The sequence below is a fragment of the Prosthecobacter dejongeii genome (assembly GCF_014203045.1).
GTDB lineage: Bacteria > Verrucomicrobiota > Verrucomicrobiia > Verrucomicrobiales > Verrucomicrobiaceae > Prosthecobacter > Prosthecobacter dejongeii.
In genome coordinates this window covers 634,388-682,175 of the sequence record NZ_JACHIF010000002.1, presented here as the reverse complement: position 1 = coordinate 682,175, position 47,788 = coordinate 634,388, and the positions used below count along the sequence as shown (strand labels likewise).

General features: G+C 60.1%; 38 protein-coding genes (1 of these 38 only partly in view). 20 read left to right on the top strand and 18 right to left on the bottom strand.

Features of this window, described 5'->3' with window-relative positions:
• Positions 1 to 96: 96 nt before the first annotated feature.
• The 8 genes from HNQ64_RS07990 to HNQ64_RS07955 all read right to left on the bottom strand — a co-directional run bounded on the left by HNQ64_RS07990 (position 97) and on the right by HNQ64_RS07955 (position 5,655).
• Positions 97 to 588 (bottom strand): putative molybdenum carrier protein, encoded by a 492-nt coding sequence (locus HNQ64_RS07990; protein ID WP_221305378.1) that lies wholly within the window; start codon positions 586 to 588, stop codon positions 97 to 99.
• 3 nt (positions 589 to 591) lie between these two features.
• Positions 592 to 1,008, bottom strand: a complete 417-nt coding sequence (locus HNQ64_RS07985; protein ID WP_184207235.1) for a hypothetical protein — start codon at positions 1,006 to 1,008, stop codon at positions 592 to 594.
• A 110-nt stretch (positions 1,009 to 1,118) separates the two neighbouring features.
• Positions 1,119 to 2,012 carry a DUF4328 domain-containing protein gene (locus HNQ64_RS07980; RefSeq protein ID WP_184207233.1) on the bottom strand — a complete coding sequence of 298 codons (894 nt, stop codon included), beginning with the start codon at positions 2,010 to 2,012 and terminating at the stop codon, positions 1,119 to 1,121.
• A 97-nt stretch (positions 2,013 to 2,109) separates the two neighbouring features.
• Positions 2,110 to 2,490 (bottom strand): VOC family protein, encoded by a 381-nt coding sequence (locus HNQ64_RS07975; protein ID WP_184207231.1) that lies wholly within the window; start codon positions 2,488 to 2,490, stop codon positions 2,110 to 2,112.
• A 113-nt stretch (positions 2,491 to 2,603) separates the two neighbouring features.
• On the bottom strand, positions 2,604 to 2,945 hold the full coding sequence (locus HNQ64_RS07970) for a hypothetical protein (protein WP_184207229.1): 342 nt from the start codon (positions 2,943 to 2,945) through the stop codon (positions 2,604 to 2,606).
• A gap of 54 nt (positions 2,946 to 2,999) precedes the next feature.
• Complete coding sequence (locus HNQ64_RS07965; RefSeq protein ID WP_184207228.1) at positions 3,000 to 3,410, bottom strand: DUF3592 domain-containing protein; 411 nt, start codon at positions 3,408 to 3,410, stop codon at positions 3,000 to 3,002.
• A gap of 82 nt (positions 3,411 to 3,492) precedes the next feature.
• On the bottom strand, positions 3,493 to 5,007 hold the full coding sequence (locus HNQ64_RS07960) for an amidase (RefSeq protein ID WP_184207226.1): 1,515 nt from the start codon (positions 5,005 to 5,007) through the stop codon (positions 3,493 to 3,495).
• 84 nt (positions 5,008 to 5,091) lie between these two features.
• A complete protein-coding gene (locus HNQ64_RS07955; RefSeq protein ID WP_184207224.1) occupies positions 5,092 to 5,655 on the bottom strand; it encodes a thioredoxin domain-containing protein in 564 nt (187 codons plus the stop codon).
• Between the two features lie 388 nt (positions 5,656 to 6,043).
• Between HNQ64_RS07955 and gap the strand changes: the two genes are divergently transcribed.
• Together gap and HNQ64_RS07945 are read left to right on the top strand one after the other, a co-directional pair.
• Complete coding sequence (gap, locus tag HNQ64_RS07950) at positions 6,044 to 7,093, top strand: type I glyceraldehyde-3-phosphate dehydrogenase (protein WP_184207277.1); 1,050 nt, start codon at positions 6,044 to 6,046, stop codon at positions 7,091 to 7,093.
• Between the two features lie 382 nt (positions 7,094 to 7,475).
• A complete protein-coding gene (locus tag HNQ64_RS07945) occupies positions 7,476 to 8,633 on the top strand; it encodes an MFS transporter (protein WP_184207222.1) in 1,158 nt (385 codons plus the stop codon).
• A gap of 181 nt (positions 8,634 to 8,814) precedes the next feature.
• Here the strand turns inward: HNQ64_RS07945 and HNQ64_RS07940 are convergent, their stop codons facing one another.
• Positions 8,815 to 9,180, bottom strand: a complete 366-nt coding sequence (locus HNQ64_RS07940) for a hypothetical protein (protein WP_184207220.1) — start codon at positions 9,178 to 9,180, stop codon at positions 8,815 to 8,817.
• A gap of 240 nt (positions 9,181 to 9,420) precedes the next feature.
• Here HNQ64_RS07940 and HNQ64_RS07935 point away from each other — a divergent pair, with 240 nt between their 5' ends.
• The 4 genes from HNQ64_RS07935 to HNQ64_RS07920 all read left to right on the top strand — a co-directional run bounded on the left by HNQ64_RS07935 (position 9,421) and on the right by HNQ64_RS07920 (position 13,634).
• Positions 9,421 to 10,173: a (Fe-S)-binding protein gene (locus HNQ64_RS07935; protein ID WP_184207219.1), complete on the top strand. Its 753-nt coding sequence runs from the start codon at positions 9,421 to 9,423 to the stop codon at positions 10,171 to 10,173.
• Positions 10,174 to 10,284: 111 nt separating this feature from the next.
• Positions 10,285 to 11,640 (top strand): lactate utilization protein B, encoded by a 1,356-nt coding sequence (locus tag HNQ64_RS07930; protein WP_184207217.1) that lies wholly within the window; start codon positions 10,285 to 10,287, stop codon positions 11,638 to 11,640.
• A 127-nt stretch (positions 11,641 to 11,767) separates the two neighbouring features.
• A complete protein-coding gene (locus tag HNQ64_RS07925; protein ID WP_184207215.1) occupies positions 11,768 to 12,358 on the top strand; it encodes a LutC/YkgG family protein in 591 nt (196 codons plus the stop codon).
• Between the two features lie 436 nt (positions 12,359 to 12,794).
• A complete protein-coding gene (locus HNQ64_RS07920; RefSeq protein ID WP_343075882.1) occupies positions 12,795 to 13,634 on the top strand; it encodes an AraC family transcriptional regulator in 840 nt (279 codons plus the stop codon).
• 9 nt (positions 13,635 to 13,643) lie between these two features.
• Here the strand turns inward: HNQ64_RS07920 and HNQ64_RS07915 are convergent, their stop codons facing one another.
• Positions 13,644 to 14,399, bottom strand: coding sequence for a phosphatase PAP2 family protein (locus HNQ64_RS07915; protein ID WP_184207214.1), 756 nt, complete (start codon positions 14,397 to 14,399; stop codon positions 13,644 to 13,646).
• 352 nt (positions 14,400 to 14,751) lie between these two features.
• On the opposite strand from HNQ64_RS07915, the gene HNQ64_RS07910 reads away from it, so the two are divergent.
• From HNQ64_RS07910 to HNQ64_RS07860, 11 genes are all read left to right on the top strand, one after another.
• On the top strand, positions 14,752 to 19,026 hold the full coding sequence (locus HNQ64_RS07910; protein WP_184207212.1) for a DUF7133 domain-containing protein: 4,275 nt from the start codon (positions 14,752 to 14,754) through the stop codon (positions 19,024 to 19,026).
• 160 nt (positions 19,027 to 19,186) lie between these two features.
• Positions 19,187 to 19,813, top strand: coding sequence for a transposase (locus HNQ64_RS07905; RefSeq protein WP_184207210.1), 627 nt, complete (start codon positions 19,187 to 19,189; stop codon positions 19,811 to 19,813).
• A gap of 367 nt (positions 19,814 to 20,180) precedes the next feature.
• On the top strand, positions 20,181 to 21,389 hold the full coding sequence (locus tag HNQ64_RS07900; RefSeq protein ID WP_184207208.1) for a nucleoside monophosphate kinase: 1,209 nt from the start codon (positions 20,181 to 20,183) through the stop codon (positions 21,387 to 21,389).
• A 56-nt stretch (positions 21,390 to 21,445) separates the two neighbouring features.
• Positions 21,446 to 23,182 (top strand): tRNA guanosine(34) transglycosylase Tgt, encoded by a 1,737-nt coding sequence (gene tgt, locus HNQ64_RS07895; protein WP_184207206.1) that lies wholly within the window; start codon positions 21,446 to 21,448, stop codon positions 23,180 to 23,182.
• A gap of 510 nt (positions 23,183 to 23,692) precedes the next feature.
• Positions 23,693 to 25,942, top strand: coding sequence for a TonB-dependent receptor plug domain-containing protein (locus HNQ64_RS07890; protein ID WP_184207205.1), 2,250 nt, complete (start codon positions 23,693 to 23,695; stop codon positions 25,940 to 25,942).
• A 6-nt stretch (positions 25,943 to 25,948) separates the two neighbouring features.
• Positions 25,949 to 29,893 carry a cobaltochelatase subunit CobN gene (locus tag HNQ64_RS07885; RefSeq protein WP_184207203.1) on the top strand — a complete coding sequence of 1,315 codons (3,945 nt, stop codon included), beginning with the start codon at positions 25,949 to 25,951 and terminating at the stop codon, positions 29,891 to 29,893.
• The gene (locus tag HNQ64_RS07880; RefSeq protein WP_246430967.1) at positions 29,893 to 30,489 is read left to right on the top strand and encodes a MotA/TolQ/ExbB proton channel family protein; all 597 of its coding nucleotides are present in this window, start codon (positions 29,893 to 29,895) and stop codon (positions 30,487 to 30,489) included. The genes HNQ64_RS07885 and HNQ64_RS07880 overlap by 1 nt, the downstream gene beginning before the upstream one ends.
• Positions 30,486 to 30,836 carry a DUF2149 domain-containing protein gene (locus HNQ64_RS07875; protein ID WP_184207201.1) on the top strand — a complete coding sequence of 117 codons (351 nt, stop codon included), beginning with the start codon at positions 30,486 to 30,488 and terminating at the stop codon, positions 30,834 to 30,836. Before HNQ64_RS07880 ends, HNQ64_RS07875 begins: the two co-directional genes overlap by 4 nt.
• Positions 30,837 to 31,018: 182 nt before the next feature.
• Positions 31,019 to 34,081, top strand: a complete 3,063-nt coding sequence (locus tag HNQ64_RS07870) for a PSD1 and planctomycete cytochrome C domain-containing protein (protein ID WP_221305376.1) — start codon at positions 31,019 to 31,021, stop codon at positions 34,079 to 34,081.
• Positions 34,074 to 35,516: a DUF1501 domain-containing protein gene (locus HNQ64_RS07865; RefSeq protein WP_184207199.1), complete on the top strand. Its 1,443-nt coding sequence runs from the start codon at positions 34,074 to 34,076 to the stop codon at positions 35,514 to 35,516. Before HNQ64_RS07870 ends, HNQ64_RS07865 begins: the two co-directional genes overlap by 8 nt.
• A 309-nt stretch (positions 35,517 to 35,825) precedes the next feature.
• Positions 35,826 to 36,449 carry a hypothetical protein gene (locus HNQ64_RS07860; RefSeq protein ID WP_184207197.1) on the top strand — a complete coding sequence of 208 codons (624 nt, stop codon included), beginning with the start codon at positions 35,826 to 35,828 and terminating at the stop codon, positions 36,447 to 36,449.
• Between the two features lie 144 nt (positions 36,450 to 36,593).
• Here the strand turns inward: HNQ64_RS07860 and polX are convergent, their stop codons facing one another.
• The gene (polX, locus tag HNQ64_RS07855; protein ID WP_184207195.1) at positions 36,594 to 38,333 is read right to left on the bottom strand and encodes a DNA polymerase/3'-5' exonuclease PolX; all 1,740 of its coding nucleotides are present in this window, start codon (positions 38,331 to 38,333) and stop codon (positions 36,594 to 36,596) included.
• Positions 38,334 to 38,547: 214 nt separating this feature from the next.
• On the opposite strand from polX, the gene HNQ64_RS07850 reads away from it, so the two are divergent.
• Entirely contained in the window at positions 38,548 to 39,579 is a 1,032-nt protein-coding gene (locus HNQ64_RS07850) for a L,D-transpeptidase family protein (protein WP_184207193.1), read from the top strand.
• Between the two features lie 473 nt (positions 39,580 to 40,052).
• Here the strand turns inward: HNQ64_RS07850 and HNQ64_RS07845 are convergent, their stop codons facing one another.
• From HNQ64_RS07845 to HNQ64_RS07815, 7 genes are all read right to left on the bottom strand, one after another.
• Positions 40,053 to 41,057 carry a phosphoglycerate dehydrogenase gene (locus HNQ64_RS07845; RefSeq protein ID WP_246430966.1) on the bottom strand — a complete coding sequence of 335 codons (1,005 nt, stop codon included), beginning with the start codon at positions 41,055 to 41,057 and terminating at the stop codon, positions 40,053 to 40,055.
• 69 nt (positions 41,058 to 41,126) lie between these two features.
• Positions 41,127 to 41,330 (bottom strand): hypothetical protein, encoded by a 204-nt coding sequence (locus HNQ64_RS07840; RefSeq protein WP_184207191.1) that lies wholly within the window; start codon positions 41,328 to 41,330, stop codon positions 41,127 to 41,129.
• On the bottom strand, positions 41,330 to 42,460 hold the full coding sequence (locus HNQ64_RS07835) for a S41 family peptidase (RefSeq protein WP_184207189.1): 1,131 nt from the start codon (positions 42,458 to 42,460) through the stop codon (positions 41,330 to 41,332). The genes HNQ64_RS07840 and HNQ64_RS07835 overlap by 1 nt, the downstream gene beginning before the upstream one ends.
• Entirely contained in the window at positions 42,457 to 43,263 is an 807-nt protein-coding gene (gene thiD / locus HNQ64_RS07830; protein ID WP_184207187.1) for a bifunctional hydroxymethylpyrimidine kinase/phosphomethylpyrimidine kinase, read from the bottom strand. Before thiD ends, HNQ64_RS07835 begins: the two co-directional genes overlap by 4 nt.
• Positions 43,264 to 43,401: 138 nt before the next feature.
• Positions 43,402 to 43,821 carry a c-type cytochrome domain-containing protein gene (locus tag HNQ64_RS07825; RefSeq protein ID WP_184207186.1) on the bottom strand — a complete coding sequence of 140 codons (420 nt, stop codon included), beginning with the start codon at positions 43,819 to 43,821 and terminating at the stop codon, positions 43,402 to 43,404.
• A 40-nt stretch (positions 43,822 to 43,861) separates the two neighbouring features.
• Complete coding sequence (locus HNQ64_RS07820) at positions 43,862 to 45,433, bottom strand: sensor histidine kinase (protein WP_184207184.1); 1,572 nt, start codon at positions 45,431 to 45,433, stop codon at positions 43,862 to 43,864.
• 84 nt (positions 45,434 to 45,517) lie between these two features.
• Positions 45,518 to 46,255, bottom strand: a complete 738-nt coding sequence (locus HNQ64_RS07815; RefSeq protein WP_184207182.1) for a winged helix-turn-helix domain-containing protein — start codon at positions 46,253 to 46,255, stop codon at positions 45,518 to 45,520.
• Between the two features lie 135 nt (positions 46,256 to 46,390).
• Here HNQ64_RS07815 and HNQ64_RS07810 point away from each other — a divergent pair, with 135 nt between their 5' ends.
• Together HNQ64_RS07810 and HNQ64_RS07805 are read left to right on the top strand one after the other, a co-directional pair.
• The gene (locus HNQ64_RS07810) at positions 46,391 to 47,011 is read left to right on the top strand and encodes an RNA polymerase sigma factor (RefSeq protein WP_184207180.1); all 621 of its coding nucleotides are present in this window, start codon (positions 46,391 to 46,393) and stop codon (positions 47,009 to 47,011) included.
• A 116-nt stretch (positions 47,012 to 47,127) separates the two neighbouring features.
• Positions 47,128 to 47,788, top strand: partial view of a sugar phosphate isomerase/epimerase family protein gene (locus HNQ64_RS07805; RefSeq protein ID WP_184207178.1) — the 5' portion only. The gene runs 257 nt beyond the window's last position; 661 of the gene's 918 nt are visible here — the first part of the coding sequence; the start codon lies at positions 47,128 to 47,130; the stop codon falls past the right edge of the window.

Sequence of the window (47,788 nt, the reverse complement as noted above, 5' to 3'; positions counted from 1 at the left end):
CGCTGCCCCGCAAAAAACGCCCCTGGATGGACGCCATCTTTAGCAAAATCGAGACTCTAACCGCACCTCTGGTCTACTCTACTGCATAGTCCGGGTTCAAATCAGTCGTTCGAGCAAACCTCGAACGACTGTGTAAGCGTAGGCTTCCGCCTCAGGGCGGCGACTGGCACGCGGACCTGCCACATTGAGAGACTGTAAGCGATGACGCTGAACAAAATCCAATGCCAATTCAACCGCACGCTCTGGTGCGATTTCCCAGCCATTGATCAAACGATAAGGCCGCTGCTGTTTCATGCAGTGAAAGACCGTCAACTCAGTACCACCTTCCAAATCTCCAAAGTAAACGACTAGAGTGCCATCGGCATCATTTAGATTTTGGATCGTGCGAGCCTTGTAGCCTCCTTGAGGAAGTTCCTTCAATGGATAGTGAGCCGGAATGATTCCATCTTCATCAATCCGCCCTGAAGGGCACCAGCCACCACAAGGAAAGTCGAGTTCCAACGCCGCATCAAGAGCGCCACGATCGACTCCCGTCTGCCCGCCGGAAATGATGGTCAATGAAGAAGACCTCTTCTTTTTCGTCATCATCGGTTAGGCCTCTCCTTCGTTCAGGCTTTTTAAATACCCTTCCACATCGGGAGGCGATCCATAACTGTTCCAAGGATATCCGTCTTGCGATCGCAGGGGCGACCGAGGCCCCTCATCCGTAAGGCACCAATCAATCAACTGCCTTATATTACCGGGAGTGACCACACCATGAGGATCGAAGCACGGACAATAAAATCGGCTCCAATTTCCACCGGTGCCCGCCCCAGCGAATTCGGACCCGAGGATGATGATCAGTCGTTCGGTTTCATCCTGCCCCAGCACATAATGAGCGATGAACCGCTTATCCTCACTCACCACATGCAGAATCAAGTCCAGGCTATCGCGATCCTCCTGAACCCACCAAACAAACAAGCGTCCTTCGCGGACAAGTTTACGACGATTTTTCTTAGCAACGGACATGTTCAAGGGCTTTGAAGTTCCCTTTGAGCTTCCTACAAATTGCCTTCCGATCAAATGTTCATTTGAACATTTTCAGGATTAACTTTCTGATTCCGAGAACACTTCGGCCATTAAGATTGCTGATCCGTGAGCGCTTTCTGTTTCTGAAAAATTCGACTGATGAGCGTCATTGCCACGAGCGTTAACGGAATATCCACAATCCCAGAGACGATCGAAGCAATCGTCGCTGTTTTTAAGGAAGGTAGATCCGTGACGGCCATGCTGGTGCGGAAGGTGATCTGCCCCGTGATGCTAGACAAGATCCACAACGTCCACCAGAGTGGCAGAACTCCCGAACCTTCCTGGGTCTGCCAGCGTTTGGGGTTGCTGCTGACCTGCCAGATTTCGCGCATGGCCTGATAGGGCCTCACTAAATTCATGAAGGGAACAAAGTACCATCCCACGGACCAACCCGGTGTGAATTTCATCCCTTGAGCGCCAAATCCGTGGCAGTTCGCATTGGCCCGGTAGATCCACTTTAAAAAAGTAATGCCCGTGATGAGAAAGACCCCGAGATAAGCGATCCCGATGACCTGCTGTCTTGCATCGTTGGCCTCAGCCTCAGCATCCGTAAAGCCACCTTTCTCAATCATGCTCATCTGAGTAAAGTCGCTCAGTAAACTTGCCACCATGAGAGACAGGTCTAGCCAGAGCATGACCTTGAGAAACTTCGTCAGCCCGGATGGGTCCTTGGTAAAACGATACGGAGCCGTTTCACCAAACAAAGAGTTAGCCGTAGCCTCCTCATTTTCACGAGTGTACTTAGTTTCAGATTTATAGGCAGGAGTCGGTTGATAAACAGTCGTGGGCGGAAACAGTTTTGAGATGGGCTGCCACTCCCCCATCCCCTCGCGCCAATACAACGCACCCTCTCCAAATTGGCCTTCTAACCACAATGCACGCGCCTGATCCTCCTCATAAATTTTCGATTCTCCGGTGCCTGTATTGATGTAGATGGCGCTCATGCGTGCCACGACTATTCGTGAATAATAAGCTCTGTCGAGAAAATTCCTAATATCAGCACATCATCTCAACTTCACAGAATATCACTACTGAGAGGAGTCAATTGAGAGGCACGCGGTGACACACCTCAAAACGGTTCCCGCAGGGGTCTTCAAAAAACACGGCATAATAGCCGGGTTCGTAAGCCAATGGCCCCTCCACGCAACGGGCACCAGCTTGAGTAGCCACTTGGGCCAGTTCATCCACGGCCTCCACCGACTCCGCTCGGAACGCCACACGATTTTCGTTCGCCACATGGCTAGCAGATTCTGTCACGCCAAAAAACTCCGTCACACCATGGCCTGCGGCCTCATATTGCAACCAGCCCTCGATGGCCTGCCGACGTGTAAAGCCCAGCGCAGGCAACAGCCTTTCATAAAAAGGCACCGCCTCAGCTAGGTTCGGGACACGGAGGTCGAGGTGATCGTAGATTCGTCGCATCTTAGAAAGAGGTATGAGGCATAAAACACCTCACCCATGAATCGCCTCATGGCTCACGTTTGGCCTTGCCAAAAAATGCGGTCCCAAATCACGCCTCCAGCCGCGCTCCCCAATTAACGCGGGCTTTCGTAAAAAATGTAGTTCGTCGAGTGGTCGCTAAACTCAAAGTACACGCGCTTCTCGCCACTGTTCTTCACACCATCCAGGTTCTCATCCAGCACGCCGTAGCCAAAGCGGTAAGGGCGGGCCACCACATCCGTCGTCGCGGTGGCCGTGGTCAGTTTATCCACCTGGATGAATTTCCGCACCAGTTTTTCCCCCGCATACACCTCCAGGATGCCGTTCACCCCCGTCCAGTTTTGGATCGAGCGGCTCATCTGGTTTTGCGATTCCTGAGTGCAGGCCGGGATCAGAGCGAAGAGGCACAGGGCCAGAAAAGGTTTCATCATGCCCATTCATTCGTTTCTCGGCCTCAGGCTGCGAGTAGAAAAAACCGCCTTTTTTCCAACCTAACTAAAAAACAAACAGAGGGATGCGACGATGATAAGATAAACCGTCATCGCCTTACCCCCTGGCTTCAAACAAGCATAGGCCGGCCAGCGCGGGCAGTAATAAACCCAAAAACCATCCGCTTGCGACATCTCCCGCACCGTTTCATGCGCAGAGCTGAGGCCAGGAACGGAGGTGCTCCACCCCAGGTCCCCGGTGGGTCGGATGAGGGTGGAACGATAGCTGCGCCCCTGCACCTCATACTCATAGCAGACAGCCCCACTTTCTGAATGACCCCCATGATATTCCTCCTCCACCCAGGACCTCATCCTGCGCCCGGAAACCGAAGGCCAGCGACGGGAATACGCGGAGGCAGTCCCGGCGACCAAGGCCAGAAAATAAAAACTAACCGCAAGGATTAAAAGCAACATGAGACAACTTGGATCCAGGTGAGACCTGCATTTCATCCTGCATACAAGACAAACAGCATCTACCTCTTCTATGCCAGAGCAATCAAACAAACAACCGGGAGGGCACAAACTCCCGTGACACCTCATACGCGTGCCCCAGCTCCAGCAGCCGCGCCTCTGACCAGGCGGGACCGATGAAAGACAGGCCCACGGGCAGCCCCTCCGCGAGCCCCATAGGCACTGTTAAGTGTGGGTAACCAGCCACGGCGGCCTGGGTGCTAAACACTCGCACGTTGGCATCACCCAGTCCTAGATCAATGCGCCCTGCAGGATCATTGGTTGGGCAAATCAATGCATCCAATCGGTCCTTTTTCAGCGCCCTATCAATGCCCTCTGGCCCTGCCAGCCGAGTCGCCAATTGTCTGAGTTCCATGGCTTTCGCCAGATGCTCTGGCGTGTTTCGGCTTTCAGCTTCGATGAAAAACTCTTGGTTGAAGTACGGCATTTCCTGAGTGCGATGCTCTTCGTTATACGCGATCAATTCAGCCAGGGATTTCACCACCCCGCCGCGGGCTATGAGATAGGCATTCAGTTCCTGCCTAAATTCCGTCAACATCGCTATCCAGGCAGCAGAACTAGCCTCACGGTGATTCGGAATCTCCACGTCTTCCACCAGGATCGCCCCCGCTTCTTGCAGGGTTAAAAGAGAGCGCTCAAAGAGCCTCCAAACCTGGCGATTGAATCCGCTCAAAGATCTTAAAATGCCCAACCGCCGCCCTTTCAGCCCGTCCGGCCCCAGGGTAAAGCTGTAGTCCTTCGCCACCTGCGCCTGAGCCGTGGCCGCATCCCGCGCATCCGCGCCAGCCAGCACATTCAGCAGCAGCGCGGCATCCCGTACCGTTTGCGTCATCGGCCCGGCGGTGTCTTGCCAGCGTGTGATGGGAATGATGCCCGCACGACTGATCAATCCCATTGTGGGCTTGAACCCCACAATGCCGCACGCTGCGGCAGGGCTGACGATGGAGCCATTCGTCTCCGTGCCTACCGCTGCCGCGCATAGCCCCGCCGCCACCGCCACTGCAGAGCCGCTGCTGGATCCACTGGCGCTATGCTCCAGATTATGTGGATTTAAAGTGAGACCGCCGCGCGCGCTCCAGCCGCTGGTGGAGCTGGGCGAGCGGATGTTCGCCCACTCGCTGAGATTCGTTTTGCCTAAAATGACCGCCCCGGCCTCGCGCAGACGTTTCACCACTGTCGCATCCTGGGCTGGTTTCGGTGCGCCCAGCAGCGCTAGAGAGCCCGCCGTCGTCTCCATCGCATCGGCGGTTTCGATGTTGTCCTTGATCAGGATGGGGATGCCCCGCAGCGGCCCAGCCCCGCCAGGGCGGCGCACGTCCGGGTTCATCTCCACGATGGCATGCAGCTCCGGCCCGGCACGATCCAGCGCGGCGATCCGCCCCAGGTAGTAGTCCAGCACCCGTTCCGCGCCTACCCGCCCTTGATGCAGCCGCGTGGCCAGCTCCGCCACCGTCACGCCCTCCGTCGGCAGGATGTCCTCCTCACGGCGGCAACCAGCCAGGACAGTGAGGGCAGAGCCGATGAATAAACGTCTTTTCATAGTGGGCGACAGTCAGCTTGGCAAAAAAGCCCCCTGGGGGTCAAGCCCCACCTCACCCCCTGGCGGTCACTTTCCCACCACCGCTCACTTCAGACCACCGATCTTGCACCCCTGCGCCTCTGGCTGCGGCGTGGCCACTGGCTTGCCAGAAAGCACCGCGTCCAGCGCATCGCGCAGGTCCTTTGTCGTAGCGGCGCGCTGCCGCTTCGTCGGGCCCAGATAAAGGTCATTGATGCGGCCTTTATATAGCACCGCGCCCGCCGGGGACAGCAGCACGGCCTCTGGGGTAATGGCCGCGCCCACCTGCCGGGCCAGCTTCTGCTCCTTGTCCACCAGCACACTGGCCACCACCTTGTTCATATCCGCATGCTGCAACGCCACCTCCACGGTGATCTCAGAATCCGAGTGCACCAGATGCACCGCCACCCGGTCCGCATACTCCGCCGCGATCGCATTGATCTCCGGCATGAAGGGCCGAGTGGTGGAGCAGAAGGGCGAGACAAAGACCAATAGTACCGCCTTTTTTTCCCCCGCCACCAGCGGCGCATGCATTTTCCCGTCCGTCCCCTGCAACTCCAGCACGGGCTCAGCGGCGAGAAGTCCGGAGGCAAAAGTGAGGCATAGCAGCAGGAGGGGCAGGAGTTTCATAAGCCGGGAGTGGTCAAATCAGTCAAGGGGGTCAAGACGGGGCAATCCAGTCAAATTTGTCAAGGGAGGTCAAGCTGTCAAAAAAACAGCCCCCATCTCGTCACCCAAATGCCATCCCCTCCTGTTAATCCTGTCCATCTTGTCAATCCTATAAAAAAAGCCCCCTGCACATCCTCCTGCCCCCACCTCCATCTCGTCCCCCACAATCCCATCCAGCTCCTATCAATCCTTCCCGCGACTGCGGGACTGCCATCTTGTCCAAAAACTCCCCGCCCTTCCCCCCTTCCAAACCCGCCAGTTGACGCCCCCCCTCTCCTGCACTATGCACCTTTTATCCGGCGCGCTTCCTGCTGCGGCGGGTAATTGCAAATCCCACTCTCATACAACAATGGTCAAAATCGGCATCAATGGTTTCGGGCGCATCGGCCGCCTCGTGTTTCGCGCAATCTGTGATCAGGGCCTCCTGGGCAAGGAGATCGAAGTCGTCGCCGTCAACGACCTCGTGCCTGCGGATAACCTCGCTTACCTCGTGAAGTACGACTCCACACAGGGCAAGGCCAAGGAAGAAGTTTCCTCCAAAAAGAGCAGCCCTGAGCTGGCTGAAGACGACATCCTCGTCGTGGACGGTCACGAGATCAAGTGCCTGGCCGTGCGTGCGGGCCCTTCCGCCCTCCCATGGAAAGAACTCGGCGTGGACATCGTCATCGAATCCACCGGCCTCTTCACCGAGCGCAGCAAAGCCCAGGGTCACATCGACGCCGGCGCCAAGAAAGTCATCATCTCTGCCCCAGGTAAGGAAGAAGACATCACCATCGTCATGGGCGTGAACCATGAGAAGTACGATGCCTCCAAGCACCACGTCATTTCCAATGCTTCCTGCACCACCAACTGCTTGGCCCCGGTCGTGCACGTGCTGCTGAAAGAAGGTTTCGGCGTCGCCGAAGGCCTGATGACCACCATCCACAGCTACACCGCCACCCAGAAGACCGTGGACGGCCCGAGCGCCAAGGATTGGAAAGGTGGCCGTTCCGCCGCCATCAACATCATCCCAAGCAGCACTGGTGCCGCCAAGGCCGTCGGCCTGGCCATCCCTGAAGTGAAGGGCAAGCTGACCGGCATGTCCTTCCGCGTGCCTACCCCAACCGTCTCCGTCGTTGACCTCACCGTCAAGACTGAGAAGGAAACCAGCTACGCCGAGATCTCCGCCGCCATGAAGAAGGCCAGCGAGACCTACCTCAAGGGCATTCTGGGCTGGACCAAGGACGAAGTGGTGAGCACCGACTTCATCCACGACCAGAGCAGCTCCGTCTTTGACGCCGGTTCCGGCATCGAGCTGAACAGCAAGTTCTTCAAGCTCGTCAGCTGGTACGACAACGAGTGGGGTTACTCCAACCGAGTCGTGGACCTGGTGAAATACATTGTGAGCAAAGGCCTGTAATCGCCAAGAAAACAGCCCACCTTTTCAAACCCTTTCACGGGCCGGCTCGCAAGAGTCCGGCCCGTTTTTTTTATTCTTCGAGAGGAGCGCGGATTCCCTCAAGCCCCTCCTGTAAATCCTGTCCATCTTGTTAATCCTGTAAAAAACAGCATCACCGCCACCCAGCGCCCCCACCTCCATCTCGTCCCTCCCCGTCCATAAACCATCCTCTCTTCACCATCACCCCTCATCCCATGAATACCTACCCACGCCCTAACCAACACCGCGACCGAAACAAATTCCGCAGCTTCCGCCTCGTCTGCCCACCCCTGCTGCTGCCGCCGCCCATATCATAGTTGGTTAGCCCGCCCCTGTCGTGCGTCCGGTCAATCGCGCACCGCCCATGTCCCAGTACCTCTCCCAGCTTCACAGTCTCCCCCGGCCATTTTGGATCCTTGCCGGGGCCACGTTCGTCAACCGGTTTGGTCTCTTCGTCTGGCCCTTTCTCACCATCTTCATCACGCGCAATGGCAATACCGCCACGCAGGCGGGCCTCGCCGTGGCCAGCTACTCCGCCGGGGCCATGGGGGCCGCCGCCCTCGGTGGCTGGCTGGCCGATAGGCTGGGGCGCAATGTCACCCTCGCCCTCTCCGCCTTTGGCAGCGCCGCCTGCATGCTGGCCATGTCCCAGGCCACGGACTGGCGCGTGCTCGCCGTCATCGCCTTTGCCACCGGGCTCATGGGCGAGGCCGGGCACCCTGCGGGCAATGCGCTCATTCAGGACCTTGTGCCGCCGCACCAGCGCGTGCTCGCCTTCGCTGTGAACCGCTTTGCCGTGAACCTCGGCTGGTCCTTCGGCCCCGCCGTCGCCGGACTGCTGGCGGAGGGATCCTTCTTCTGGCTCTTCGTCGTGGATGCCGGCACCTCTGCCCTCTTCGGCCTCATCGCTTGGACCTGCCTGCCGCGGGGAAATCGCACCCACGCCTACCTCGCTGGCTGGGGTCCCGCGCTCGCCTCCATCCGGAAAAACCGGCCTTTCCTCGCCCTCTTCGCCGCCAGCTTCTGCGTCGCCTGGATCTTCCGCCAGACCTCCACCAGCTTTCCCCTGCACTTTGAGCGCAGCGGCCTGCCCATGTCCTGGTGTGGTCTCGTGCTGGCCATGAATGGCGTCATGATCTGCGTGCTGGAGATCCCCCTCGCCGCCGCCACCCGGCCCTGGCCCGTGCGCATGATGCTCGCACTCGGCTACCTCCTCATGGCCGGCAGTTTCCTCATCCTCACCATCGGCGGCGGCTTGGCCATTTTCATCTTCACCATGGTCGTCTTCACCGTCGGGGAAATGTTCGCCTTCTCCCGCCAGCAGGCCTATGCCGCCAGCCTGGCCCCGGATGACATGCGCGGTCGTTACTCCGGCTTCCTGAGCTTCGCCTGGTCCATCGGCGGCATCATCACCTCCATCGCCTCCCTTCACCTCTATGAGACAGCGCCCGCCCTGCTCTGGTCCGTCACCGCCGCCCTCGGCCTCCTCGCCTCCCTCCTCATTTTAAGGGTGGGGCGGTGATCAACCGAAATAGCTGGTAGAAACTGGATCAGCTCCAAATACACCCGGAATTTATCATTCCAGGCTTGGAGGGCGTGGTGATTCCGGAACCCAAAGAACAGGTCAACATTACCACCACATCACCTGACTACAGGGGAACAGTATAATGATGCCAATAGTCCATAAAAGAGCGATCCCTGCTTTACTCATCAGGTGCACGAATTTCGTCCGCCCTCTCCCACACTGTAAGAACGAGCGTTTCAGGGTCAAAGCTAAACCAGAGATGGGCCTCCCTCTGCTCAGTTTTACGAACCGAACTGCATCTGCCATCTCCAAAGCTCTCTATGTATTTCACATGGACTAGTCCATCATAATCATTACTCCGGCGATATTGGACGCTCTCAATCTCAATGTCGTCAATGTCTCCCCCAAAACCAAATCCTCCAAGTAGAGGCTCCAATCCCGCAGATTTCTTTTCAATCACATCCCGGGCAATCTTTTGGAACTCAGCAGGCTCTTCAAAAAACAACTCAGCAGCCGCCTCCGGCAGGTCAAAGTCTTCAGTCATAGGCAGATCTTCCAGGCTCATATTCAAGTTAACTGTGTAGAAATTTTTGCTCGGCATAGCTAGGAGTCGACCGACCAAGTTGCATACTTGGATTCGCGGAAAGGCATTCCAGGACATTGCTTAATTCTGCGTTATTTCAACCAGCATCCCCTTTCCGTCCCATCCAGGTGCATTCCGGTCACATTCCCGTGTGCATCCGTTGCTAGGCACCTACCATAGGCCACGTACACCTTCCCTCACATGACCCTGGGCCTTTTCATCCCCTGCTACATCGACCAGCTTTACCCTCAGGTCGGCCAGGCCACGTACACGCTGCTCACCCGTCTCGGTCATCAGGTGGAGGTGCCGGAAAAACCCGCCTGCTGCGGCCAGCCCATGTCAAACTCCGGCTTCGCCAAAGCCGGCGCAGGCTGCCTCACCGACTTCGCCCGCGAATACGCCCGCTTTGACCACATCGTCTCCCCTTCCGGCAGTTGCGTGCTGCATTTGAAGGAGAGCCTGGAGGCGCAACACTCCCCCCTGGCCCACCGCGTTTATGAACTCTGCGAGTTCCTCCACGACATCGCCAAGGTGGATTCCCTGCCCGCCCGCTTTCCCCATCGTGTGGGTCTGCACCAGAGCTGCCACGGCCTGCGCGGCCTGGGCCTCGGCAGCCCCAGCGAGTGCCGGGTGCCCGCCTTTTCTAAACCCGCCCGCCTGCTGCAAATGGTCGCCGGTTTGGAACTCGTCCCGCTGGACCGCTGCGATGAATGCTGCGGTTTCGGCGGCACCTTCTCCGTCTTTGAAAGCGATGTCTCCGTGAGCATGGGCCGCGACCGCATCCAAGATCACATCCGCCACGGGGCCGAGTTCATCACCAGTGCCGATATGTCCTGCCTCATGCACCTCGGCGGCCTCCTCTCCCGCCAGGCCCCGCAGATGAAGGTGCGGCACATCGCCGAGATCCTCGCTGGGACAGAAGAGTTGGCTATGGATGGCCATGGTTTGCCCTAGTTTGCGATGGTTTATAAAACCCACTGCTACCATCGACACCCACCAGGATAACCCCTGCAAACAACCGCTCAACCACCGCCAACGCGCGCAGCGCAAACTTCCCCCTTCCCCATGACTCACTCCGCCGCCGCTCACGAGTTCCAGCGGGATCCCGCTCGCGCCGCTTGGCATGACCAAACGCTCTGGATGGTCCGTGCCAAACGCGACCGCATGGCCGCCCGCGTGCCCGAGTGGGAGCAACTCCGCGAGGCCGCCTCCCAGATCAAGGAGCATACCCTATCCAAACTGGCCGACTACTTGGAGCAGTTCGCCGACACCGCCGCAGCGAACGGCATCCACGTCCACTGGGCTGCCGATGGCGACGAGCACAACCGCACCGTCCACAGCATCCTGAAAAAGCACGGCGCGCGCAAGCTGGTGAAGAGTAAGTCCATGCTCACCGAGGAATGCCACCTCAATCCCCACCTGGAAAAGCATGGCATCGAAGTCATTGATACCGACCTCGGCGAGCGCATCGTCCAGTTCCAGAAGATGCCGCCCAGCCACATCGTCATGCCCGCCATCCACCTGAAGCGGGCCGAAGTGGGCGAGGTCTTTCACGAGCACCTCGGCACCCCCTCCGGGCTGGATGATCCGCAGCAGCTCACCGAGGCCGCACGCCAGCATCTGCGCAGTCATTTTCTCACCGCCGATGCCGCCCTCACCGGGGTGAATTTCGCCGTAGCCGAGACTGGCGGCTTCGTCGTCTGCACCAATGAGGGCAATGCCGACATGGGCGCCCACCTCGCCCCTGTCCACATCGCCAGCATGGGGATTGAAAAGATCATCCCCCGGCAGGCCCACCTCGGCGTCTTCCTGCGCCTGCTCGCCCGCAGCGCCACCGGCCAGCCCAGCACCGTCTTCAGCTCCCATTTTTTAAAGCCGCGCCCCGGCCAGGAGATGCACATCGTCATTGTGGACAATGGCCGCAGCCGCCAGCTCGCCCGCAGCGACTACCGCAAATCACTCGCCTGCATCCGCTGCGCCGCCTGTTTTAATACCTGCCCCGTTTACCGCCGCAGCGGCGGCTACAGCTACAGCTACTTCATCTCCGGCCCCATCGGCAGCATCCTCGCGCCGAATGTGGACAAAGCCGCCCACGCCAGCATGCCCTTCGCCTCCACCCTCTGCGGCTCCTGCACCGCCGTGTGCCCCGTGAAGATTGACATCCACACCCAGCTACTGAAATGGCGGCAGGACATCACCGCCGCAGGCCATGCCCCCTGGTGGAAAAAAGCCGCCATGCACACCACCGCCTTCGTCGTCCGCCGCCCTGCCCTCTTCCGCCTCGGCGGCTGGTTCATGCGCCGCACCACCCCGCTGCTGAATCTACTCCGCCTTGATCCCTGGACCCAATCCCGCGACCTCCCCCCCGCCCCCGCCCAGACCTTCCGCCAATGGCATAACCAACAGTCTAATAAAAAATAGAGCATGAATGGAAAGTGCTCAGTGCTCAGTGCTCAGTGCTCAGTGCGAGGTCAAAGGTCAAAGGTCAAAGCGTCAAGAATCTCACTCCATCAACCATCAACCCCTCAACCATCAACCCCTCACCCCCATGAGCCGCGCCACCATCCTCGCCGCCGTCCGTCAGGCCCAGGGCAGCCCCACGCCCCTGCCCGAGGCCCCCGTGGACGCCCTGCGTGCACTGCCCAATGAAGCCTCCCTGCCGGACTTCATCGCCACGCTGGACCTCATCGGCGCACGCGTCATCCGGGGCCGCAGCTTCACCGAGGCCGCCACTTGGCTGCGCGAAAACGTCCCCGCCACAGCCGCCCTCGCCTCCCACGTCCCGCAGCTCCCCGGCACTGTGGATCTCACCACCGTTACCGATCCCCACGCGCTCGATGGCATCCACACCGCCATCCTCCACGCTCGTTTCGGCGTCTGCGAAAACGGCGCCGTCTGGCTGGATGAAACCGAGCTCGGCCCCCACCGCGTCCTCCCCTTCATTGCCGAGCATCTCTTCATCATCCTCCGCGCCGCCGATCTCGTCCCCACCCTGCACCACGCCTACGAGCGCATCGACACCATCGGCAGCGGCTTCGGCCTCTTCCTCGCCGGTCCCTCCAAGACCGCCGACATCGAACAATGCCTCGTCATCGGTGCCCACGGCGCACGCGGTGCCACGATCTTCATCCTCGACTAAACCGCCCACACCGCAACCACGAAGCATCCTGGACTGCGCCAGCCCCCTGGCGCTTTCGAGAAGCTCACCCGCCCAGCACGCCAAGTCTACTGTTGTCTAGCCTTTAGGCGACTCAACGACGTTCCGCCCACTCTCCAGATTCCCGCAAGCCTAAACATCAACAGAGCCCCTACACTTGTAAAACCCTCAAAAAATCCTGTTAATCCTGCCATCTTGTTAATCCTGTAAAAAAGCCCCCCTTCCACCACTCCGCCCCCACCTCCATCTCGTCCCCCCAATCCATCCCCTTTCTGTCAATCCTTTCCGCAACTGCGGGACTGCAATCCTGTCTAAAAAAGCCTCCCCATCTTTGCCGCCCGCCACCTTGCCACACTTCCTGTTAATCCTGTAAAAAAGCCTCCCTTCTACCAATCCGCCCCGCCCGATCTCACCCCCCGTGCCAGCCTCGCCCCCAGCTCTCATCGAAACCACTCGCGACGGCCCCAAGACCGCCCGCTGGGTACTGGAGGCCGCCGATTGCCGCGCCCTCGCCACCCACCGCATCGCCCGGCTGGGCATGGATGAAGCCGTGCCGCCCTATGAGCGCGTACGTCTTTCCCCCAGCGGCAGCTTCCTCATGGTCTGCCTCAGCGGCAGCGGTCGTGTCCTCCTGGATGGCCGCTGGCACCGTGTCAGCCCCGGCACCGCCTGCATGGCCCCGCCGCGCGTGCCCAATGCCTTTCACGCCCTCCCGGGCGAGCCCTGGCACTTCCTCTGGGTGCGTTATGACGAGCCCCCCTTTGTCACACCTCTGGTTAGCGCCGCCTCCCCTGTAAAGGTCAAGGTGGATGCCGCCCAGCTCCACCGCATCTGGGCCGGCCTGCGTGGCGAGTGGGAAAGCACCCGCGATGTGAAGGCCCTGCATCACTGGACCGAACTCCTCCAGCACCACACCCGCCGCCTCGCCGAACCCTGGCGTCGCGATGAACGCCTGCGCCGCCTCTGGCAGGAGGTGGAAACCCGCCTGGCCGAGGATTGGACGCTCGCCTCCCTGGCCCACGCCGCCCACGTCAGCGAGGAGCACTTCCGCCGCCTTTGCTGGAAAGAACTGGGCCGCAGCCCCATGGCCCACCTCACCTCGCTGCGCATCCAGGCCGCCCAAGAGATGCTCAGCAACACCGAGGATAAGCAAGAGGTCATCGCCCAGCAGATCGGCTACCGCAGCCCCATCGCCTTCTCCCGCGCCTTCCGTCGCTGGGCCGGCTGCCTCCCCTCCGACTACCGCGCCCGGGCTTGATCTAATAGATCACTCACTCTCTTCCAGCGTCTTCGCCTCCTCATCACCACGGCCCTCATCGCCAGGACGGCGAGGGTCCACCTTCAGCGCGATGAGGCCAAACGTCACCGCCCAGGCCCCGCCCAGCGTCCAGCCCGCCAGCACATCCGTGGGCCAGTGCACGCCCAGATACACCCGACTGCAACCCACCAGCAGCGCAATGATCACCGATAGCGACACAATGTACAGCCGCACCTTCCGGCTGGGCTGCGTGCGCGCCAGCATCACGCCCAGCGTCAGATAGACCACCGCCGCCATCATCGCATGGCCGCTGGGAAAGCTGGCGCTCGTCACCAGCACCCCATGCGGCACCAGGTCCGGGCGCGGACGGCCAAACAAACTTTTCAACCACGCCGAGGCCTGCATCCCACCCGTGATGGCCACCAGCGTCAGCAGCGACAGCCGCACCCGGCCATACAGCAGCATCAGCCCCATGGAGACCACCGTCAGCCCGGTCAGGATCGTGAATCCCCCCAGCGCCGTCAGGTCCCGCCCCATCTCCTCCATCCACGGCGGGCCCAGTGGATCCGCCGGATTCCCCGCCTCCCGCATCGCCAGCAGGATCTTCTCATCATAGCTGTGCGATTCCTTTTGCTGCACCTCCTCCGCGATCTCGATAAAGCCCAGCAGCCCGCAGGCAATGATCAGCAACGCCGCCGGGATCAGTGGCTCCTTGCGCCACTGGCGCACCTGATTTTGAAAAAGCTCCCACGAACGCGCAATCATAATTCAATAACCTCACCCCTACCTCACCTCCGGCCAAAATCCCCCTGAATTTCGACCCACCCGTCACCCATTTTTTCGGCCCTCCCCCGCCCTCCGGATGCCTCACTCGACAGGCTTTGGCAAAAAGAGGTAGCCGCCTGCGTACCGTACGCCGGATGGCCAGACCGAAAGCTCACCCACCCCCGAGCTTACCCCAGCTCCCCAAGGAGCGGGACTTGCCAAGTCCCGTCATCTCACGCCTCCGCCCGCTCTCTCCCCTCGCACCCACCCACCCTGTGCATTTCGGTCACCTCCTTGTGGACGCCCTCGCAGGAATCTGGTGGAATGCCCGCGTTATATCGTCTCCACCACCATGCGCCGCTTTGCCCTCCTCTGCCTGCTGCTCACCACAGCCCTGCCCCTCTGGGCCCAGCCCGTCTCCCTCTTCGATGGCAAATCCCTCACTGGCTGGGACTTCGACCCCGCCGTCTGGCGCATTGAGGGCGGCCTCATGACCGGCGGTTCCCTCACCGAAAAAGTCACGCAGAACTACTTCATCTGCACTCACAAGAGCTACCAGAACTTCGATCTCAAACTGAAGATCAAAGTCAGCGGCGATCCCACCACTGGCATGCTGAACAGCGGCATTCAAATCCGCAGCTTGCGTGTGCCCAGCGGCCATCACATGAGCGGTTACCAGGTGGACTGCGGCAAGGGCTGGTTCGGCAAAATTTATGACGAATTCCGCCGCAACAAAGTCATCGCCGAACCTCTCGACGCCGCCGCGTTGGACAAGGCCGTGGACGTCTATGGCTGGAACGAATACCGCATCCGCGCAGAAGGCCCACGCATCCAGGTCTGGATCAATGGCGTCGCCGCGATTGACTACACCGAGGCCGACAAAAACGTCGCGCTCGATGGCCAACTCGGCCCCCAGGTCCACAGCGGCGGTGCCTGCATCGTGCAGGTAAAGGACATCACGATTGAGGAACTCCCCGCCACCCCCGGTGCGCCCACCTGGCAGTCCCTCGGCGGCGTCGAGGCCGCACGCAAACTCCTCGCCCCACCCGCCAAAGGCAAACGCGACACCAGTTACAACAACGTTCAAGGCACCGCCAAAACCGCAGCCGAGCAGCAAAAGCTCTTCCACCTGCCCGAAGGTTACGACATCGAACTCGTCGTCCAGGAAAGCGACGGCATCGGCAAATTCGTCAGCGTGTATTTTGATCAGCGCGGCCGTTTGTGGACGCAGACCGCCTTTGAATATCCGGTGGATGCCAATGAAAACCCCGCCGCAGCCGAGGCCATCTACAACAGCCCCGGCAAGGACAAAGTCCTCATCTATTCCCGCGAGGCCCTCAATGCCCCGCTGCCTCCCGGCGGCCTAACCAATCCTGTGGTCTATGCCCAGGGCCTCGCCATCCCCCTGGGCATCCTGCCCTGGGGCAATGGCGACACCTGCTACATCCAGCATGGCCATGACCTGAAGCTCTTCAAGGATACCGATGGCGACAGCCGGGCCGATACCCACGAAGTCCTCCTCACCGGCTTCGGCGTGCAGGACAGCCACCTCTTCCCCCATCAGTTCACCCGCGCCCCCGGCGGCTGGATCTGGATGGCCCAGGGCCTCTTTAACAACAGCCAGGTCCACAAGCCTGGCAGCAAAGCCCTCGTGGATTACCCCAAGTGCGGCATGGCCCGCATGCGGCCCGATGGCAGCGACTTTGAAGTCACCAGCGTCGGGCCTAACAACATTTGGGGACTCGTCATCACCGGCGAGGGCGAGACCTTCATCCAGGAGGCCAACGACTACGGCTACCCCGTCATGCCCTTCCATGAATACGCCTACTACCCCGGCGGCATGGAGGCCCTGAAAAAAAGCTACCAGCCCGATTTCCCACCACAGGCGGATTTCCGCATGGGCGGTACCGGCCTCAGCGGCCTCGCCCTCATTGAAAACGGCCCCCTCGTCGATGCCCAGGCCGCCCATACCATAGCTGTCGCCAACCCCATCACATCCAAGGTCCAAACCCTCGCCATGCACCGCGACGGCGCCTACTGGAAGCTCGAACAAAAGCCCGACCTCATCACCTGCGACGATCCCTTCTTCCGCCCCGTGGCCCTCACCAACGGCCCCGACGGCTGCATCTACATCGTGGACTGGTATAACAAAATCATCTCCCACAACGAAGTCCCCCGCGCCCACCCCGACCGCGACAAAACCCGAGGCCGCATCTGGCGCATCGTCCCGAGAGGAGCGCGGACACTCCTGTCCGCATCTAAAACCGAAGCGGCGCAGCCGCCTATCTCCAGGCCCTCGCCTGACCAGCCGACTCCCGACTCCACCTCCAAAGAAATGGGCAAAAGTGCCCACGCTCCCCTCCCCCCCATCCCCGATTTCACCCAGCTCAGCAACGAAGACCTCATCGCCCTCCTCGCCACCAAACCCACCGCCAAAGCCCACCTCGCCTGGCAGACATTGGTGGACCGCGGCATGCTACCAAAAGATCATTGGTCGAGCCAAGAGTACTCTTCGCCTCCTCTCACCAAAGAAGTCCGCTCCTTGGCAAACAATCTGACGAATGAAAACATCGCCAAGCTCCTCTCCTTCGCCAAGCCCTCCCTCCCCAGCGGCCCCACCATCCAGTCCTCACGCGGTGCCAAACAAATCCCCGTTCGCGAAGCTTATGACCGCGAGTTCGAACGCTTCCTAGTTCGCATGTTCCTAGAGCGGCATCCGGAGGCCGTCGCCAAGTTCCTCGATTCCGAAACCGCCGCCGCACTCCCCGTCGAGGCCCGCGTCCTCGCCGCCCTGGCCCTGGATCCGAAAACCAGCGCCACCCGCGTCGCCAAACTCCTGCCCCAGCTCGACCGCGCCCCGAATGACGAAGAGCTCCTCCGCCTCGCCCAGTTCCCCGAAGAACCCGGCGTGGGCGCAGCCCTGAAAGCCCTGCTCTCCCTGCCCGCATCGGGGGCCGTCGTCGCGGAAAAACTCCTGGCCAAACGCACCTTGCTGGATGCCCCCCGCGTCGCCCCCATCCTCCAAGAGACCGCCCTCAGCATGCTGAAGAGTGACGACTTGCCCACCCGCAAACAGGCCCTCGTGCTGTGCAGCGGCTTTCAAATTCCCGCCGAGGAACACGTCATCGAGCCCCTCTACCAGCGGCAGCAGCTGGTCTTTGCAGGCCAGCCCGTCCCCCAGGATGAAAGTGGCGAACTCGCCCTCCGCCTCGCCGCCTTGGCCGCCATCCGTTCGCCCGAAACCCAGCTCTTCTACGTCCTCGCCGAATCCGATCCCGACTCCACCCTCCGCGATGCCGCGCTGGATGCCCTCATCGCCGCCAGCACCAACTCCGTTCACAGCGCCTGCGAACGCCTCTTCAAGCTCTACCCCAAGCTCACCCCCGCCCAGCGTAAGCGCACGCTCAATGCCCTCTCCGGCCAGGCCGAAGGCGGAGCCAAAAGCCTGCTCGCCGCCATTCTCGACAAAACCATCCCCCAGGCCGATCTCGACGGCCCTGTGCTCGAACGTCTCGCCACCGTCCTGGGCGAAGATCCCGCCCTGGCCCAGCTACAGCAGCAACTCGGCGGCGTGTTTGGCGAAGTGCTTTTGCTCGATGGCCAAGACAGCGCCTGGGTGGATTCCAAGCTCACTCTTGAAGGTCCCTTCACCGTCGAGACCTGGGTCCGCCTAACCGAAGGTATCGGAAATCAGGACAGCATCCTCGGCTCGCCGAAACAGATTGACCTCAACTTCTTCGGCTCCAAATTTCGCGTCTGGCTCGGGGATGGCATCGGCGATGTCGCGGTCGCACAAAAGCCTATGACGCCCGATCTCTGGACCCACGTGGCCATCACCCGTGATGCTGGAGGCACCTTCAAGCTTTATCAAAACGGCGAGCTGGAAGCCACCAGTAGCAAGAAATCCATCGCCCCCTTCAAAGACTGCCGCATCGGCTGGAGCGGCCCCAACCAGGGCACCCACGGCGCGCTCAGCGAATTCCGTGTGTGGAAACAGGCCCGCACCGAGGCCCAGATCCGCGCCCATTTTGACCGCATCCTGCCCCCCACCACCGAAGGCCTGCACTTCACCGCCGCCCGCGACCCGAAGCCCGCCACGCCCAAGCTCTATGGCCAGGGCGCACGCATCGCCAAGACTCTGGACACCCCACCGCTGCTCACCGAGGCCCAGGCCCAGAAGCTGGATGCCCAGTTCACCCGCTACACCGCCCTCGCTACCCAGGGCAAGGCACCGCAGGGCCAGCCCCTCGCCGCCCTCTGCCTCGCCTGTCATCAGATCGGCAGCACCGGCGGCCAGATCGGCCCCAACCTCAGCGGCGCTGGGGCCATGGGCCTCGAGGCCGTGCTGCGCAACATCCTCACCCCCAATGCCGCCATGGAGCCCGGCTACCGCATCTTCCGCCTGGAGATGATGAATGGCGACCTCCTGGATGCCTTCTACGTCAGCGAAGACGCCCAAGCCTACGTCGTGCGCCAGCCCGGCCTGCCCGACCGCCGCGTGCCCAAAAAAGACGTCCGCACCACCCGCTACATCCGCCGCAGCCTCATGCCCGAAGGCCTCCTCGATGCCCTAACCGACCAGCAAGCCGCCGACCTCCTCGCCTACCTCATGACCCTCAAAGGGTAAGCGATCAGCTCACACGCCCCCGAGCTTTCACAACGCCCCCCCAAGGAGCGGGACTTGCCAAGTCCCGTCATCTCACGTCCCACTTCTCCCTTGCACACTCTCCAGCGAGTTATCCAAGCCTCACCTTGCCAACTCCCACTCTTTGCCTAGCCTCCGTTGAATGAAGTTTTTCAATCCGTTCGCGGACATTCACGTCACGCGGAACAACTTGACGCACTGGCAGCAACCAGGCGCGACTTACTTCATCACCTTCCGTATGGCCGATTCGTTACCAGCTGAGATGCTGAGCCAGCTCAAGGCCGAACGCCAGCTTTGGCAGCAAATTCACCCGCCCCCACTCTCGCCCGAGGATGAGGCCGAATATCACCAGCGTTTCTCTGCTCGCCTGGACCAAGGGCTGGATCGCGGTTTCGGTTCCTGCGCGCTGCGTCACACGGATCATCGCCAGACCATGGAGGAATCGCTGAATTTCTTTCAAGGACAGCGTTACAAGCTGCTGTCTTACGTCATCATGCCCAATCACGTGCATGGGCTGATGACGCTTCATCCAGACTGGTCTTTGGAAAAAATCATCTTCAGTTGGAAACGCCGCACCGCTGGAGTGCTCCATCAAAAGCTGGCTCTGGACGGACAGTTCTGGCAGCACGACTACTTTGACCGCCTGATCCGCGACGAAGATCATTTGAGAAACGTGATCCGCTATATCCGTCGCAACCCCGCCAAGGCTGGACTAACCGAAGGTCACTACACCCTCTGGGAAAGCGAGCTCGCACAAGCCGTGCGCTAACAAAAAACAAGGGCAAGACTTGCCCAAGCCAGCAAAACTCGCTGTGGACTTTGCAAGGATAACACGAACGCGTGAGATGGCGGGACTTGGCAAGTCCCGCTCCTTGTTGATCCCCCATCACCTCGTCACTCAAACGACTCCGCAAGTTCACCTGCCCCAGATGTTATTCCCCCCGCAAGCTCACCAACCCCCAAGGAGCGGGACTTGCCAAGTCCCGTCATCTCACGCCCCCGCTGCGCTCCTGGCCAACTCTTCATCGCACCGCCCTCATTGCTTTCTCCCCAAGCGCTACTGCCGCTTGCCCCCAAACCACCGCTTTTCCAAGACGGGACTTGGCAAGCTGCGCTCCTTGGGATAAGCCCACCGCATGCAGTCTACCTCCGCTGAATCCACCGCCAAACCAGCCGCGCCTCCCGATCTGGAAATCAAGGACGCCCAGCTCATTTTCAATCAGGTGTGGAAGCAGCTCGAGGACGACTATGGCCGCGAGAACCTGCGTTTTCCCAAGGAACTCATCCTCCTCGGCGGTGCCCCCGGGGCGGGCAAAGGCACCAACACCAACTTCATCCGCAAGCTGCGCGGCATCACGGCCGAGCCTATCGTCGTCAGCGCCCTCCTCGACAGTCCCGAATCCCAAAAGCTGAAGTCCCAGGGCGGCATGGTGGGCGACCGCGAAGTCGTCGGCATCCTCTTCCGCAAGCTCCTCGAGCCCGAGCAGCAAAACGGGGCCATCCTTGATGGCTTCCCGCGCACCAAGGTGCAGGTGGAGTGCCTGAAGCTGCTCTTTGATGAAATGATGCGCCTGCGGCGGGACTTCTCCGCCACGCCCGATGCCTTCCATTTCAAACAGCCCATTTTCCACATCATGGTGCTCTTTGTGGATGAGGCCGAAAGCATCGCCCGCCAGCTCAAACGCGGCCAGGAAGTCCTCGCCCACAATGAAGAAGTTCGCCGCTCCGGCCTGGGGGAACTTTGGGAAGAACGCGCCACCGACTTCGATCCTACTCTCGCCCGCAACCGCTACAAGGTCTTCAAAGAGAAGACGTACGATGCGCTCGTCTCCCTGAAGGAAATCTTCCACTACCACTTCATCAATGCCCAGGCCTCCCTGGACCTCGTGCAGGAAAACATCGTGCGCGAGCTGGAGTACCAAAGCTCCCTGGAGTTGGACCCCCGCACCTTCGACCTCCTGCGCAAGCTGCCGCTGGCCAGCGAAATCATCCGTCATGCCCGGCAGGACCTCGTCCGCCGCCTGGACAGCTACAAGGTGGAAAAGGCCGATCTCATGCAGGCCGTCGTGGACTTCATCGAAGGCAAAATGATGCCCATCATCGTCCGTCACTCCATCTCAGGCCGCGCCGACATCAATTCGGAAAACACCCTCTTCCACGACCCCGAAGCCCTGGCCATCCTCATTGACATCTTCTCCGAGCGCGGCTTCCACGCCACCGCCGATCTCCACCTCATTGAGATCCCCGAACGCTTCGACCTGCAGACCGGCGAGATCCAATGCCGGAAGAAAAAAGTCTTCCGCTTTAACATCCGCTTCAAAGGCTCCGAGATCCGCCGTGGATAGTTGTTGCCAGCTTTGCCCTCGACGAAGCTGGATTCAACGATAGGGAAAAGCTGTCCATGTCCCCCTCCCGACTTGATTTCCAGCTCGAAGCCCAGGCCACCGGTTCCCGGGCCCGTGCCGCCACCTTTCGCACCCTGCACAGCACGGTGCGCACGCCCCTGTTCATGCCCGTGGGCACCCAGGCCACCGTGAAGGCCCAGCTTCCCGAAACCCTGCACGAGTCCGGCTCGCAAATCTTGCTGGCCAATACCTACCACCTCCTCCTGCGGCCAGGGCCCGAGGTGTTTAAAAAAATGGGCGGCATCCACAAATTCATGCAGTGGCCCGGCTCCGTGCTCACGGATTCAGGCGGCTATCAGATCTTCTCCCTGCCCCACTCCCGTTCTATGACGGAAGCCGGGGCCGTTTTCCAAAGCTACGTGGACGGCCAGCGCATCCTCCTCAGCCCGGAGCTCAGCATCCAGACGCAGATGGCCATCGGCAGCGACATCATGATGGTGCTGGACCAGTGCATCCCCTCCACCGCCGATGAAAAAGCCGCGCGCAAAGCCCTGCAAGTCACCCAGCGCTGGGCCGCCCGCAGCCTCGCCGCCCGCGAGGATTCCCCCCAGTCCATGTTTGCCATCGTCCAGGGCGCACTCTACCCGCACCTGCGCCGCGAAAGCGCCGAGGGCCTGATGCAGATGTCCTTCGACGGCTTCGCCATCGGCGGTCTGGCCGTGGGCGAGGAAAAGGCCGAACGTGAAGACACCTGCGAGCTCACCGCCTGCCTGCTGCCTGCCGACCGCCCCCGCTACCTCATGGGCGTGGGCACCCCGCTGGATGTGCTGGAGGCCGTGCATCGCGGCGTGGACATGTTTGACTGCATCATCCCCACCCAGGTGGCCAAACGCGGCTCCGTCTTCACCTCACGGGGCGTCATCCAGCTCCGCCGCACCGTGTACAAATTTTCCGAGGACCGCCTGGACCCCGACTGCACCTGCCCCGTCTGCGCCAAATACACCCGCGCCTACCTACACCACCTCACCAAAACGCAGGAGCCCCTGGGCTGGCAGCTCATGGGCCAGCATAACATTCATTTCTACCACCAGCTCATGCGCGAAATCCGTCAGAGCATCTTGGAAGACCGCTTCCTCAAGCTTTACCACGAAAAGCGCCAGATCCTCCAGGTGGAGGACATTGATCACCCCGTCACCACCGTCAAACCACCCGTCATCAGCCCAGACCACGCCCAGCGTGTGGGCGACTATGAACTCAGCGTCACCCCGGGCCAGCCCGCCCGCATCTTCCACATCACCACCGGCCAGGCCGTTTCCACCGATGCCGCCACGCCGCAGTGGAATGAGGAAGTACCCCTAGCCCAGCACCTTCGCCTGCCTGCCGATGTGCCTGCGGAGGAGGCCACCCCGCTCATCCTTTGGGACATCGGCCTCGGCGCCGGAGCCGCCGCCATCGCCGCCATCCTCACCTACGAGGCCGAAGCTGAAAAAGCCCCCCTGCGCCCCCTCCACATCGTCAGCCTAACCAACGATCTATCCGCCCTGCGCCTCGCCCTCAGTCATAAGCGCCACTTCCCCTACCTCCGCCACGGCGCGGCCGATACCCTGCTGCATCGCGGCACCTGGACCTCCCGTTACAAACCCGGCCTCACCTGGACCCTCCTCCAAGGCCCCCTGGGCGAAACCCTATCCCAGGCCCCCGCTCCCCCCGAGCTCACCCTCCACCAGCCCCTCCCCGGCATGGAGTTGCCCCGCGCCTCCAATGAGCGGGACTTGCCAAGTCCTGGCCTTTGACCCTCCGCATACTCTCACGGCCCCACCTCCCAGAAAATGGCAAAAAGATGTCCGCAAATGATGATCCGCCATCCGACCTAACAAAGGATTCATCAATAACGTAGCGGCTCTTTGCCCCATCGGTCTCTCCCCAAACCCCGAGACTTGGCAAGTCCCGCTCCTTGAGCTGACCCTGGTGGCCGCAGCCCTTTTCAAGGCTTCGCCTCCTGCGAATCCTGAAATCTGATCAATCCTGTACTTCATCCCCCATCCTCTCCAGCCTCGATCCCCTTAATAAATCCTAAGCCCAAAGGCCCCCGAATCCACGCGCAGCATCCACCAAACCTAACATACATTGCCGAAAATCCCAAACAGGATTAAATTCGCCCCAATGACTCGCAAGACAGATCAAATATAATCCAGACCCCGCCTTTTGGGAGAACCGATGTTGAGCCCCCTCAACTCCAACGTTCAGGGAGTCTCCCGACATGACCCAGCAACAGACGCTCAGACGTCGGTCATGAATCTCCCATGAACTTCCCAGCTTCTGTCAAAACCGCCTGTCTCACCTTCTCCCTCCTTGGCATCCTCCAGACCCCGGGCGTAGAGCCTGCGGCCATCCCGCCAGAGCTAGAGCCTAAAACAAAGGCCAGCACCGCTTTGACTGAAGAAGAAAAGGTGGTGACGCTGCCCACCATCACCGTGATCGCCGAGACGCCGCTGCGCACGGAAGAAGACGTGCGCAACCTCCCGCAGACCATCAGTGTACTGTCCCGCGAAACGCTGGAACGACGCCAAGCCCGTTCCCCAGTGGAATCCCTGCGCGAGGAGCCTGGCGTCTGGGCCGTCAGCGTGGCCACCCAAGGTTCCCCCATCCTTCGCGGTCAGATTGGCAACAAAGTACTCTACTTGTGGGACGGCGTCCGCATCAACAATGGGGCCCTCTTTGGTGGCCCCAATGGCTTCTTCAATCAGTTCCCTCTCGGTGCGCTGGACCACGTCGAAATCATTCGCGGCTCCGGTGGCGTGCAGTACGGGAGCGATGCCATCGGCGGTGTTATCAACCTGATTTCTAAACGTGCCGATTTCACGCCGGAGCATGAGGTCGGTGGCGAGCTCTACCAAAGGTACGGAACCAACGATGATGAAAATACCCGCACGCTGGATCTGCACCTCACGGGCCCCACCATCGCCATCGCGGCGGGCCTCACCCAACAAGATGTGGATGATTATCATGGCCCCGATCGCGAACGCATGGACCCCACTGGTTATGAGACCTTGGGCGGCTATTTGAACGTTGCATGGCGACCAGTCGAAAACCACACCTTTCGCCTATCCTGGGTGCATAACCGCCGTGATAATGTGGACAGCTACGTGCAGTCCAAGCTCAATGCCAGTGGCGTACCACGCCTCTTCAGCCCAGAAGAAATTCGCGGCATTGCCAAGCTGGACTACACGGCTGAAGACCTAGGTGCCTGGAGCGATGAGCTCAAGATTTACGGCTACTATCAATACTACGGAGGCCTCCGCGACAGGCGGGTGGAGAGCGCCACAAATTTCACCACCACCCGTACCGATACGGATCAGGACATCCTCGGCATCGGCATTCAAAACGCGGTGGAATGGGGCAAGGCCCGCCTCATTTTTGGCACCGATTATCGGTATGAAACCCTGGGCACCAAGCTCACTCAAAGCCGCCGCGTCTTTGCCACCGGCACCACCACCGTCACGGAACCTGCTGGCAATACACCAGACGGGTCTTATGAAGTGTATGATGCCTTTGCCACCCTGGAGTTCCGCCCGATCGAAAACCTGCTGCTGACTGCTGGGGCCCGTTATGAAAACAGCCACATTCATTCGGATCCTGAAAGCCTCGATGTCATCCCCAGCGCCGGTTACGGGCTCAATGATCTGGCCTTGGACAAGAGCTGGCAGTCAGTGACCTGGAACCTCGGTTCCATCTACAGTTTCACGCCCAAATGGGACATGACCTTGAACATCAGTTCCGGCTTCCGCGCGCCCACGTATTCAGATCTCCTCAGCGCCGGCCCGCCCGTCTTCTCCTCCAAGATCGCTTCTCTGCCGAGCCCCGACTTGAACCCGGAAAAATCTGTAACCTATGAGCTGGGCTTGCGGCATCATTCGGAAGCTACCAGCGCCTCCCTCGTCGGTTACTACACCCAACTCTCAGATCTCGCGGTCACCCAGACTTCCGGCACCGTGGTCATCCCCGGCCAGGGCACCTTCGCAGCCGCACGCAAATCCAGCACTGGGGAGGGATTCATCACGGGGGTGGAGTTTGCCATGGCGCATCAGTTCGGCAGGCAGTGGACGCTCTTCGGAAATGCCACCTACACCTATGGCCAAAATACCGTCACCGATGTGCCGCTGCGCTTTATCCCACCCCTCTTTGGGACTCTCGGCCTTCGTTTTGAGTCGCCCTCCAAACGCTGGTGGGCAGAGATTACCGAAAACTTTGCCGGCAAGCTTCACCGCCATTCTCCGGATGATGAGCAGGACGCCGGATTTTCCACCGACCCCGCCTACGGCTCCCCCAATTCGACGAACAACCCACCCCTGAACTCCGACTACAGCATCCCGTCCTGGGCCACCACCAATGTGCGCTTCGGAGTGAATGTCTGGGACCGAGCCCACAGCAAGCTAGACCTCACGCTGGACCTCAACAATGTCTTTGATGCCAGCTACCGCCAGGCCTATTCGCAGCAGCAGCGGGTGGCCCCCGGCTTCGGCGCAGTTATCGGTGCACGACTCAGCTTTTAGGCCCTTATGAGGACCTCACACTCCTGGTCGCATCTCTTTTTAGGCTGGCTACTGCCCCTGCTATGTCTGGGCCATGCTGCTGCCGCTCCCACCCGGCTGGCATTTGTGGGGGTGTGGGATCGCTCCATGGCCCTGGTGGATGCCGGCTGCCGCCAAAATGGCATGGCAGCGCATTTTTTCAGCACAGGTGAATTTGCTCGGCTCCAGCCAGCGGAGGCTACGTCCTTCCCTCTCATTCTGGTGCTGAATGTGGAGGCCACGGAATCTCCCGCCCTCACCGCCACCCTGCGCCAAGCCCGCGCGGCCAACCCCCAGCAGCGCGTGCTGGCGCTGGACACGCGCGGCAGCCATGTGGATCTGGACAAGGCGGGTCTGCTCACGCAGGACACCGATCTCATGGCTTACTGGCGTGCCAATGGCCCCCTGAACGTCCAGCGGCTGATGCGCTACCTCCATGTGCGATATCTGGGCCGCACAGCCACGATTGAGCCTCCTGTCCTCATCCCAGAATTTGGTTACTACGATCCTGATCACGAAGAGCCCTTTGACAACTTTGACCGCTATCGAGAGTTCAAAAAATCACGCCACCGCTGGCAGGAGGGGAAGCCCGTAGTTGTCCTGCTCATCCAGCAGTCCTTTTGGATCACGCGGGATCTCAAGGTGATCAATGCCCAGATTTCGGCCCTGGAAAAACAGCCGCTGAATGCCGTGGTCATCTTTGGCGACCGTGAAGGCCGCATGGTGGATCTCATCAAGGCCGCCCGGCCCAGCATGCTGGTGGAGGACCGCCATGGCAGCACCTGGCAGAGCACCGCTATTTTAAAGGAGCTGGATGTCCCCTATCTGCGCCCCGTCTCCATGCTGGGCTCCACCGTGGAAGAATGGCGCCAGGACCCACGCGGAATGTCCGTCAAAGACGTCGGCATGTTCATGTCACTCCAGGAATCCTGGGGCACCATCGAGCCGATGGTCATAGGCGGGCTGCAGGCCAATATTCAGGGTTTCCGGCTGCATGAACCCATCCCAGACCGCATCGAAGCCTTTGCCGCACGGGCCACACGCTGGGCCACCCTGCATCACAAGCCGAATGCCGAAAAGAAGCTCGCCTTCATCTATTACAACAAAGGCCTGGGCCAGGATGACCTGATGCGCGGCAGCCCCACGGGTGCCTTTCTCGACGGGCCCGAAAGTTTCATCCGCTTCCTCCCCCGCCTTCAGGCAGAAGGCTACGTCCTGCAGCATCTCCCCTCCAGCGCGGCAGACCTCATCGCCACCCTGAAAAAACGGGGCCGCAATCTCGGCCCCTGGGTGCAGGGAGACCTGGAAAAGCTGGCCGATGAGGGAGACCCCATCCTCATCCCACTTTCCACCTACCAGCGCTGGTTTGACACCCGGCTCACAGAGGCTGCACGCCAGGCCGTGATCGCAAAATTTGGCCCACCTCCAGGTCGGCTCATGGTCGTGAAACGCAATGGCGAGCCACACATCGTCATTCCACGCATCCAGTTAGGCAATGTCATCCTCACGCCACAGCCAGAACGCGGAGAAAAGCAGGATGACAAGCTGCTGCACTCCCGCGATGTGCCCCCGCCGCACAACTACCTAGCCTTCTACTGGTGGCTGGAGGAAGGCTACCAGGCCGATGCCATCGTCCACTGGGGCACCCACGGCTCCCTGGAACTGCTGCCTGGAAAGGAAACTGGCCTTTCCAAAGACTGCTGGAGCGACCTTTGCATCAGCCATCTGCCCGTGGTGGATCTCTGGATCACCGATAATCTGGGAGAATCCACCCTCGCTCGCCGCCGCTCCTACGCGGCCTTGGTGGACCACCGCGTGCCCCCCGCCGTCGGCGCAGGTCTGTCAGACGCATTCAAATCCCTCCACGATGACATTCATAAATTCAACACCCTGGAGCCGGGCCTCCTGCGTGAAGAATTCCGCAAACGCATCACCCAGCAGGTGCAGGAACAGGCCCTGGAAAACATCGCCCACGCCACCTCTGGCGACCAACCTTTTGAAGATGAGGCCATTGCCCGTCTGGATGCCCACTTGCATCAGCTCTATGATGCGCAGACTCCCACCCGCCTCCACATTCTAGGCCAGCCCCCGGTTGAGCAAGACCGCCTGCCCTACCTCGTCTCCATCCTGGGGGAGTCCTTCCTGCAACATCTGACGGAGGCCAGCCCCTTCATAAAAACGCTGGCCGGAGAAAAGCCCGCCCTGCGCGAAGCCGCCGCCCATATGCTGGATAAATGGCTGAATGGAACCACGCCAGACAGCCTATCCATCACCCCGGCTCTGGAGAAAGACCTCACCTTCGCCAAAGACATGCACACCCGGCTCATGGATGCTGATACAGAGATCAACGGATTTCTCCACGCGCTGGCCGGCGGTTACATCGAGCCTGGCCCCGGTCCCGAACCCATCCGCAATCCGGCCTCCCTCCCCACTGGCCGCAATCTTTACTCAATGAACCCCGAGGAAATCCCCAACCGCGCTGCCTGGGAGGTCGCCAAAAAACTCGTCGATGATCTGCTGCGCACGCATCGCCCCAAAAAGATCGGGATGGACCTCAATGGCATGGAGACCATGCGCGACTTCGGCGTCATGGAAGGACAGATTCTTTACCTCCTCGGGGTGCGCCCGATCTGGAACCGCAACAACCTCGTCATCGATGTCGAGCTCATCCCCGCCGAAGAACTTCAGCGGCCCCGCGTGGATGTCTTCATCGCCATGGGCGGCCAGTATAAAGAGAACTTTCCGTCCCGCGTCGCCCTGCTAGACAAAGCCGTGCGCCTGGCCGCCACCGCACCAGAATCTGCCAATCCCGTACGTGAATCCGTGCAGGCTATGGAGGGCCGCCTCCAGCAGCGCGGCTTTTCCAGCGCCAAGGCCGCCAAGTTCGCTGGTGCACGCATCTTTGGCACCAAGCCGGGCAACATGTCCGGCACCAATATCCTCCATCTCGTGCCACGCTCCGGCGTCTGGGATAAGCCAGAGGAAATCACCAGCGTGTACATGGACAACATGAGTTTCGTTTACACAGGCGATGTCTGGGGCGAGCGCATCGACGGCCTTTATGAAGAAGCCATCCAGGGTACGGATGCCATCCTCCGCGTCTGGGCTTCTAACATGACCAGCCAGCTCTCCAACCATCATGCCTACGAGTACTTGGGCGGCCTCAACATGGCTGTCAAGCAGGTCACTGGCAAGACTCCACAAGCCCTCATCGCCGATGTTCGCAACCCCACCGGTGCCAGCGTCCGCGAACTGGAAGAAGTGCTCGCCACCAATTTACAATCGGAATTGTTAGGCAAAAAATGGCTCCAGGGCATGAAGGAGCACGACTACGCAGGCGCAGGCCACATGGCCGAAATGGTCAAAAACACCTTTGGCTGGTCTGTCACCCGCCCAGAGGCCATCTCACAGCAGACATGGACAGACATCTATGAGGTCCTGCTCAAGGACCGCCACCAGCTCGGATTGAATGAATGGTTTCAGCGTGTCTCCCCGCATGCCCTCCAGGAAATCACTGCCACCCTTCTGGAGGCTGCCCGCAAGGACATCTGGCAGGCCACCCCAGAGCAGTTGCAAGACCTCGCCCGGCTGTATGCCGACTCCGTCAAAAATCACGGCGACTCCGGCGGCCTCGTCAGCGGCGGCAATGCACGCCTAGTGGACTACACCACGCAGACTCTAGGTGCCGGCGGCACACCCGCCGATGCAGCCCGCGCCGCCGCTATGAAAGAGTCCTTGGCTCAATCCACCACCGCCCCCACCACTGACAAAGTTTCCGGCCAAAAGCTGGACCAAATGCCCACTCCGAAGCCCGCCGATACCGCCGCATCCCAGACACCCGCCCCCATCGGTTTCCCCTGGGCCTATGTTGCTCTCGCCGCACTCGCCTTTCTAATCACCCTTGGTTTTTTACGTCGCACCGGATCCGCCTGATGGACTTCATCCAACACACTCTCCAGCTCATTTCAGATGCCCTCCTCCTGCCCACACTAGCAGCCATCCTGCTGCTGTTGGTCTGGACACTCACCATGATCGGGGGGCTCCTTCGCGAATGGTTAGGCCGAAAAGCAGTAAGACGCTGCCTGCATGAAGCCCTGGAACTGGCACGCACCCCCGCCACAGGCACCGCTGCACTGGAAAAGCTGCGCGACTCCCCCGGCGGACTGCCCGCCCGTTTTGCCCTCTCGCTAGGCTCCCGACTTCAAGATTTGCAGGAGCGCAGCAAATCCCTCGAAGATGCAGAGACCGATGTCGCCGCCCGCCTCTCCCAGCTCACCTGGGCCACCCGTGTCGCCCCCATGCTGGGCCTGATGGGCACACTCATTCCGTTAGGCCCCGCACTCACGGGCCTCGCCTCTGGGAATGTCGCCGAGCTTTCTAGCAACCTCGTCGTCGCCTTCACGGCCACGGTTTGCGGTGTGCTCATCGGCTGCACCACCTACACGCTCACCACCATTCGCCGGAGCTGGTATGGGCGCGACATGAACGACCTGGAATACATCCTCACACGCCTGGAAACCCGCCCATGAAAAGGCACCGAAAAATCCGCCCGTGGGACGAATCCCCGGATGACGATCCCGCCGCCGGTTTGCTGAATCTTTTTGACGTCTGGATCGCCTTCGCAGCCGCCCTTTTGCTGGCCATCGTCAGTTACGAAAGCCTGTCCACTGAGAGTCGCAGCACCATCCAGAAAGAGGGCACACCCGAGATGGAAATCATCCACCAGAACGGCACCCAGTTAGAACATTTTCGCGCCAGCCCCCAAACCCTGGGCGGAGATGGCCAGCGACTCGGCACTGCCTATCGGTTAAAATCAGGAGAGGTCATCTACGTCCCTGAATCCCCTGCCTCGCCACCGCCCACCACCGCCCCCTAATTTTGGAGATCGGAGCATTCACCCACAGGATCGCCGCTTGCTAAGCCCCGCTCATTGCCTCTTCCTTCCTTGGTTGAAATGTTGCCATCCTCTTCCTGTGAATCCTGAAAATCCTGCCATCCAGTCTAAAAGATAGGGTTGCATCATGCCTGAATAGTCCAAAGGCAAAGCCTGCACGCTTCATGGCGGCCACCGTTGTTTATGCCATGGTCTCGTCCATGCTGGTCCGTCTCCCCTTCGCCATCGCCGCCCTGCTGCCGCTCTTCGCCCACAGCGAAGAGCCGCTCAGTTTCAGCCGCGATGTCCTGCCCATCCTGTCGGACAATTGCCTGAGCTGCCACGGCCAGGACGAAGCCCATCGCAAGGCTGACCTCCGCCTGGACACCCACGAAGGCGCGCTTGCCGTCATGAAACCGGGCCAACCCGAGGCCAGCGACCTCCTCGCCCGCATCCTCACCCAGGACCTGGACGAGCTGATGCCGCCACCGAAATCGCACAAGCCCCGCCTCACCTCTGCCCAGGCCGAGGTCATCCGTCGCTGGATCGCCGAAGGAGCTGTGTGGGGCAAACACTGGGCCTTTGAAAAGCCCGTCAAAACCACCGTCCGGGGTCATCCCGTGGATCACTTCGTCTCAGCGCAATTGTCCAAAGCCGGGCTCACGCTCGCCCCCACAGCCCCTGTTCACACCCTCGCCCGCCGCCTCTCCTTTGACCTCACGGGCCTGCCGCCTACCCCAGCCGAAGTCGCGGCATTTTCCAAAACCTCCTATGAAGCCCAGGTGGACCGCCTGCTAGCCTTGCCTCATTTCGGCGAGCGCATGGCCATGGCCTGGCTAGATGCCGCCCGTTATGCCGATACCGATGGCTTCCAGGCCGATGCCAACCGCACTAACTGGCCATGGCGCGACTACGTGATCCAGTCCTTCAATGAGAATAAACCCTTCGACCAGTTCACGCTTGAGCAATTCGCCGGCGATCTTTTGCCCAATGCCACCGCCGAACAAAAAGTAGCGACGTGTTTTCATCGCAATCACATGACCAATGGTGAAGGTGGCCGTGACAAGGAGGAGTCCCGCGTGGACTACGTCATCGACCGCGTAAACACCACCGGCACCGTCTGGCTAGGCCTCACCCTCGGCTGCACCCAGTGCCACACGCACAAGTTTGATCCCATCACCCACGCGGATTACTACAGCCTCGCCGCCTTCTTCAACAGCGTGGATGAGGACGGCTCCGCCGGGACCAAGGCCCAGCCCTACCTCAGCTACCAGTCCCCCCACGCCTCTCGTGCCGTGAGCGAGGCTGAGGCCCTCGTAGCCCAGCGCCAACCTTTGGAGAAACAAGCCCGCACAGACGCTGAAAAACCCTTCACCCAGTGGCTCACCGCCCGCCACGCAGAGGTCCGTCAGGGCTTCACCGCCTGGCATCGGCTGCGCGGCAAGCTGGAGTCTCAGGAAGGCACCCTGCTAAAACAGGAGGCCGATGGCAGCGTGCAGGCCTCCGGGCCCAACCCGAAGCAAGATGATTACCGCCTCATCACCAGCATCTCTTTGCCCCGCATCACTGGATTGAGGCTGGAGGTGCTGCCCCATGCCAGTCACACCCGAGGAGGCCTTTCACGCGGGGCCAGCGGCGAATTCATCCTTACTGATATCAAGGTTCAGGTACGACGTCGCGGCAGCTCGCAGATTCGCGACATTCCCGTCCGCAATGCCGTGGCCGACCACGAAGGCGGTAAGGGAGCCTCCCGCGAATACGGCGCAGTCAAAGGCACCCTGGATGACGATCCACGCAACGGTTGGACCACTGTAGGCGCACCGCAGTCGCAGCCCCACACCGCCGTCTTTGCCCTCGCCGCCCCGCTGGTGCTGGAGGCTGAGGAAGAACTCATCTTCACCCTGCTGCACCGCTCCACGAATGGAGACGCCAACATCGGCCGCTTCCGCCTTTCCGCTACCGACCAACCCGGCCCCGCCGTCAACGAACTGGCCACCGCCCCGCTGGAACAGCTCGCCGCGGCCAAAGCCACCGACCTTACCGCCCTCGACAAAACCTTGCGTGATCGTTTGTTCGCGCAGTTCCTCGAAGACCACGCCCCGTATCAGCTCGCCAAGGCCTCCCTGGACCGCGCCAGTGCCCAGCTCAAAGAAACCAAGAATGCCGCTGGTAAGCTCAACGTCATGGTACTGGCCGAGCGCAAGGAACCCCGCGACACCCATATCCTTCTACGTGGCGTGTGGGACAAACACGGCGACAAAGTCACCCACAATGTCCCGCCCGCAATCGCCCCCTGGCCCGAGGGCCAGCCACGCAATCGGTTAGGCCTAGCCCGCTGGATCACCTCTCGCGACAATCCCCTCACCGCCCGCGTCTTTGTGAATCATGTATGGCAAATGTGCTTTGGCGCAGGCCTCGTGCGAACCCCCGATGACTTCGGTCTGCAGGGCGAGCGCCCCACCCATCCCGAATTGCTCGACTGGCTGGCCGTGGACTTCATGGAGCATGGCTGGGATGTGAAGCACTTGATCAAACGCATTGTCACCAGCGCCACCTACCGTCAGGACTCCGCCGCTAGTGCTGACCTGCTGGCCCGCGATCCGCAAAACCGCCTTCTCGCTCGAGGCCCCCGCTTCCGCTTGCCTAGCTGGATGCTGCGCGATGCTGCCCTCACCGCCACCGGTTTGCTGAATCCCGCCCTCGGCGGCCCGCCCGTGCGCCCCTACCAGCCCGAAGGCGTGTGGGAGGAAAACTTCATGGGCCGCTTCACCTATGAGCCCAGCGAAGGTGCCGCTCAGTACCGCCGCACCCTCTATGCCTTCTGGCGCCGCAGCATCGCTCCTACCTTCCTCTTCGACAACGCCCAGCGCCGCGTCTGCGAGGTCGGCGTCAGTCGCACCAACACCCCTTTGCAGGCTCTCACTCTCCTCAATGATGCAACGATGATGGAAGCCGCAGCCACCCTGGCCGAACAAATGATGCGGCAAAACCAGCCCGTCAAATCCCGCCTCCAGCACCTCTATCTGCACGTCCTCTCCCGCCCCGCCACTTCGCAGGAGATTGCCATCCTCACCCGCGAGCTTGACCGCGCCCTCACCCACTATCGGGCTCACCCCCAAGATGCGGAAAACTACCTCACTTCCCTCCCCGTCCCGCCTGCCAAAACCGCCCCCCTCCCCGACCTCGCCGCCCACACCCTCATCGCCAGCTTGGTCCTCAACCTAGACGAAGCCATCACCCATGAGTGATTCCCCCCTGCACACCACCCGCCGTTATTTCCTGGGCCAGTGCACCGGCGTCTCCGTCGGCTCCATGGCTCTCTCCTCTTTGTTAGGCCAGGCCTCCGCCGCCAGCCAGGCCCCTGCGCTAGGACTGCCCGGTCTGCCCCACTTTGCGCCCAAGGCGAAGCGTGTCATCTTCCTCACGCAGTCCGGCGGTCCTTCCCAGCTTGAGCTTTATGACCACAAGCCCGGCCTCATGAAATGGGCCGGGACCGAGCTTCCGGAATCCGTCCGCCAGGGCCAGCGCCTCACCACCATGACGGCGAACCAAAAGCAGCTCATCCTGCCCGGCATCACCAAGTTTTCCCGCCATGGCAAAAGCGGGGCCACCATCAGCGAATGGCTGCCGCATCTGGGCGAGGTCGCGGATGACCTCTGCTTCATCAAGTCCATGACCACGGACCAGATCAATCACGCTCCGGCCATGACCCAGTTCCTCACCGGCAACCAGATCCCCGGCAAGCCCAGCATGGGCGCGTGGGTCAGCTACGGCCTCGGCAGTCTCAACCAGAACCTGCCCGACTACCTCGTGCTCATCTCCAAAATGCAGCGCCCCAGCGACCAGCCGCTCTATGACCACTACTGGGGCAGCGGCTTCCTCCCCTCACGCTACCAGGGCGTGAAGCTGCGCAACTCCAAGGACCCCGTACTCTACCTGCGCGATCCCGATGGCCTCCCGCGCCACCTGCGCCGTGGCATGCTCGATGGCCTCGCCGAGCTCAACCAGATGCGCTTTGCCCAAACCAACGATGCTGAAATCACCACCCGCATCCGCCAGTATGAAATGGCCTACCGCATGCAGGCCAGCGTGCCGGAACTCACCGACCTCAGCGACGAACCCGATTCCGTCTTCGACCTGTACGGCCCCGACTCCCGCCGCGCCGGCAGCTACGCGGCCAACTGCATCCTCGCCCGCCGCCTCGCCGAGCGCGGCGTCCGTTTCATCCAGCTCTTCCATCCTGACTGGGATCACCACAGTCGCCTGCCAAGCTGGTGTACCGCCCGCTGCCGCGATACCGACCAGCCCAGCGCCGCCCTGATCAAGGACTTGAAACAGCGAGGCCTCCTCGACGACACCCTCGTCATCTGGGGTGGCGAATTCGGCCGTGGCGTCGCCGGCCAGGGCAAGTGGGACAGCCCCGAAGCCGGGCGCGACCACCACCCGCGCTGCTTCACCATGTGGATGGCCGGTGGCGGCGTGAAGCCCGGCCTAACCTATGGTTCGACCGACGACTTTAGCTACAACGTCGCCGAAAACCCCGTCCACGTCCGCGATCTCCACGCCACCGTCATGCACCTCCTCGGCATCGAGCATGAACGCTTCACCTTCCGCTCCCAAGGCCTCGACTTCCGCCTCTCTGGCGTGGAGCAGGCGAACGTGGTGAAGGGTGTGCTGGCTTGATTTCATCCCGCATCACACTTCATATTTTTAATTTTCGCTCACGTCAAGCCGCACCGAATGCCAGCAGGTAGCCGGTGGTCGAGCTAGCATATCGAGTGAATACCACCGGTGAAGACACCAGACTTTTCTCTCTAGTATCTTGAAGAGAGATCGCTCTGAGATGATTTTCGTTTAGCCAAAACTCATCGCCTGCGCAACTCAGGAACGATCGAACGCCTCCAAGCATCAAGCGTCCAATGTCCCGTGACTCCTGCCCTCCACTCAGCACGCGCCCTTCTTCGCCAAAGCCGCAGACGGATGCTGTGGCTCATGGCAAAAGGACTCATCGCCCTGTTGGTGTTCCTGGCGGTGGGGTATGGACTGCTCCTTGTTATTTCCCCCAGCGGCGTCTTGTTCAGAAAGACCCTCCGCAAAACTCCCCTGGCAGCACCCATCACCGTTCACCGCATTGAAGGCGACCGCCTCATCACGGCCAGCGGCTCATTCACCCTCGCAGGTGTCACTCTGCCCACGGATTCAGCGCACCTTGCGAGAACCCATGCCTTTCTGCAAATCGCCACCGCCCAGGGCATTGAGGTGATTCGTCAGGTCACCCCCACATCCTCCATCCTTCGCTGCGAACCCCGCATCAACCACTGGTGCGGCAACGATCCCATGGCTGCCCACTTTGAACAGCACAACCTAAACGAACTCATCCTGGCGATGGGCTATGCCACTCACAATCTCAGGGATGCCAGCCTAACCGCGCTCGAACACCGGAGGCTCTCAGCAGCCTGCACCATTGCTCAAAGCCTGAAGCTGACCTCCACCGATGAGGGGCCACCGGGTTATGACCGGCAACTGGACCACGAGGTGAAAAGCATCCAGATCGGCGAAACAAGTTTCATCGAAACTCGCATCCGATCAGCTCTCGCCCGTAACGGATCCTCCTAGACTGCCGGTGTTCCTTCGCATCCCGATGGGTCTCGCCAATCAGAACTCAAGAATGCCAGCCAGCCCAAGGAGCGGGACTTGCCAAGTCCCGCCTCGGGCACCCCGGCAGGCCAAACACCTCCCACACCGCCACAGCATCTCTTGTTAGGCCTTCCCCTTCCGCAGCGCCTGCTCCACCTCTCCCAGCGGCAGGCAATTAATCACATCTTTTCGCGTCAGCCAGCCCTTGCGGGCCGCACGCACACCGAACAAAACATCCTGCAAACCGCGCGTGCTGTGCGCATCGGGATTGATGCTGCACTTCACGCCTTTCTCCTTCGCCAGCCGCCACCAGCGCCAGTCCATATCTAGCCGCCAGGCGCTTGCATTCAGCTCGATGATCGTGCCCGTAGCCGCCGCCGCGTCAATGATCGCCGGGATGTTCACCGCATAGGATGGGCGCTGCAAAAGCAGCCGCCCTGTCACATGCCCCAGCATGGTCACGTTCGGGTTTTCAATCGCGCGGATGATGCGCTTCGTCATCTCCGCCTCAGGCAGATTAAAGACGTTGTGCACACTGGCCACGCAGTAGTCCAGCTCCGACAAAAGCTCATCGCTGAAGTCCAGCGAGCCGTCCTTCAGAATGTCCACCTCCGTGCCGGAGAAGAGGCGGAAGTGCCCTTCAAACTCCTCATTCAGCGCATGAATCTCCGCGATCTGCGCCCTCAACCTTGCCTCATTGAGTCCATTCGCCTGGAAGCTCGACTTGCTGTGATCCGCGATACCCAGATACTGCATTCCCAGGTCCCGGGCCGCCTCCGCCATCTCCCGCAGACTGGCCGTGCCATCGCTGGCCGTCGTATGGTTGTGAAACACCCCACGCAGATTTTCCAGCTCGATCAGGCGTGGCAGTTGCCCATGCTCCGCCGCCTCGAACTCACCTGAATTTTCACGCAGTTCCGGCTCGATGAAGTCCAGCCCCAGCGCACGGTAGATCTCCGCCTCATTGTAGATCTCCTCCGGGATCGGCGGGGCCTCCTTGCCCTCCACAATGGTAAATCCGTATTCATTCAGCGACCACCCCTTATCCAGCGCCCGCTGCCGCATCACCACATTGTGCTCCTTGCTGCCGGTGAAATAGTTCAGCGCAAAAGGATACTCAGCACTGCTCACGGCCCGCAGGTCGCATTGCAGGCCACCTGCGGTGTAAACACTGGCCTTCGTGCCGCCCTGGGCGATCACCTTTTCCACCATCGGCAGCCTAACAAAATCTGCGATCACCTCCTCCGGCTTTTTCGTCGCACACAGAAAGTCCAGGTCATGCAGCGTCTCCTTACCCCGACGGAAACTGCCGCACACCTCCGCCCGCGACACCGCCGGGTGATCCCGCAGCGCCTCCAGCATCGTCTGCGCCACCGCATACACTTGGTCCACGCGGAATTCCGAAGCATGCGCATCCCGGAATGCAATGCTCTCCAAAATCTTCACCACCGTCTTTTCGCCAAAACCGCTGATCTTCGCCGCTGTGCCGTCCTCACAGGCAACTTTCAGATCCGCAATGGAGCCCACACCAAGTTGCGAATACAGTGCCGCAATCTTTTTCGGCCCAAGTCCCTGCACTTCGAAAAGCTCAAGCAATCCCTCTGGAAATTCTGCCCGCAGCTTATCAAAAAACTCCAGCTTACCCGTCGTAGCCATCTCATGCAGCTTGTCCCGCAGGGCCTCGCCGATGCCCTTCACGCCTGATAACTTGCCATCCATTGCAAGTTGCATGATGTCATCGGGGTAGCTTTCCACCACTTCTGCCCCTGTTTTGTACGCACGGATTTTGAACGGATTTTCCCCTTTAAGTTCTAGGAGAAGAGCAACTCGTTCGAGAATCTGGGCAGCTGTTTCGCGGGTCATCCCCTGAGCATGCAGAGAAAGATTCAAAAGACAAATGCACCGCGCACACGTAATTTCATGCATACTTGGCAGGCAGATTGCATGGCATGAAAGACAGCGTGCCAGACTTCGAAAAAATCGCCTAACTCTTCAAGTTCTCCTTAATTGGCGATTGCAGATTCTTTAACTTCTATTAAGTTTATATCAAATGCACTTCATCAACTCTCTCCCGCGTATGACATGCGCCCGGCCAGGGATCGCTAGGCTGGGTCTGGCGCTCGCGGCGGGTGCACTGCTGAGTCATTGCACTTCAGCCCCGAAGTCGGAAGTCGTCGTCAGCGTCAAGGACCAGCGGATGGGTCTCTATGAAGAGGGCGTGCTGAAAAAGCAGTATGTCGTCTCCACTTCGAAATTTGGCCTGGGAGACCAACCCAACAGCTATCGCACCCCCGTGGGCAAGCATGAGATCATTGCCAAGATTGGCAAAGGTCTGCCTGCTGGTGCTGTCCTAAAAAGCCGCTCTTGGAATGGCGAAGTCCTGAAGCCGAATGCCCCCGGGCGTGACCCCATTGTCTCCCGCATCCTCTGGCTGCGCGGTCTGGAAAGCAGCAATCGCAACGCGATGCGCCGCTACATCTACATCCACGGCACGACCGAAGAAAACCGCCTGGGCCAGCCTGCCAGCTACGGCTGCATTCGAATGGGCATGAAGGATGTGGTAGAAGTCTTCGATGGCGTTGGCATCGGTGCCAAGGTTGTCGTCACCAAAGATCACCTCCCTCACGGCAAAAAAGCCGATGAGCCGAAAGTCGAGCCAGTGGCTGAACCCGCCGCCGCTCCTGTCCATGTGACACCCCCCGCCGCCACGCCGCAGATCGCTGCGGCCCCTGCCCCAAGCGGCCCGCAGACACCTGAAAAAGCAGCCGCCTTGGCCGCTGCCGCTGCCGCTCCCGTGCCAGCAGCGCCAATCCCTTTGGTCGAAGAGCCTAAATCATCCCTCTTCTCCTTCCTGCCGTGGTCACGCAAGGCAAAGCCCGCCGAAGCTGCACCGATTCAGGCCCCAGTCATCGCTCCTCAGCCTGACGCCAAGGTCAAGGTCTCCGTCACCAACAAAAAATCTGGCCTCAAGACGGACGGAGTTCACCAGATCGGCCCTATCGCCCCGGAGCCCATCGCCAAAGGCAAAGGCAAAAAAGACCGCGTGGAAAAAGTCTCCTCTGCCACAAGCACTCTCACACGCTTGCTCGGCCTCAACGCCCACAGCTAAAGCAGCGCCCGACGCCTCTTTCAAAAAGCACCCCGAAACGGGTGCTTTTTTTGTATTTGGTTTCCCCTCAAAAGCACACCTCCTCACCCCACGCCCTGGCGGGCACAGCTACGCACTGTAGCTGCCAGCACCAGCGGGTGGCCCGTGCCGAAAGGTCTCATGCCCCGGCCTTCCCCATCGCCCCCCAAGGAGCGGGACTTGCCAAGTCCCGGCCTATGAACCTGCGCACATCTCGCGCCTCGCCCACCACCCAAACAATGGCAAAAAGATGCCGGGTAAAAGATGGATAATTATGCCGACTAACAAAAAGGGTAATATCCATGCAACGCACCCCAACCCACCCTTCCTGTTAATCCTTCCCGCGACTGCGGGATTGTCCATCCTGTCTAAAAATTCTCCGTCTCTCAGCAACAAAAACCCTCAGGAACCATGGCACCTGAGGGCCTTCTAAAACGGTCCTTCCAAGACTGCCGTTAAAACTTGTTCGCCTGGATCACATCCTTCTCGCCTTTCAGGTAGTTCACCAGATTCAGCGTTGCACGCATGGCCTGGCGCGGAACGCTTTCATACGTGCGGGAGCCGATGTGCGGCGTGATGAGTGCCTTCGGGTGCTTCAACAGTGCGTGATCCGCCGGCGGTGGCTCCTCGTCCAGCACATCGGTTCCGTATCCCCCGATCGTTCCTGCATCCAGGGCCGCTATCATGTCCGGCATGTGCACCAGTTCCGCGCGGGAAGTGTTCACCACCAGCAGGCCCGGTTTCGCCAGGGCAATGCGGTCCGCACGAACGAGGTGCTTCGTGCTTTCGCTCAGGTTCGCATGCAGGCTCAGCACATCCACCGCCGCGATCAGGCTCTCAATGGTCTCATGGCGAGTCACATGGTTTTCTTTCGCAAAAGCTTCCGGCCAGTAGATATCCATGCCGTGCACTTCCATACCAAAGGCGATCGCCCGCTTCGCCACTTCCTGGCCGATGCGGCCCAAGCCCACGATACCGATCTTCTTGTTCCAGATCTCATTGCCCGTCACGCGCTTCCACTGTCCGGCACGTACAGAATTGGCGCTATCCACGAGATTGCGCACCAGGGCCAGCAGCAGGCAGAAAGTATGCTCCGCCACCGTGGTGTGATTCACACCGGGGGTGAAAAGCACCGGCAGCTTCCGCGCTGTGCACTCCTCCACATTGATCTTGTCCAGTCCGATACCGTACTTGCTGATCACCCGCAGCCGTGGCTGCGCCTTGTCTAGCACCGCTGTCGTGATCTCATCATCTCCACAAAGAAAGGCATCGAACTGACCCGCTAGCTCCAGCATCTTGCTTTCTGGCAAAGGTCCGCGCTCGCGATGGATCTCATACCCTTGGGATTCGAGCAAAGCATGATGGTCGCCGGGGGTGTCTTGGTAGCTGGTGGTGGTGAGCAGAACGCGCATGGTAAAGACCTTTAGCATGGGCGGATTGCCCGCCTCGGCAAGAAGCATTCTCCATCCTCAAAACACATCATTGGCCGCTCATCGAACGAGGCATTCCGGAATCGCGGCCTCCTCTTCTTAGACCAATAGCAGCGCGCGCGAAAAGTCCGCCACCGTTAAGCGAGCAGGCACTTGGGTACCCGAATCCAGCAGGATAGGCTCCGCCTCTTCGGGGCGAAAGGCCAATACTTCACGCCCATTCGGCAGTGTGGCATGCCACGTGCGGGGGCAGTGAGGGCTGCGGATCGTCACCGTCGTTTCTACAGTTTCAGGAATCATCATCAAGGTTTCACAGGTTGTGCTTTCTTCACCTCAGCAGGGGCAGCAGGTTCAAGCCGCTTTTGGCCAGTGGGCCATTTCAGCGCGCTGCCCTGAAGGTGCGTGCGTGAACTTAGCATATCCACTGCACGCTGGAGGACAATATCTCGCAAAACCGGACGGTCATCGCTCAATTCTTCACCAGCACTGCGGCGAATGTAGGCGTCCAGTTCAGGGTTCTTTCTCGCGATCAACGCCGCCTCATTGTAACGCAGACGATTCCGATCAAAGAGGCTCTCTTTCACCGGCCCCGCTGCATCGAAAATCTGCCGCTTCACAGGAACCGGCAAGTCTAACAAAAAGTCTGGCACCAGCCCCACGCGAAAAAGCGCACGATCCCCCGCAAGCAACATTTCCGCTCGGGCAAACCTCAGCACCCATTCCGCATCCAACGGCAGCGTTTCATAGCGCACCGTGGCACCTCGGGTCTTGCTACCAATAATGAGCGCCTGCTTTCGCTCCCGCAGCACAGCCGCCATCGTTTCCCCCAGATTGCAAGTCTCACCATCCACCAGCACCACCAGGGGCTGTGTCCAGATGGGTCCGCGATTGGCAATGAAAAGTTGCGCATCTTCACGTCCCACCTGCTTCAGTTTAAAGAGCAATTCCGCACGTGGAACGAAGAGCTCCAGCATCGCTGCAGCCACGGCAAAATCCCCCGGTGGCACCGCACTACGCAGGTCCAGAATCAGGTAAGGCACCTTGGCCTCCACTTGTTTTTTGAGATGCACTGCCATTTGCCCTGCCTCTTCTTCGGCAAAAGCCAAAGGCCTTAGGTAGGCGATCTCAGGCGTCAGCATCTCCGCCAAGATTCCACGTCGCAGCATGGGGCGCTCCGCATCCGCTTTGCGCATCAGTTCGGCCCCCAGATCAAGCCGCTCCAACAGTCCCTGAAAGGCCGCGCGATTCAACTCATCAAAGGTCAGGTCTCCACCTCGAATGTATTCACTACGCAGGATCTGAAAGGCTGCCTGCACCGCCGTCTGGGAAACTTCCTCCACCTTGGCCGCCCCCCCTTCACCCGATGGGGATGTCGGCAGCTCACCCGCTAGGGTAAACCCCGCCAGCAGGCACCAGGCGAGCATCGTTTTCATAGGGCAGCATTCTTTAGGTGATTCAGCGCATGGACGGTGCCAACCTTGCCCTCCCAGGAAAAAAATTCAGCAATCGCCGCGCTGACGTAATGCTTCGCCCGGGCCACAGCTTCCTGCAATGGCAAACCCTGTCCCAGCCCCGTAGCGATGCTGGCTGAATACGTGCACCCCGTCCCATGCGTCTGCACCCCTGGCGTACGTGCTGCCTCATGCCAGGTCAGTTCCCCTTTCACACACAGCACATCCGCCGCCGCTCCTGTCAGGTGTCCGCCTTTGAGCAAAACCGCCGTGCCAAACTTTGCCGCGAGGTCCATTGCGCAGGCCACCATCTCATCACGCGTTTTCACGGGCCTGCCCCACAGCACACCGGCCTCATCCATGTTGGGAGTGATCACCGTCGCTAGCGGTAGCAATTGACTGCACACAGCCTCAATGGCGTCATCTTCCAGCAGCTTACCGCCACCCGTAGCCACCATCACGGGATCCACCACTAGCGGTGTTCCCGCAGGGGCCGATTCATGCCAGGTCTTCACCACCGCTTCTACTTGCGCTCTCCCCCCCAGCATGCCTGTCTTCGCTGCGGCGATGGGAAAGCCTTCAAATAGCACACGAATCTGATCCGCCACCATCGCTGCGTCCAAAAGCTGCACGCGCGACACTCGCCCCGGGGTCTCTGAAACCACACTCGTCAGTGCGTTCAAGGCATAGCCACCCAAAGCCGAAATCGCTTTCAGATCCGCCTGCACACCAGCTCCACATGAAGAGTCAGAACCGGCAATGGTGAGGATGGGTAGTGGAGACATGGGGAGGAATGAAGGCATTAAGCTTGGTCAATGAGTCAAAGAAGGTCAAGGTCGATAACCCAGCCTAAGATGCCAACAAAAAACGACCGGGCATCCAGCCCGGCCGTGATTAAAAATAATCGTGTTAGGAAAGGACTTTTATTCCTCACCCTTCCAGGCACCAAAGGCAGCGCCGGACTCGATCCACTTCTTCACCAGCGCCTGCTCTTCAGCAGTCACGCGGTCACCCTTGCCTTCTGGAGGCATGGCAAATTCGTCGGACTCTGGCAGCGCCATGGTCTTCAGCAGCCAGCTTGCGTCTGGCTTGCCCGCCACCACGTTTTCCGCTGGATATTCCTTGCCGCCTTTCATGATGGCCTCGGCATTGTCCAGGCGCAGACCACCCTTCGGCTTCTTGATTTTGCCATTGTCTTCTTTTTCCTTCTCATGGCACTTGAAGCACTTCTGCTTCAGGATGGGCAGGATCTGCTTTTCAAAATCCACACCACCATCCTGAGCGGAGGCGGCGGAAACAGCGAATGCAGCGGCAAAGGCCGCAAGGGTAAGCTTGGTTTTCATGGGGTGGTATTTACAATCTAGTTCGTTGAGCCTCTTTTGGTCAAGCACAAGCAAGCTCAATTGATACAATCAATCCTCCTGTCTCTCGGTTCCGCGCACTCACATTCCCACCGCAGCTTTCCACACAGGTCTTGACGATGGAGAGTCCCAGGCCTGTTCCCCCCGTCTCGCGTGCACGCGCCACATCCACGCGATAAAAGGGCTCAAAAAGTCTTGGCAGGCTCTCTTCAGGCACCCCAGGTCCGGCATCCGACACCTGGAGTGTGACCACTTTTTTTGCGACAGTTGCGGAAATCTCCAGCACAGTTCCTGGCGCATGCAGCAGCCCATTGCGCACCACATTACCCACCGCACGCCGCAGCATCTCAGGCACCGCCATCACCTCCAGTCCTGTAGGCATTTGGACTCGATACTGATTCGTCGGCACCCCTTCCAGTTGCAGCACCCCTTCGACCAATGGCAGCAGCAGCACCGCTTCGGGCGTCTTCGTCTTTTGCCCCAAGGAAGCTTTGGAAAATGACAACAATTCATCGACCAAGGCCGAGATCTGACGCAGCTCATCCCGCACATCCGCCAGACGGTACGCCTCACCTCCATCCAGCCTTGGCTCTAAAATACCCAAGCTCATCTCCATCCGCGCGATCGGGCCACAAAGCTCATGCGCCACGTCTCCCAAAAATCGCTTTTGACCACGAAGCAAACCATCCAACTGCATCGCCATTTGATTCACCCCATGGGCTAACCTCCCGATCTCGTCCCCTCGGTCCTCTGGCACGCGTACATCAAAGCGCCCCTTCGCGATTTGCTCCGTCGCATGCATGTTCGCCCGGATACTTCCTGTGATGCTCTTCACAAACGGCAGCCACAAAAGTGCTGAAATGGCCATCGCTCCAAAAATGCTCAGCAGCCAAGGTCGCATGTCAAAAAACAGCCCCCCACCTGTCATTGAGTCGGTGGCAATGAGCAGCAGCAAGTGCCCCTCCTCACGCTTCCATCCTGGTGGCGGTGGCAGTCTCACCCCAGCATAATAGAGTGCTGGATCTCCAGCCTGAACAAGAAAGGTCCCAAAGCGGGCAGGAATTTTTTCATCTCGCCTGGTTTCTTCACGACCGCGCCCCTCGGGTCCGTCCACTCGGTCAGACGGCGGAGACCGACGCGCCTCCCCAGGAAAAGGTTCTCCAGATAAAAAAGCATCCAGCTCATCCAGCAGCGGCGGGGGCCGATCTGGGCCCGGCGGGGGAGGGGGTCTTCCCGGTGCACCACGCCCCTCCGGTGGGTTCATCTGTCGAATAATCTCTTTCAGCTTTAGCGGCACCGTGATTGGGTCTCCCATCATGATTCGCTCAGGAATGGTGACGAGGGACACCTTAGCTTCATAAGGACGTCCTCTGGCCTTCAAAAGCTCATCCCACCCTTCTCTCGGGTGCGTACTCAGATCCTCATACACAGCCTGGCCAATGACCTGTAGCCGATCTCCCGCAATTCCACCCAGCGCCCCCTGCAACCCTTCCGCAAACTGCCATTTCAGCGCCAATAAAAATACCACCCCCAGCACCACCACATTCACCAGCAGCCACAGCAGGATGCGAGTGTAGAGATTCAGCGCACGCATTCGGATAAATTCAAAGCCCTGCATGGAAAAATAAGTCTGCGTTTGGTTCGGGTAAAATCTCTTTGCCTAAAGCCGCCATACACCTCAGCTCGTGGCCTGGATAAAAAGGTAACCTGCACTGCGCACCGTACGGATAAACCTCGGCTCATGCGCATCGTCGCGTAGCTTTCGCCTCAGCGCCGCAATATGGACGTCAATACTGCGATCAAACACCTCATACTCACGGTCTCGCAAAGACTCGATCAAGGCCTCACGTGAGCGGATCCTTCCTCGCGACTTCATCAGCGCAGCCAAGATATCGAACTCCACTGGCGTGAGGTTCAAAGCACGGTCATCCAGCGTCGCCACCCGCGCATCCAGATTCAGCCTCAGCGGCCCAGAAATGAGCTCCTTCACGACGGGTTCCACCGTCACCGCAGCCTGGGTTAAAGCAGCCCGCCGTGTCACCGCCCGCAGCCGCGCTAGCAGTTCCCGACTGGAAAACGTCTTTGGCAAATAATCATCCGCGCCGATCTCCAGGCCCACGATGCGGTCCGCCTCATCCCCCCGCGCCGTCAGCATCAGGATCGGCACTGCCGATTTGACCCGTACCCGGCGCAGCACCTCATAGCCATCGCAGCCCGGCAGCATCAGGTCCAAAATCACCGCATGCCACGGCTCCGCCACGGCCCGCTCCGCGCCCTCCGGCCCAGCATGCTCCATCGCCACCGCATAGCCCAGCGGCTCCAGGTAATCACGAATCAGACCGCACAACTTACGGTCGTCATCAATCACCAGAACGTGGGTCAAACCATCGGTAAAGGCATGTTTCTCAGAGGACATCTGACCTGATTGTAAAGGTGCAATCCGTTAAGTGAGAACAGATTTACATAAACTTAACAATTTTACAGGCTCTCTCACACAGAAGCTTTACACGCTCCAACCAAGGTTGCGGTCATTCCACCCTCCCCCGCCCCCATGATGTCTGCTCGTGATTCCTCTACATCGTCTCCCCATGCGAAAAGCCTGTCTCTCGACAATGACTTTTGTCGCACCCATTGGTCTCGGCTGTATCACCTTGCTTGCCAGCGCGGTTGCGATCCCCAAACCGCCCAAGATGCCGTGCAGGACCTTTTTCTCAATCTCCTGCGGCGCGGCCACATTGAGGCCCTTTCTCAGCAGGCACCCGTGCTCCAGGCTCAACACCTTTCCGTCCGCCTACGTCATCTGCTCATCAATCGCTGGCGCGATGCTTCCCGCCAATGCCGCAGCAGCTCCCTACCCGACCTCTCCTTGGAGGACGATCACATCCCAGAGCCCGCCCATCATGAAACCCCAGCGACCCAACATGACCGGGCCTGGCTCCAAGGCTGTCTCACCCAAGCCATCACCCGCCTACAATCAGAGATACCCGCCCCCGTCTGGCAGCATCTTCACCCACTTCTCCTGGAGGAACACCGTTCTCCACAGTCAGGAGCCCAGCGCACCGCCCTGCATCGCGCCCGCAAAAAACTGCGCCACCTCGTCCGCGAGGCCATGAACGGTTCCTTCCAAGACTGGAATCACCATCTTCCTCGCCAGCGGCACTCTGCTTCCTAGCCCTCATCACCAAATCACACCTCCTCGCCACTTCCGTACTGTCAGCCCCGCTTGCCAGCGGCGTGTTCTTCCTTTAAAGAAGGGGTTCTCGTAACCGATACCCCCTTTTACTGACCATGATCAAACTTACCGGCATCGCAGATGAAGCAGGCGCGTCCCTCGACGTGCAGATCCAGGCCCACCAGGAACTCGGCTGGGACAGCATTGAATGCCGCGCCGTCGAGTTCGATGGCGTCAAAGGCAACCTGCATGAGATCCCCGATGCCGTGTTCGACAAAGTCGTCGCTCACCTCGCAGAGAAGAACATGAAGATCAGCGGCTTCGGCTCCCTCATCGGCAACTGGGCCAAAAAGATCACTGACGACTTCAGCATCACCGAGGCTGAAATCAGCCGCGCCATCCCACGCATGCAGAAGCTGGGTGCCAAGCTCATCCGCGTCATGTCCTACGCCGTCTGCAAGGACGACTCCGGCAAGGACCTCGAAGAACAGTTCGCCCCAGAGCGCATCAAGCGCATGCAGGCAATCAACCAGCGCTTTGCCGATGCTGGCCTCACCGTCGTCCACGAAAACTGCATGAACTGGGGCGGCATGAGCCCCACCTACGTCCAGCGCATGGCCGAAGCCGTCCCCGGCATGAAGTGGGTCTTCGACACGGGCAACCCCGTCTTCATTGACGACCGCGACCGCCCCGGCCACAAGCAGGATGCCTGGGCCATGTACCAGGCCATCAAGCCCTTTATGGCCCACGTTCACGTCAAAGATGGCATCTGGGACA

Bases quoted from the DNA above. Each gene is read 5' to 3' on its own strand.
- HNQ64_RS07960 (WP_184207226.1), bottom strand. From the start codon at position 5,007: ATGAAAAGACGTTTATTCATCGGCTCTGCCCTCACTGTCCTGGCTGGT.
- HNQ64_RS07850 (WP_184207193.1), top strand. From the start codon at position 38,548: ATGACATGCGCCCGGCCAGGGATCGCTAGGCTGGGTCTGGCGCTCGCG.
- HNQ64_RS07865 (WP_184207199.1), top strand. From the start codon at position 34,074: ATGAGTGATTCCCCCCTGCACACCACCCGCCGTTATTTCCTGGGCCAG.
- HNQ64_RS07925 (WP_184207215.1), top strand. From the start codon at position 11,768: ATGAGCCGCGCCACCATCCTCGCCGCCGTCCGTCAGGCCCAGGGCAGC.
- HNQ64_RS07880 (WP_246430967.1), top strand. From the start codon at position 29,893: ATGGACTTCATCCAACACACTCTCCAGCTCATTTCAGATGCCCTCCTC.
- HNQ64_RS07980 (WP_184207233.1), bottom strand. From the start codon at position 2,012: ATGAGCGCCATCTACATCAATACAGGCACCGGAGAATCGAAAATTTAT.
- HNQ64_RS07940 (WP_184207220.1), bottom strand. From the start codon at position 9,180: ATGACTGAAGACTTTGACCTGCCGGAGGCGGCTGCTGAGTTGTTTTTT.
- HNQ64_RS07860 (WP_184207197.1), top strand. From the start codon at position 35,826: ATGGCAAAAGGACTCATCGCCCTGTTGGTGTTCCTGGCGGTGGGGTAT.
- HNQ64_RS07930 (WP_184207217.1), top strand. From the start codon at position 10,285: ATGACTCACTCCGCCGCCGCTCACGAGTTCCAGCGGGATCCCGCTCGC.
- HNQ64_RS07990 (WP_221305378.1), bottom strand. From the start codon at position 588: ATGATGACGAAAAAGAAGAGGTCTTCTTCATTGACCATCATTTCCGGC.
- HNQ64_RS07840 (WP_184207191.1), bottom strand. From the start codon at position 41,330: ATGATGATTCCTGAAACTGTAGAAACGACGGTGACGATCCGCAGCCCT.
- HNQ64_RS07885 (WP_184207203.1), top strand. From the start codon at position 25,949: ATGAGGACCTCACACTCCTGGTCGCATCTCTTTTTAGGCTGGCTACTG.
- HNQ64_RS07870 (WP_221305376.1), top strand. From the start codon at position 31,019: ATGGCGGCCACCGTTGTTTATGCCATGGTCTCGTCCATGCTGGTCCGT.
- HNQ64_RS07965 (WP_184207228.1), bottom strand. From the start codon at position 3,410: ATGTTGCTTTTAATCCTTGCGGTTAGTTTTTATTTTCTGGCCTTGGTC.
- HNQ64_RS07985 (WP_184207235.1), bottom strand. From the start codon at position 1,008: ATGTCCGTTGCTAAGAAAAATCGTCGTAAACTTGTCCGCGAAGGACGC.
- polX (WP_184207195.1), bottom strand. From the start codon at position 38,333: ATGACCCGCGAAACAGCTGCCCAGATTCTCGAACGAGTTGCTCTTCTC.
- HNQ64_RS07975 (WP_184207231.1), bottom strand. From the start codon at position 2,490: ATGCGACGAATCTACGATCACCTCGACCTCCGTGTCCCGAACCTAGCT.
- HNQ64_RS07815 (WP_184207182.1), bottom strand. From the start codon at position 46,255: ATGTCCTCTGAGAAACATGCCTTTACCGATGGTTTGACCCACGTTCTG.
- HNQ64_RS07820 (WP_184207184.1), bottom strand. From the start codon at position 45,433: ATGCGTGCGCTGAATCTCTACACTCGCATCCTGCTGTGGCTGCTGGTG.
- HNQ64_RS07810 (WP_184207180.1), top strand. From the start codon at position 46,391: ATGATGTCTGCTCGTGATTCCTCTACATCGTCTCCCCATGCGAAAAGC.
- HNQ64_RS07845 (WP_246430966.1), bottom strand. From the start codon at position 41,057: ATGCTTCTTGCCGAGGCGGGCAATCCGCCCATGCTAAAGGTCTTTACC.
- HNQ64_RS07955 (WP_184207224.1), bottom strand. From the start codon at position 5,655: ATGAAACTCCTGCCCCTCCTGCTGCTATGCCTCACTTTTGCCTCCGGA.
- tgt (WP_184207206.1), top strand. From the start codon at position 21,446: ATGTCCCCCTCCCGACTTGATTTCCAGCTCGAAGCCCAGGCCACCGGT.
- HNQ64_RS07915 (WP_184207214.1), bottom strand. From the start codon at position 14,399: ATGATTGCGCGTTCGTGGGAGCTTTTTCAAAATCAGGTGCGCCAGTGG.
- HNQ64_RS07910 (WP_184207212.1), top strand. From the start codon at position 14,752: ATGCGCCGCTTTGCCCTCCTCTGCCTGCTGCTCACCACAGCCCTGCCC.
- HNQ64_RS07875 (WP_184207201.1), top strand. From the start codon at position 30,486: ATGAAAAGGCACCGAAAAATCCGCCCGTGGGACGAATCCCCGGATGAC.
- HNQ64_RS07945 (WP_184207222.1), top strand. From the start codon at position 7,476: ATGTCCCAGTACCTCTCCCAGCTTCACAGTCTCCCCCGGCCATTTTGG.
- HNQ64_RS07890 (WP_184207205.1), top strand. From the start codon at position 23,693: ATGAACTTCCCAGCTTCTGTCAAAACCGCCTGTCTCACCTTCTCCCTC.
- HNQ64_RS07900 (WP_184207208.1), top strand. From the start codon at position 20,181: ATGCAGTCTACCTCCGCTGAATCCACCGCCAAACCAGCCGCGCCTCCC.
- HNQ64_RS07970 (WP_184207229.1), bottom strand. From the start codon at position 2,945: ATGGGCATGATGAAACCTTTTCTGGCCCTGTGCCTCTTCGCTCTGATC.
- HNQ64_RS07825 (WP_184207186.1), bottom strand. From the start codon at position 43,821: ATGAAAACCAAGCTTACCCTTGCGGCCTTTGCCGCTGCATTCGCTGTT.
- HNQ64_RS07905 (WP_184207210.1), top strand. From the start codon at position 19,187: ATGAAGTTTTTCAATCCGTTCGCGGACATTCACGTCACGCGGAACAAC.
- HNQ64_RS07935 (WP_184207219.1), top strand. From the start codon at position 9,421: ATGACCCTGGGCCTTTTCATCCCCTGCTACATCGACCAGCTTTACCCT.
- gap (WP_184207277.1), top strand. From the start codon at position 6,044: ATGGTCAAAATCGGCATCAATGGTTTCGGGCGCATCGGCCGCCTCGTG.
- thiD (WP_184207187.1), bottom strand. From the start codon at position 43,263: ATGTCTCCACTACCCATCCTCACCATTGCCGGTTCTGACTCTTCATGT.
- HNQ64_RS07835 (WP_184207189.1), bottom strand. From the start codon at position 42,460: ATGAAAACGATGCTCGCCTGGTGCCTGCTGGCGGGGTTTACCCTAGCG.